General features: G+C 69.9%; 56 protein-coding genes and 1 tRNA gene (2 of these 57 cut by a window edge). 21 read left to right on the top strand and 36 right to left on the bottom strand.

The genetic code is table 11. From position 1 onward, the window contains the following. A protein-coding gene (locus ITJ66_RS08315) for an ABC-F family ATP-binding cassette domain-containing protein (RefSeq protein ID WP_194644350.1) crosses the window boundary here: on the bottom strand, positions 1-118 show its 5' portion. The gene continues 1,538 nt to the left of window position 1, outside the view; the window shows 118 of its 1,656 coding nt (coding positions 1-118); it begins with the start codon at positions 116-118; its stop codon lies off the left edge, out of view. Between the two features lie 210 nt (positions 119-328). Here ITJ66_RS08315 and ITJ66_RS08310 point away from each other — a divergent pair, with 210 nt between their 5' ends. After that, positions 329-1,546 carry an ice-binding family protein gene (locus ITJ66_RS08310; RefSeq protein WP_194644349.1) on the top strand — a complete coding sequence of 406 codons (1,218 nt, stop codon included), beginning with the start codon at positions 329-331 and terminating at the stop codon, positions 1,544-1,546. A 46-nt stretch (positions 1,547-1,592) separates the two neighbouring features. After that, positions 1,593-1,940, top strand: coding sequence for a LysR family transcriptional regulator (locus ITJ66_RS08305; RefSeq protein WP_064296432.1), 348 nt, complete (start codon positions 1,593-1,595; stop codon positions 1,938-1,940). Between the two features lie 13 nt (positions 1,941-1,953). Here the strand turns inward: ITJ66_RS08305 and ITJ66_RS08300 are convergent, their stop codons facing one another. Then, positions 1,954-3,123 carry a hypothetical protein gene (locus ITJ66_RS08300; RefSeq protein ID WP_194644348.1) on the bottom strand — a complete coding sequence of 390 codons (1,170 nt, stop codon included), beginning with the start codon at positions 3,121-3,123 and terminating at the stop codon, positions 1,954-1,956. 135 nt (positions 3,124-3,258) lie between these two features. Between ITJ66_RS08300 and ITJ66_RS08295 the strand changes: the two genes are divergently transcribed. The 3 genes from ITJ66_RS08295 to ITJ66_RS08285 all read left to right on the top strand — a co-directional run bounded on the left by ITJ66_RS08295 (position 3,259) and on the right by ITJ66_RS08285 (position 4,770). Continuing rightward, positions 3,259-3,777 carry a hypothetical protein gene (locus tag ITJ66_RS08295; protein WP_194644347.1) on the top strand — a complete coding sequence of 173 codons (519 nt, stop codon included), beginning with the start codon at positions 3,259-3,261 and terminating at the stop codon, positions 3,775-3,777. A 30-nt stretch (positions 3,778-3,807) separates the two neighbouring features. Next, positions 3,808-4,146, top strand: coding sequence for a hypothetical protein (locus ITJ66_RS08290; RefSeq protein ID WP_194644346.1), 339 nt, complete (start codon positions 3,808-3,810; stop codon positions 4,144-4,146). A 198-nt stretch (positions 4,147-4,344) separates the two neighbouring features. Then, the gene (locus ITJ66_RS08285; protein WP_194644345.1) at positions 4,345-4,770 is read left to right on the top strand and encodes a hypothetical protein; all 426 of its coding nucleotides are present in this window, start codon (positions 4,345-4,347) and stop codon (positions 4,768-4,770) included. A 68-nt stretch (positions 4,771-4,838) separates the two neighbouring features. Here the strand turns inward: ITJ66_RS08285 and ychF are convergent, their stop codons facing one another. Continuing rightward, a complete protein-coding gene (gene ychF / locus ITJ66_RS08280) occupies positions 4,839-5,912 on the bottom strand; it encodes a redox-regulated ATPase YchF (protein WP_085510494.1) in 1,074 nt (357 codons plus the stop codon). Positions 5,913-6,044: 132 nt separating this feature from the next. Here ychF and ITJ66_RS08275 point away from each other — a divergent pair, with 132 nt between their 5' ends. Together ITJ66_RS08275 and rmuC are read left to right on the top strand one after the other, a co-directional pair. Continuing rightward, positions 6,045-6,626: an exonuclease domain-containing protein gene (locus ITJ66_RS08275; RefSeq protein ID WP_064296572.1), complete on the top strand. Its 582-nt coding sequence runs from the start codon at positions 6,045-6,047 to the stop codon at positions 6,624-6,626. A gap of 58 nt (positions 6,627-6,684) precedes the next feature. After that, positions 6,685-8,064, top strand: a complete 1,380-nt coding sequence (rmuC, locus tag ITJ66_RS08270) for a DNA recombination protein RmuC (protein ID WP_191940769.1) — start codon at positions 6,685-6,687, stop codon at positions 8,062-8,064. Between the two features lie 79 nt (positions 8,065-8,143). On the opposite strand, the gene glpX is transcribed toward rmuC, so the two are convergent. After that, positions 8,144-9,142, bottom strand: a complete 999-nt coding sequence (gene glpX / locus ITJ66_RS08265) for a class II fructose-bisphosphatase (protein ID WP_064296437.1) — start codon at positions 9,140-9,142, stop codon at positions 8,144-8,146. 50 nt (positions 9,143-9,192) lie between these two features. Then, on the bottom strand, positions 9,193-10,188 hold the full coding sequence (locus ITJ66_RS08260) for a fructose-bisphosphatase class II (protein ID WP_194644344.1): 996 nt from the start codon (positions 10,186-10,188) through the stop codon (positions 9,193-9,195). Positions 10,189-10,264: 76 nt separating this feature from the next. Here ITJ66_RS08260 and fbaA point away from each other — a divergent pair, with 76 nt between their 5' ends. Continuing rightward, positions 10,265-11,290, top strand: coding sequence for a class II fructose-bisphosphate aldolase (fbaA, locus tag ITJ66_RS08255; RefSeq protein WP_085510491.1), 1,026 nt, complete (start codon positions 10,265-10,267; stop codon positions 11,288-11,290). Positions 11,291-11,352: 62 nt separating this feature from the next. Here the strand turns inward: fbaA and ITJ66_RS08250 are convergent, their stop codons facing one another. Continuing rightward, positions 11,353-11,949, bottom strand: a complete 597-nt coding sequence (locus ITJ66_RS08250; RefSeq protein ID WP_194644343.1) for a DUF6264 family protein — start codon at positions 11,947-11,949, stop codon at positions 11,353-11,355. After that, positions 11,946-12,977, bottom strand: coding sequence for a 4-hydroxy-3-methylbut-2-enyl diphosphate reductase (locus ITJ66_RS08245; protein WP_071261248.1), 1,032 nt, complete (start codon positions 12,975-12,977; stop codon positions 11,946-11,948). The genes ITJ66_RS08250 and ITJ66_RS08245 overlap by 4 nt, the downstream gene beginning before the upstream one ends. Positions 12,978-13,111: 134 nt before the next feature. Here ITJ66_RS08245 and xseA point away from each other — a divergent pair, with 134 nt between their 5' ends. The 5 genes from xseA (at position 13,112) to ITJ66_RS08220 (ending at position 17,418) form a co-directional block, all read left to right on the top strand. After that, positions 13,112-14,371: an exodeoxyribonuclease VII large subunit gene (xseA, locus tag ITJ66_RS08240; RefSeq protein WP_064296441.1), complete on the top strand. Its 1,260-nt coding sequence runs from the start codon at positions 13,112-13,114 to the stop codon at positions 14,369-14,371. Positions 14,372-14,380: 9 nt separating this feature from the next. Next, a complete protein-coding gene (locus ITJ66_RS08235; RefSeq protein WP_064296575.1) occupies positions 14,381-14,617 on the top strand; it encodes an exodeoxyribonuclease VII small subunit in 237 nt (78 codons plus the stop codon). Continuing rightward, on the top strand, positions 14,614-15,309 hold the full coding sequence (locus tag ITJ66_RS08230) for a DUF4245 domain-containing protein (protein ID WP_167620449.1): 696 nt from the start codon (positions 14,614-14,616) through the stop codon (positions 15,307-15,309). The genes ITJ66_RS08235 and ITJ66_RS08230 overlap by 4 nt, the downstream gene beginning before the upstream one ends. Then, positions 15,306-15,947 carry a carbonic anhydrase gene (locus ITJ66_RS08225; RefSeq protein ID WP_064296442.1) on the top strand — a complete coding sequence of 214 codons (642 nt, stop codon included), beginning with the start codon at positions 15,306-15,308 and terminating at the stop codon, positions 15,945-15,947. The genes ITJ66_RS08230 and ITJ66_RS08225 overlap by 4 nt, the downstream gene beginning before the upstream one ends. Positions 15,948-16,014: 67 nt before the next feature. Continuing rightward, positions 16,015-17,418, top strand: coding sequence for an aspartate ammonia-lyase (locus ITJ66_RS08220; RefSeq protein WP_082455866.1), 1,404 nt, complete (start codon positions 16,015-16,017; stop codon positions 17,416-17,418). 72 nt (positions 17,419-17,490) lie between these two features. Here ITJ66_RS08220 and ITJ66_RS08215 read toward each other — a convergent pair whose 3' ends face one another. The 4 genes from ITJ66_RS08215 to ITJ66_RS08200 form a co-directional block, all read right to left on the bottom strand. After that, positions 17,491-18,072 (bottom strand): A24 family peptidase, encoded by a 582-nt coding sequence (locus tag ITJ66_RS08215; protein ID WP_194644342.1) that lies wholly within the window; start codon positions 18,070-18,072, stop codon positions 17,491-17,493. A gap of 100 nt (positions 18,073-18,172) precedes the next feature. Next, positions 18,173-19,456 carry a PhoH family protein gene (locus ITJ66_RS08210; protein WP_370282231.1) on the bottom strand — a complete coding sequence of 428 codons (1,284 nt, stop codon included), beginning with the start codon at positions 19,454-19,456 and terminating at the stop codon, positions 18,173-18,175. A gap of 344 nt (positions 19,457-19,800) precedes the next feature. Continuing rightward, on the bottom strand, positions 19,801-20,967 hold the full coding sequence (locus ITJ66_RS08205; protein WP_194644341.1) for an aminotransferase class V-fold PLP-dependent enzyme: 1,167 nt from the start codon (positions 20,965-20,967) through the stop codon (positions 19,801-19,803). Then, positions 20,964-21,746: an isoprenyl transferase gene (locus ITJ66_RS08200; protein WP_085510483.1), complete on the bottom strand. Its 783-nt coding sequence runs from the start codon at positions 21,744-21,746 to the stop codon at positions 20,964-20,966. Before ITJ66_RS08200 ends, ITJ66_RS08205 begins: the two co-directional genes overlap by 4 nt. Positions 21,747-21,819: 73 nt before the next feature. On the opposite strand from ITJ66_RS08200, the gene ITJ66_RS08195 reads away from it, so the two are divergent. Further along, positions 21,820-22,536, top strand: coding sequence for a hemolysin III family protein (locus ITJ66_RS08195; RefSeq protein ID WP_194644340.1), 717 nt, complete (start codon positions 21,820-21,822; stop codon positions 22,534-22,536). A 43-nt stretch (positions 22,537-22,579) separates the two neighbouring features. On the opposite strand, the gene ITJ66_RS08190 is transcribed toward ITJ66_RS08195, so the two are convergent. Next, positions 22,580-22,903 (bottom strand): hypothetical protein, encoded by a 324-nt coding sequence (locus ITJ66_RS08190; protein WP_228501534.1) that lies wholly within the window; start codon positions 22,901-22,903, stop codon positions 22,580-22,582. Next, positions 22,900-23,775 (bottom strand): mycothiol conjugate amidase Mca, encoded by an 876-nt coding sequence (gene mca / locus ITJ66_RS08185; protein ID WP_194644339.1) that lies wholly within the window; start codon positions 23,773-23,775, stop codon positions 22,900-22,902. Before mca ends, ITJ66_RS08190 begins: the two co-directional genes overlap by 4 nt. A 168-nt stretch (positions 23,776-23,943) precedes the next feature. Here mca and ITJ66_RS08180 point away from each other — a divergent pair, with 168 nt between their 5' ends. Beyond that, entirely contained in the window at positions 23,944-24,378 is a 435-nt protein-coding gene (locus tag ITJ66_RS08180) for a DUF4307 domain-containing protein (RefSeq protein ID WP_158596544.1), read from the top strand. A 156-nt stretch (positions 24,379-24,534) separates the two neighbouring features. Further along, positions 24,535-25,026, top strand: coding sequence for a transcription elongation factor GreA (gene greA, locus ITJ66_RS08175; RefSeq protein ID WP_370582592.1), 492 nt, complete (start codon positions 24,535-24,537; stop codon positions 25,024-25,026). A gap of 85 nt (positions 25,027-25,111) precedes the next feature. On the opposite strand, the gene ilvA is transcribed toward greA, so the two are convergent. Next, on the bottom strand, positions 25,112-26,368 hold the full coding sequence (ilvA, locus tag ITJ66_RS08170; protein WP_194644337.1) for a threonine ammonia-lyase: 1,257 nt from the start codon (positions 26,366-26,368) through the stop codon (positions 25,112-25,114). Further along, entirely contained in the window at positions 26,365-27,687 is a 1,323-nt protein-coding gene (locus ITJ66_RS08165) for an AI-2E family transporter (protein ID WP_194644336.1), read from the bottom strand. The genes ilvA and ITJ66_RS08165 overlap by 4 nt, the downstream gene beginning before the upstream one ends. Positions 27,688-27,798: 111 nt before the next feature. Here ITJ66_RS08165 and ITJ66_RS08160 point away from each other — a divergent pair, with 111 nt between their 5' ends. After that, positions 27,799-29,145 carry a DNA glycosylase AlkZ-like family protein gene (locus ITJ66_RS08160; RefSeq protein WP_194644335.1) on the top strand — a complete coding sequence of 449 codons (1,347 nt, stop codon included), beginning with the start codon at positions 27,799-27,801 and terminating at the stop codon, positions 29,143-29,145. Positions 29,146-29,183: 38 nt separating this feature from the next. After that, on the top strand, positions 29,184-30,707 hold the full coding sequence (locus ITJ66_RS08155) for a hypothetical protein (RefSeq protein WP_194644334.1): 1,524 nt from the start codon (positions 29,184-29,186) through the stop codon (positions 30,705-30,707). Positions 30,708-30,787: 80 nt separating this feature from the next. Here ITJ66_RS08155 and ITJ66_RS08150 read toward each other — a convergent pair whose 3' ends face one another. The 6 genes from ITJ66_RS08150 to ITJ66_RS08125 all read right to left on the bottom strand — a co-directional run bounded on the left by ITJ66_RS08150 (position 30,788) and on the right by ITJ66_RS08125 (position 36,829). Beyond that, on the bottom strand, positions 30,788-31,672 hold the full coding sequence (locus ITJ66_RS08150; protein WP_194644333.1) for a M48 family metallopeptidase: 885 nt from the start codon (positions 31,670-31,672) through the stop codon (positions 30,788-30,790). Positions 31,673-31,691: 19 nt separating this feature from the next. Then, on the bottom strand, positions 31,692-32,258 hold the full coding sequence (locus ITJ66_RS08145; protein ID WP_064296457.1) for a LemA family protein: 567 nt from the start codon (positions 32,256-32,258) through the stop codon (positions 31,692-31,694). A 134-nt stretch (positions 32,259-32,392) separates the two neighbouring features. Then, complete coding sequence (locus ITJ66_RS08140; protein ID WP_194644332.1) at positions 32,393-33,703, bottom strand: D-arabinono-1,4-lactone oxidase; 1,311 nt, start codon at positions 33,701-33,703, stop codon at positions 32,393-32,395. Continuing rightward, positions 33,703-34,947, bottom strand: a complete 1,245-nt coding sequence (locus tag ITJ66_RS08135; protein ID WP_194644331.1) for an alanine racemase — start codon at positions 34,945-34,947, stop codon at positions 33,703-33,705. The genes ITJ66_RS08140 and ITJ66_RS08135 overlap by 1 nt, the downstream gene beginning before the upstream one ends. Then, a complete protein-coding gene (locus ITJ66_RS08130) occupies positions 34,947-36,203 on the bottom strand; it encodes an MFS transporter (protein ID WP_194644330.1) in 1,257 nt (418 codons plus the stop codon). Before ITJ66_RS08130 ends, ITJ66_RS08135 begins: the two co-directional genes overlap by 1 nt. Further along, on the bottom strand, positions 36,200-36,829 hold the full coding sequence (locus ITJ66_RS08125; RefSeq protein WP_191940755.1) for a TetR/AcrR family transcriptional regulator: 630 nt from the start codon (positions 36,827-36,829) through the stop codon (positions 36,200-36,202). Before ITJ66_RS08125 ends, ITJ66_RS08130 begins: the two co-directional genes overlap by 4 nt. A gap of 206 nt (positions 36,830-37,035) precedes the next feature. On the opposite strand from ITJ66_RS08125, the gene ITJ66_RS08120 reads away from it, so the two are divergent. Continuing rightward, a complete protein-coding gene (locus ITJ66_RS08120; protein WP_194644329.1) occupies positions 37,036-39,222 on the top strand; it encodes a hypothetical protein in 2,187 nt (728 codons plus the stop codon). Positions 39,223-39,324: 102 nt separating this feature from the next. Beyond that, complete coding sequence (locus ITJ66_RS08115) at positions 39,325-39,762, top strand: hypothetical protein (RefSeq protein WP_194644328.1); 438 nt, start codon at positions 39,325-39,327, stop codon at positions 39,760-39,762. A gap of 57 nt (positions 39,763-39,819) precedes the next feature. Here ITJ66_RS08115 and ITJ66_RS08110 read toward each other — a convergent pair whose 3' ends face one another. The 8 genes from ITJ66_RS08110 to ITJ66_RS08075 form a co-directional block, all read right to left on the bottom strand. Beyond that, on the bottom strand, positions 39,820-40,131 hold the full coding sequence (locus tag ITJ66_RS08110; protein ID WP_194644327.1) for a rhodanese-like domain-containing protein: 312 nt from the start codon (positions 40,129-40,131) through the stop codon (positions 39,820-39,822). Between the two features lie 275 nt (positions 40,132-40,406). Then, positions 40,407-40,661, bottom strand: a complete 255-nt coding sequence (locus ITJ66_RS08105; protein ID WP_138946673.1) for a hypothetical protein — start codon at positions 40,659-40,661, stop codon at positions 40,407-40,409. Between the two features lie 71 nt (positions 40,662-40,732). Next, positions 40,733-40,948: an Lsr2 family protein gene (locus tag ITJ66_RS08100; RefSeq protein ID WP_064296464.1), complete on the bottom strand. Its 216-nt coding sequence runs from the start codon at positions 40,946-40,948 to the stop codon at positions 40,733-40,735. A 36-nt stretch (positions 40,949-40,984) separates the two neighbouring features. Beyond that, positions 40,985-41,058: transfer RNA gene (locus ITJ66_RS08095), tRNA-Leu, on the bottom strand. A gap of 102 nt (positions 41,059-41,160) precedes the next feature. Next, the gene (locus tag ITJ66_RS08090; protein ID WP_194644326.1) at positions 41,161-42,696 is read right to left on the bottom strand and encodes an NAD(P)/FAD-dependent oxidoreductase; all 1,536 of its coding nucleotides are present in this window, start codon (positions 42,694-42,696) and stop codon (positions 41,161-41,163) included. A 66-nt stretch (positions 42,697-42,762) separates the two neighbouring features. Continuing rightward, positions 42,763-44,004, bottom strand: a complete 1,242-nt coding sequence (locus tag ITJ66_RS08085; RefSeq protein WP_370582591.1) for a S8 family serine peptidase — start codon at positions 44,002-44,004, stop codon at positions 42,763-42,765. 101 nt (positions 44,005-44,105) lie between these two features. Beyond that, positions 44,106-44,627, bottom strand: coding sequence for a DUF501 domain-containing protein (locus ITJ66_RS08080; RefSeq protein WP_124768964.1), 522 nt, complete (start codon positions 44,625-44,627; stop codon positions 44,106-44,108). 38 nt (positions 44,628-44,665) lie between these two features. After that, positions 44,666-45,115, bottom strand: a complete 450-nt coding sequence (locus ITJ66_RS08075; protein ID WP_161578538.1) for a septum formation initiator family protein — start codon at positions 45,113-45,115, stop codon at positions 44,666-44,668. A 163-nt stretch (positions 45,116-45,278) separates the two neighbouring features. On the opposite strand from ITJ66_RS08075, the gene ITJ66_RS08070 reads away from it, so the two are divergent. Beyond that, on the top strand, positions 45,279-45,527 hold the full coding sequence (locus ITJ66_RS08070; RefSeq protein ID WP_161578539.1) for a hypothetical protein: 249 nt from the start codon (positions 45,279-45,281) through the stop codon (positions 45,525-45,527). Here the strand turns inward: ITJ66_RS08070 and eno are convergent. The 7 genes from eno to mfd all read right to left on the bottom strand — a co-directional run. Further along, positions 45,517-46,797 (bottom strand): phosphopyruvate hydratase, encoded by a 1,281-nt coding sequence (gene eno, locus ITJ66_RS08065; protein ID WP_056007454.1) that lies wholly within the window; start codon positions 46,795-46,797, stop codon positions 45,517-45,519. The genes ITJ66_RS08070 and eno overlap by 11 nt on opposite strands. 116 nt (positions 46,798-46,913) lie before the next feature. Then, the gene (locus ITJ66_RS08060) at positions 46,914-47,843 is read right to left on the bottom strand and encodes an endonuclease/exonuclease/phosphatase family protein (protein ID WP_137242003.1); all 930 of its coding nucleotides are present in this window, start codon (positions 47,841-47,843) and stop codon (positions 46,914-46,916) included. A 211-nt stretch (positions 47,844-48,054) separates the two neighbouring features. After that, positions 48,055-49,362: a histidine--tRNA ligase gene (gene hisS / locus ITJ66_RS08055; RefSeq protein WP_194644324.1), complete on the bottom strand. Its 1,308-nt coding sequence runs from the start codon at positions 49,360-49,362 to the stop codon at positions 48,055-48,057. A gap of 62 nt (positions 49,363-49,424) precedes the next feature. Further along, a complete protein-coding gene (locus ITJ66_RS08050; RefSeq protein ID WP_370582590.1) occupies positions 49,425-50,093 on the bottom strand; it encodes a MazG family protein in 669 nt (222 codons plus the stop codon). Next, entirely contained in the window at positions 50,090-51,541 is a 1,452-nt protein-coding gene (locus ITJ66_RS08045; protein ID WP_192005277.1) for an aldehyde dehydrogenase family protein, read from the bottom strand. The genes ITJ66_RS08050 and ITJ66_RS08045 overlap by 4 nt, the downstream gene beginning before the upstream one ends. 77 nt (positions 51,542-51,618) lie before the next feature. Then, complete coding sequence (locus tag ITJ66_RS08040; protein ID WP_194644323.1) at positions 51,619-52,563, bottom strand: alpha/beta fold hydrolase; 945 nt, start codon at positions 52,561-52,563, stop codon at positions 51,619-51,621. Between the two features lie 86 nt (positions 52,564-52,649). Beyond that, positions 52,650-56,168: the 3' portion of a transcription-repair coupling factor gene (mfd, locus tag ITJ66_RS08035; protein ID WP_194644322.1), read on the bottom strand. Its footprint extends 93 nt past the window's final position; the window shows 3,519 of its 3,612 coding nt (coding positions 94-3,612); its start codon lies beyond the right edge, outside the window; it ends in the stop codon at positions 52,650-52,652.

Genomic DNA, 56,168 nt, shown 5'->3' with positions numbered 1-56,168 from the left:
CGTTCATCCCGACGACGCCGACGACGTCGCCCGGCGCCACCGTCAGATCGAGGCCGTCGAACAGGGTGCGGTGGCCGTGTCCTCCGGCCAGGCCTTGGGCCACGAGCGTTGCAGTCATGCTGCAATCGTCTCATTCCGTCCGGGCCTCGGTGAACGTTCATTTCGCGCCACGAGTCGGCGGAGTAGCGTATCGCATCACGATAACGATTGGCTACATCAGGAGCGCTAGCTGATCTAGCGACCCCCGAAGGTGGTACACAGGGAACAGTTGCGGTTGATGTCGCCATCCTCTTTGGCTTCGCGCCCCTCCCACACGGAAGGGGCCTTCATGCGCCTCGAACTCTCCCCACCTGACCACATCGCCAGACCCGGTCGCACTCGCCCACGGCTCTTCGCCGCAGCGGCAGTCGTGACCGTCGGACTCCTGGCCATCGGTGCCGGACCGGCGAACGCCGCGACCTCGATCGACGGCCCGATCTTCCTCGGTACGGCAGCCGACTACGGCGTCCTCGCCGCATCGGCCGTCACCAACACCGGCGCGACCACGATCAACGGCGACCTCGGGCTGAGCCCGGAGAGCTCCGTGACCGGCTTCCCGCCGGGCCTCGTCAACGGCACCCAGAACGTGACGAACGAGCCCGCCGCCCTGGCCAAGAACGACCTCCTCAAGGCGATGGGCGTCGCCTCCAGCCTCACGCCGGCCCCGCAGCAGGTCGGTGAGCTCACCGACCTCAACCTCACTCCCGGCGTCTACGCCGGCGGAGAGATCTCCCTCACCGGAAACGTGACGCTCACCGGCACCGCGGAGTCGGTCTGGGTCTTCCAGGCGGCGAGCACGCTGAAGACCGGCATCGGTTCCTCGGTCACCCTCGTCGGCGGCGCGAGCGCCTGCAACGTGTTCTGGCGTGTCGGCAGCGACGCCACGCTCAACGGAGGCGCGCCCTTCGTCGGCACGATCCTCGCCGACACGTCCATCTCCACGGGAGCGGGCACGGTCGTCGAAGGACGTCTCCTCGCGTCCACCGGCGCCGTGACGCTCATCAACACCGTCATCAACCGGCCGACCGGCTGCGACGACGGCAGCGGCTCCGAGGTCACGACGAGCCCGGAGATCACCTCCGCTCCGCTCCCCGGCGGCACCGTCGGTACGACGTACGACAGCACGGTCACCTCGACCGGCAGCCCCGACGCGACGTACACGGTCACCTCGGGTGCCCTGCCCCCGGGACTCGTCCTCGACAGCGTGACCGGTGGCGTGACCGGCACGCCCACGACGTCCGGGACCTACACGGTCACCATCACCGCGAGTAACGGCAGCGCGCCCGACGACTCCATCGAATCGACGATCGTCATCGTCCCACCGGGCACCCCGCAGGTCCCCGGGCAGCCGGCGGTTCCAGCCGGAGACATCACGAGGCTCCCCGACACCGGGTTCCAGGGATCCACGCTCGCGATCGTGGCCGGCTCCCTGCTCGGCCTCGGCCTGCTCGCGGGCATCGCCTCGGTGATCGTGCGACGTCGTCGACGCGACCAGCTGGGTGGCTGACGCGACGCTGGTCGGCAGCCTGACGCCGTGACCGTAGGCTGAGGGCATGGATCACAAGCAGCTGCGCTCCTTCGTCGCCTCCGCGGAGACCCTCCACTTCGCGAAGGCGGCCAAGGCGCTCGGTGTGCCGCGAAGCACCGTCGTCGCCGACGTCCGGAAGCTCGAGGAGAGCGTCGGAGCGGAACTGTTCGCTCGCGACGTGGAATCCACGCAGCTGACGGACGCCGGCTACGCGTTCCTCATCGAGGCGCGTCGCCAGCTCGACGCCTCTGCGGCAGCGGCAGCGAAGTCGGCTCCCGCGCCGGGCGGCAAAGCCAAAGCGAACAAGGGCAAGGGCCGCGCGCCGAAGGTCAAGGGCGAGCCACTGCCGTACAAGAAGCGCCAGGGTCGCTGAGTAGCACCCGCCGTCAGCGGTCCTGCGTCTCCGGCGCGGACTCGACGACCCGCACCGATTCGCCTCGCCGCTCGGCGTCGGCTCGGGCCGTGCGTGCGATCGACACGAGGGTTTCGACCGGTGTCGGCGCGGCCGAATCCACCGCGACGCCGAGGTTGGCAGCGCCGGCGAAGCCGTCGAGCTGCTGCGTCACGGCCTCCCGGTAGCCGGCGGCGATCGGTGCCGCGAGGTCGTGGAGACCCGAGAGGCCGGTCGGCCCCGGTTCGACCGACGTGGCCACGAGGATCGTCCCGCTCCACACGCGGGTGCAGACGGACCCGGCCGGCAGCTCACGGAAGACCGCGGCTGCGAGCAGTGCCTCCAGCTCCCCCGCCGTCGCCATCCCGTAGGCGCGGCGGAGGTCGCCGTAGCCGTCGATGGCCACCACGAGGATCGCGAGGCGACGATCGGGTTGCTGCCCCTCGCGGAGTCGGGTCGCCTCGGCGATGAACGCCCGGCGCCCCACCGCGCGGACGCCTACCCGCTCCGAGGAGAGGCGCTGCTTGCGCTCCCAGGAGCGCAGGAGGACGAGGCCGACGGCGATCGCGACGACGAACACGAGGTTCATGTAGGTCACGATGGGCGTGCTGAACAGCCGCTCGAAGATCTCCGAGTGGGGACCCGCCGCGAGGTAGACCGCGAGGCGCACGGCGGTGAACACCGCGTGGAGGATCATGACGACGACGAGCACCAGTGACGCCGGTGCCGTTCGCATCCGCCCCCGTCGCGCCTCGTACGCGACCAGGAGCGACAGCATGATGAGCGAGATGAGCCGGGCGATGGTGCCGGCCCACTCCGGGTCGTCGGTTGGGTCGAGGACGGCGGAGATCGCCGTCACCCCGACGAAGAGGGTGCCGAGTAGCACGAGGCTGCGCCGACCGTTGAACAGCCGGCACCCCACCCACAGGGCGGCGATCGAGGCGACCATGGCGGCATTGGCGACGGCGACGATCCACACCGAGTCGCCGTTGAGCGTGGCGGCGAGATAGCTGACCGCGGAGAGCAGGGTGGTGGCGAATCCGGACATCCAGGCCGCCATGTGGCGTCCGGCCAGGGTTCGCGCACTGTCGAGTCCGTAGAAGATCCCGCACGCGGCGCAGACGATCACCGCCACCACCAGCATGCTCGCCAGATCGATCGTCACCCGTGGCCTCCCCCAGGCGCCCGTTCGGGTGGCGCCTCATCGAGCGTACCGCCGGAGCACGACCCCGCTGGCGGCAGGGACGTCGGAAGCATCAGGGTGCTGAACCACGGAGACCCGATGTGCCACCATCGATCCATGCGCGAATCGCCCGACCGTCCCGTCGCCGTCCGCGCGACGGCGTTCCGTGGCACGTCGAGATGGCGCCGACGGCCGCTGCGGTTCGTCGGCTACGACGCCCTCCTGCCGGACGGTTCCGTCAGGTTCGACGTGGATCTCGCCGCAGCCATGCCTGCCCACCCGGCGGATGCCTCGACCCGCGACACGAACGTCCACGACCGCTGCCCCGAGGTCGGTGCCGGTCCGTGGGTCGACGGGTTCGGCCGTGCCGTCGACGGGCCAGAGGACGGCGGACCGCCGCTGAGCGCACGGCGCCGCGCGCGCCCGCGACCCATCGAGCTACCCCGCCGCCGCCCATCGGCGAAGGCCGGGCGACGCTGGCGCATCGGGTTCGGCGTGGCAGCGCTCGGCCTCGGCGCCCTGCTCGTCGTCGGCCCGCTCCGCGACACCCCTCTGGGCTTACTCGGGGTGGTCAGCGCTTTCGCCGGGCTCGCAGCCCTCGCGGGCCTGGTCCCTCGCGCCAGACGCTGGTGGTGATCGACCGTCGACGACCTCCATACTCGACTGATGGAGATGCGTTACGTCGATCACGAACCCGGTGCCTGGTTCCTCGTGGAGGATGAGGACGCACGATATCTGGATGCGCGGTACAGCTACAGCGCCGTCATCGACGACTCCGCGCTCATCCGACTCGACGACGTCGAACTCGCCGCCTACCGCTCGGGCGGCCACGACGCACTCTCGGACCTCGCGCGACGAGTCCACAACAGCGCGCCGTACCGGGCCGAGTCGCCATTCTTCAGCCGGAACCTGTACCGGGGTCCGTACGGGGAGGCATACCGATCAGCGGTTGCAACCGCCATCGCCGACCACACCTGGATCGCGGAGCAGCGCCGCAAGGGATGAGCCATTCGGGGCGGTGACTCCGCCTGGTGGAACGCCTCGGGCCGGGGACGTGGTCCTCCCATCACGGCTGCCGACGTGCAGCGCGCATCGACCTCCGGGCGGAGTCCGAACACGTGCGAACTGGCTATGCTGCTCGTACGGTGGCCGGTTCCAGCGACTACCACCGCTGGTGTCATTGGCAGATCCCTGGAGACGAACGTGACTGCGACCTACCCGATCCAAGCCGAGTTCGAAGCGGCACTCGGCACCGAACGCGCCGATCGTCTGCTGACCCAACTCGACAATTACACGAATCAGCCGAACGCTGTGAAGGGCGCTGCGAAGAGGCCGAGCGACCCGGAGGTTGAAGGGATCGCGCATGCGGCGTTTGCGGCGGCCACCCCCGAAGAAATCGACTTCGAACTCGATTCCATCGGCATGTGGGGCCTGCTGATGCTCGCCGCCCGAGCCGACGTCTCGATCCTCGACAGCCTTCCCGCATCGCGTGTCGACAATCCGAAGGTGTCCTCGATCAGGCGGGCGGCGGCGAAGTACCAGAAGGGTCTGGCTGACACCTCGGCGAAGACATCGGTTGTCGATCCCGCGGATGAGACCGGATCCGCGAGCGAGTCACCGCGTAGCTGACCACATTCGATAGACGAACAGCCGCACGCCGCTCCCCCACCCGAACGGACGGGCCGAACCGGGGTCGGCTACACGTTGAAGCGGAACTCCACGACGTCGCCGTCCTGCATGACGTAGTCCTTGCCCTCCATGCGGGCCTTGCCCTTGGAGCGCGCCTCGGCGACGGAGCCGGTCTCGACGAGGTCGTCGAACGAGATGACCTCGGCCTTGATGAAGCCCTTCTCGAAGTCCGTGTGGATGACGCCGGCCGCCTGGGGAGCCTTGGCGCCCTGCGGGATCGTCCACGCACGCGACTCCTTTGGACCCGCCGTGAGGTAGGTCTGCAGGCCGAGCGTCGCGAAGCCGATGCGTGCGAGCTGGTCGAGGCCGGACTCGGTCTGGCCGGTCGACTCGAGCATCTCGCGGGCGTCGTCCTCGTCGAGGTCGACGAGCTCCGACTCGAGCTTGGCGTCGAGGAAGACGGCCTTCGCCGGCGCCACGAGGGCGGCCAGCTCGTCGAGCTTCGCCTGGTCCTGGAGGACGTCCTCGTCGACGTTGAACACGTAGATGAACGGCTTGGCCGTGAGGAGACCGAGCTCCTTGATGGGCGCGAGGTCGATCTTCGTCGCCGAGAGCGGGGTTCCGGCGTTCAGCGCGTCCTGCGCCTCTTTCGCCGCCGTGAGGACGGAGGGGTCGAGCTTCTTGCCCTTGACCTCCTTCTCGAACCGGGTGATCGCCTTCTCGAGCGTCTCGAGGTCGGCGAGGATGAGCTCGGTGTTGATGGTCTCCATGTCGGAGGCCGGGTTCACGTCGCCGTCGACGTGCACGACGTCGGGGTCGGCGAAGCCGCGGACGACCTGCGCGATGGCGTCGGCCTCGCGGATGTTCGCGAGGAACTTGTTGCCGAGCCCCTCCCCCTCGCTCGCGCCCTTGACGATGCCGGCGATGTCGACGAAGGACACCGCGGCGGGCAGGATGCGCTCGCTGCCGAAGATCTCCGCGAGCTTGCCGAGCCGGGCGTCGGGCAGTTCGACCACGCCGACGTTCGGCTCGATCGTCGCGAATGGATAGTTCGCTGCGAGCACGTTGTTGCGCGTGAGCGCGTTGAACAGGGTGGACTTGCCGACGTTGGGCAGGCCGACGATGCCGAGAGTAAGAGCCACGAGGGTCTATCGTACTTGGCCGCGCGTCCCCGTGGGTCGCGCCTTCGCTCCGGGCACGGATCGGCACCGTCGATCGAGCGGCATGCGGCGTGCCACCCGAGCGGTGTCGGACGCTGGTGCGAGGGTGAGGACGTGCCACTGGATTTCACCGCCATCGACTTCGAGACCGCGAACTCGTCATCCGCCTCCGCCTGCAGCGTGGGCCTCGTCAGAGTGCGCGACGGCATCGTCGTCGACCGCGCGGGCTGGCTCATCCAGCCCCCTGCCGGACACGACGCGTTCCTCGAGTGGAACACCCGCATCCACGGGATCGTCGCGACCGACGTCCTCGGGGCGCCGGGTTGGGCGGACCAGCTCGACACCCTCCTCGACTTCGCCCAGGGTGACGCCCTCGTCGCCCACAACGCCGGCTTCGACATGGGCGTCATCCGCGGTGGCTGCGCCGCCACCGGCCTCGACTGCCCCGATCTCAGCTACCTGTGCAGCCTGAACGTCGCCCGCAAGACGTACCAGCTCGACTCCTACCGACTTCCCGTGGCGGCTCTCGCCGCCGGATTCGATGACTTCCAGCACCACGACGCCACCGGCGACGCCGAGGCCTCCGCGCACATCATCATCCACGCCGCCGCCCGTCACGGCGCCTCCTCGATCGCCGAACTCGCGCAGCTCACGAGCGTCAAGATCGGCCGGATCGGGACGGCCGTCGCCGCCTGAGCCCGCGGTCGCCGCGCGGCCTCCGACCGATGTCGGCGGCCCGCGACACACTGAGGGCATGGACAGCGCACTCGCCCTCGGGATCGGCCTCCTCATCGGACTCGTCATCGGCGCAGCCGTGGCGGTCCTCCTGCTGCAGCGGCGCACCGGCGCGGGTTCGGTCGACCCGGCGCTGCTCGAGGCCAGGCACACCGCCCAGCTCGCCGACCTCCGCGGCCAGCAGGCGCAACTCCTCGCCGATGCGTCCGCCCGCGAGGCGGAACTCCGGGCCGCGCTGCGCGCCGAACTCGCAGCGCTCGATGCCACGGCCGACGGGCTCGGACGCGAGCTGAACGCCCAGCGCGAGCAGTACCGCGAGCTCGCCGAGCGCCACCGCGCCGACGCCGAACGACGATCGCGACAAGAACACGAGGAGAGCCAGGTCCTGCAGGCACTCGCGCCCGTCCAGCACAGCCTCGAGCACATGCAGGCGAAGGTCGCGGAACTCGAGCAGCAGCGCAGCCGTCAGCACGGCGAGCTCGCCCAGCAGCTGAAGACGGCTTCGGAGTCCGAGGAACGCCTGCGGTCCACGACGGAGTCGCTCGCCTCGGCGCTCCGGAACAACGCCACCCGTGGCGTCTGGGGCGAGACCCAGCTCCGCAACGTCGTGGAAGCCGCGGGTCTCACGCAGCGCGTCGACTTCGACCTGCAGTCGAGCATCACGTCCGACAACGGCATCGGCCGGCCCGACATGGTCGTGCGACTCCCCGGCGGCAAGTCGATCGCGGTCGATGCGAAGGTGCCGTTCGCGCAGTACCTCGAAGCCAGCACCATCCCCGTCACCGCGACGGGCGAGGAGGCCGCACGACGCACCGCCCTCCTCGCGCAGCACGTGAAGGCCGTGCGGTCGCACGTCGACGCCCTCGCCGCGAAGGGGTACTGGCGCGGCCTCGAGTCGAGCCCGGAGTTCGTCATCTGCTTCATCCCGAGCGAGTCGCTCCTCGCCGCAGCACTCGAGGCCGATGCGAGCCTGCTCGACTACGCCTTCGGCAAACGGGTCGCCCTCGCCTCCCCCGTCAACCTGTGGGCCGTCCTCAAGACGGTCGCGTTCACCTGGCAGCAGGACGTCCTCACCGAGGACGCGAAGCGGTTGTTCGATCTCGGCAAGGAGCTCTACCAGCGGCTCTCGACGCTGTCGGACCACGCCGACCGCCTGCGCCGGTCCATCGAGAGCACGGTCACCAACTACAACCAGTTCGCCTCGTCGTTCGAGACCCGCGTGCTCGTCACGGCGCGCAAGCTCGACGCCCTCGACGAGGCGACGGTCATCGGTCAGGTGAGCCAGAGCGACGCCTCACCGAAGCGCCTCACCGCACCGGAGGCGCAGCCCTCGCCGGAGCCGTCCGATGCCGAGCCGAGCGAGCTCGAGGCCCGGCTCGCGCACCGGCTCCAGGACTGACCGGTACGAGCACCGCACGACGAAGCGCCCGGCACCACCGCGAGGTGGAACCGGGCGCTTCGCTCTGCTGGAGGAGCGGCTACAGCCACTTCGCAGCGAGGTGGTCCGCCTCGACGCGACGGATGGTGCCGGACCGCGACCGCAGCACGAGGCTCTCGGTGCGGATGATCGGACCCTTGCGCTGCACACCGTCGACGAGTTCGCCGTGGGTGACGCCCGTCGCGACGAAGTACGTGTTGTCGCCACGGACGAGGTCGTTCGCGCCGAGGACGCGGTCGAGGTCGTGACCGGCCGCAAGAGCACGCTCGCGCTCGGCGTCGTCCTTCGGCATGAGCTTGCCCTGGATGAGCCCGCCGAGCGCCTTCACCGCACACGCGGTGATGATGCCCTCGGGCGTGCCACCGATGCCGACGCACATGTCGATCCGCGAGTCGTAGCGCGCGGCGTTGATGCCACCCGCGACGTCGCCGTCGAGCAGCAACCGCGTCCCGGCACCGGCCGCGCGGATCTCCTCGATGAGCTGCGCGTGGCGCGGTCGGTCGAGGACGGCGACGCGGATGTCCTCGGGCTGCTTGCCCTTGGCCTTCGCGAGCTCGCGGATGTTGTCGCCGATGGACTGGCTGATGTCGACGACACCGATGCCGTCGGCGCCGGTGACGATCTTGTCCATGTAGAACACCGCGGACGGGTCGAACATGCTTCCGCGGTCGGAGACGGCGATGACGGAGAGGGCGTTCTGGCGGCCGGCGGCGGTGAGGCTCGTGCCGTCGATCGGGTCGACGGCGATGTCGCAGGACGGGCCGCGGCCGTTGCCGACGTGCTCGCCGTTGAACAGCATGGGCGCTTCATCCTTCTCGCCCTCGCCGATGACGACCACGCCGTCGAAGTTGACGGTGCCGAGGAAGGCGCGCATCGCGTCGACCGCCGCACCGTCGGCGGCGTTCTTGTCGCCTCGCCCGATGAACGGCGCCGCCCGGATCGCGGCGGCCTCCGTCGCTCTCACGAGCTCCATGGCGAGGTTGCGGTCGGGCTGCAGATAGTGGGAGCCGGTTTCAGGCTGGGTCACTGGATCCTCCATGGATCGCTCGCCTCGTGGGACACGACGCTTCGGTGGATGAGGGTTTCAGCCTATCGAACCGGGCTGGGAAGGCCGGTGGGTGCGTCTCGATCGAGGCGCTTCCGTGACCTCGTCAGCGGGCTCCCGGGACCGACGACGACGGACTCGACGATGGCTGAACCGTCGTCCTCCAGACGCACCCCGGCGAGCTCGTGCCCAGCAGCGAGCGCGGTCGACGTGACGGCGCTGAGCAGCAGCCAGGCGTCATCGCGGCAGAGTTCGTCGAGCGGGACCTCGCGATCGAGATCGGTCCCCGCTTCGACGAGCCGCGCACGTTCCTCCGGCGACTGCGGTGCGAAGCGCGCCGTCATCCAACCGCCGAGGGCCCGGACCGCGGCAGCCGTGAGGATGCCCTCCGGGGCTCCGCCCACACCGAGCAGCAGATCGAGGTCGCCGTCGGCGGCCGCGGCCCGCAGTGACAGGGCGACGTCGCCGTCCATGAAGCTCACGAGCTCGGCACCGGCGGCGGTCACGGCCTGGGCGGTCGCCGCGTTCCGAGGACGTTCCTGGACCGCGACCCGCAGCTGCTCGACCGGCCGCCCCAGCCGGGCCGCCAGCCGGTCGAGGGTCACCGCGATCGGGTCGGCCAGCGACAACTCGCGTCCCCCGCCGGCGGCGACGAGCTTCTCGAGGTAGTACGCCGGGCCGATGTCGAACATCGCACCGCGCGGGGCGATGGCGATCACGGCGACGGAATCCGGCTTGCCCGTGGCCGCGAGCTTCGTGCCGTCCACGGGGTCGACGGCGAGGTCGATCGCCGGCCCAGCACCCGTGCCGAAACGCTCCCCGACGAACAGCATGGGCGCCTGGTCCTTCTCGCCCTCCCCCACGACGACGCGCCCGTCGACCGGGAGCGATTCGAGCGCCCGGCGGAGCGCATCGACGGCGACCCCATCGATGCGCATGCCGTCTCCACCTCCGACGAGACCCGCGACGGCGGCAGCCGCGGCCCTCGTGGCGTCGAGGAAGCCGTCGAGGAGGTCGGTGTCCGGAGTGCGCTCGATCATGTCCCCATCGTGCCGTATGCCTCGGAGCCCGAGTCACTAGACTTCAAGGCGAATCGTCCCCACGCAAGGAGAAGACATGCCCGTCGCCACCCCGGAACAGTACGCAGCGATGCTCGACAAGGCGAAGTCGAACGGGTTCGCGTACCCGGCGTTCAACGTCTCGAGCAGCCAGACCATCAACTCCGTCCTCCAGGGCCTCACCGAGGCCGGTTCCGACGGCATCATCCAGGTCACCACGGGCGGCGCCGACTACTTCGCCGGCCACACCGTGAAGAACCGTGCCGCCGGCGCGATCGCCTTCGCGAAGTTCGCGACCGAGGTCGCCAAGAACTACCCGGTCACCGTCGCGCTCCACACCGACCACTGCCCGAAGGACGCGCTCGACGGCTTCGTCATGCCGCTCATCGCCGCCTCCGAGGAAGAGGTGAAGGCCGGTCGCAACCCGATCTTCCAGTCCCACATGTGGGACGGCTCGGCGGTCCCGCTCACGGAGAACCTCGAGATCGCGACCGAGATGCTCAAGCGCACCAAGGCCATCAACGCGATCCTCGAGGTCGAGATCGGCGTCGTCGGCGGCGAAGAGGACGGCGTCAGCCACGACATCAACGAGCACCTGTACACGACGCTCGACGACGCCATCGCGACCGTCGAGGCGCTCGGCCTCGGCGAGCAGGGTCGCTACATGGCCGCCCTCACCTTCGGCAACGTGCACGGGGTCTACAAGCCCGGCAACGTCAAGCTCCAGCCCGAGCTGTTGAAGACCATCCAGGACGGCCTCACCGCCAAGTACGGCCACGGCCCCAAGCCGCTCGACCTCGTCTTCCACGGCGGGTCCGGTTCCACCGACGCCGAGATCGCCGAGGCCGTCGCGAACGGTGTCGTCAAGATGAACATCGACACCGACACGCAGTACGCGTTCACGCGCTCGATCGCCGGCTACATGCTGTCGAACTACGAGGGCGTGCTGAAGCTCGACGGCGAGGTCGGCAACAAGAAGGTCTACGACCCCCGCGCCTGGGGCAAGGTCGCCGAGTCGGCGATGGCCGCTCGCGTCCTGGAGTCGACGAAGCAGCTCGGCTCGTACGGCACCAGCACCTCCTAGTCACCTGCACCAACAGAACGGGCCCGGCATCGCTGCCGGGCCCGTTCTTCGTGTGTGGACGACTACGGCTGCTGCGAGCGGACGTACTCCATGAACGCCGGGTCGGCGCCCATGGCCACGGCGAGACAGATCACCACGACCAGGTTCGCCGCGACACCGGCGACGAGCGGGATCCAGAAGGTCAGTCGACCCGCGCGGAGCGACCGGCTCGACAGTATGATGGCGCCCACCCACAGGGCGATCTGGAGACCGAGCGCCAGGATGCCCATGGCGCTCGCGAGACCGTCCGAGGAGTACCCCGAGACACCCATCTGCACGAGTGCGGGGCGGATCAGGCCGGGGAGGTCGAGCAGGCCCGGCATGGTCACGATCAGGCCGACGAGGCCGAGTCCGAGCAGGATCGACGTCGCAATGCGGTCTCCGGCGACGGGTCGTCTGGCGGCCACGGTCGGAGCGCCCGGCTGCACCACCCCAGGCTCTCGCGTCTGCTCGCGGAGGGTCGGCTCCTGCTGCTGCCGCGGTTGCCGGTCGACGGGGACGACAGGCGCGATGCCGAGCTCCTCCGCCCGCTGCTCGTCGATGGGCTCGGCGATCCGGGCACGCTGCTCCTCGGGGGACGCGTACTCACCGAACTGCGGACGGGGGCGGGATTCGCTCATGGTCGACGCCCTCCCAGGGCGCGCGGATCGGTCGTGCCGGCAAGGTCTTTGCGCAGCTCCTTCGGCAGGGAGAACATGAGGTCCTCCTCGGCCGTCTTGACTTCCTGCACCGCGCCGTAGCCGGCTCCAGAGAGTTCTTCGAGGACCTCGTCGACGAGGACCTCCGGCACGGAGGCGCCGCTGGTGACACCGACCGTGACGACGCCGTCGAGCCAGGCCTGCTGGATCTCGTGCGCGTAGTCGACGCGGTACGCGGCCTTCGCGCCGTATTCGAGCGCGACCTCCACGAGGCGCACCGAGTTCGAGGAGTTCGCCGACCCGACCACGATCACGAGGTCTGCGTCCTGGGCCACCTTCTTGATGGCGACCTGACGGTTCTGGGTCGCGTAGCAGATGTCGTCGCTCGGCGGATCCTGGAGCTTCGGGAACCGCTCGCGCAGGCGGCGGACCGTCTCCATGGTCTCGTCCACCGACAGCGTGGTCTGCGAGAGCCACACGACCTTGTCGGGATCGGCGACGACGAGGTCGTCGACGGCTTCCGGGCTCGTCACGAGCGTGACGTGGTCGGGCGCTTCACCGGCCGTCCCCTCGACCTCCTCGTGCCCCTCGTGTCCGATGAGCAGGATCTCGTAGTCGTCGCGGGCGAAGCGGACGGCCTCGCGGTGGACCTTGGTGACGAGCGGGCAGGTGGCGTCGATCGCGAGCAGCCCGCGGTCGGCGGCGGCATCGACCACGGCTGGCGAGACGCCATGCGCACTGAAGACGATGTGCGCGCCGGACGGCACCTCGTCGACCTCCTCCACGAACACCGCGCCCTGGGCCTCGAGCTGGTCGACGACGTGCACGTTGTGGACGATCTGCTTCCGGACGTACACCGGCGCGCCATAGTGCTCGAGCGCCTTCTCGACGGCGACGACCGCACGGTCCACGCCGGCGCAGTAACCACGAGGGGCGGCGAGCAGGACGCGCTTCTCGCCGGCGACGGGGAGGTCAGCGAGGCGTCCGGCGATGCGTCGGAGCCTCGGCATGCCGAGGCCGATGGCTGGGGCGTCGCGGAGATCGGTCACGTGTGGATTCTACGCGGCAGCGCTCGGGAGTCGGCCGTGAACGCCCGGGTGGTCCGCGACCCCGCGCCGTCGGTGCTCGCGGCTAGGCTTGAGGGATGAGCGATGCACCGGCCACCATGGAAGCCCCCTGGCCGGTCGCGCTCCTCGGCACGAAGCTCCGCGACTACATCGACCGCCTCGGCACGGTCTGGGTCGAGGGCGAGATCACGCAATGGGGCGCCTCGGGCGGCAACGTCTACGGCAAGCTCAAAGACCTCGAGATCGATGCGACGGTCGGCTTCACCATCTGGTCGTCCGTCCGAGCGAAGATCCCCGCCGACCTCAAGCAGGGCGACCACGTGGTCGCGTTGGTCAAGCCGAACTACTGGCTCAAGGGCGGCACGCTCACCATGCAGGTCATGGCGATGAAGCACGTCGGCATCGGCGACCTCCTCGAGCGACTCGAACGGCTCCGTCGGCAGCTCGCCGAGGAGGGGCTCTTCGACGCGTCGCGCAAGCGGCCGCTCCCGTTCCTCCCGCAGTGCATCGGGCTGGTCACCGGCAAGGACTCCGACGCCGAGAAGGACGTCCTGCGCAACGCGGAGCTGCGCTGGCCGTCGGTCCGGTTCCGCGTCGTCCACGCCGCCGTCCAGGGCGACCGCACCCCCGGCGACGTCGTGAGCGCCTTGCAGACGCTCGACGCCGACCCCGAGGTCGACGTCATCATCGTCGCGCGTGGCGGCGGCGACTTCCAGAACCTCCTCGGGTTCAGCGACGAACGCGTGGTCAGAGCCGCGGCCGCCTGCACCACGCCCCTCGTGAGCGCCATCGGCCACGAGGCGGACCGCCCACTGCTCGACGACGTCGCCGACCTCCGCGCCTCCACACCGACCGATGCCGCCAAGCGGGTCGTCCCCGACGTCGCGGAGGAGTTCGCTCGCGTGCAGCAGGCCCGCGTCCGGTTGTCCTCCCGGGTGACCTCCTTGCTCGGTCACGAGATCGACCGACTCGCGACCCTCCGCACCCGTCCTGCGCTCGCCGACCCGTCCTGGATCGTCGACTCGCGGGCGGACGAGCTGACCCGCACGGTCGCGAGGGGTGCCGAGCTCATCGACCGCGCCGTCGAGCGCTCCCAGCGCGAGGTGACGGAACTGCGCGCGCACCTCCGCGCCCTGTCGCCGCAGCGCACGCTCGACCGCGGCTACGCCATCGTCCAGCGAGCGGACCCGGAGGCCGGCGTCCCGGGTGGCGCGGTCATCCGTGCGGAGGGCGACGCCCCCGCCGGGACGGAGCTCCTGGTCACCCTCGCCTCCGGCGCGATCGGCGCCTCCAGTACCGGCCCGGCCACGGCTGCCGCCCGGACCGACGACGAATAGGATAGAAGCATGCCAACCCCCTCCGATGTCCAGGAGCTCAGCTATGAGCAGGCACGCGACGAGCTCGTGCGTGTCGTGTCCGAGCTGGAGCAGGGCTCGGCGTCGCTCGAGGACTCCCTCCGGCTCTGGGAGCGCGGCGAACAGCTCGCCCAGCGCTGCGAGGAGTGGCTGATCGGCGCGAAGGCACGGCTGGACGCGGCTCGCGCCGCCCAGCTCGGATCCGGCACTCCGGACGCATCGCGGTGAAGGACACCAAGCCGCCGCGCGTCGTTGCCGAGCTCGGCCGCCCCGAGACGCCGCAGGAGACCGCAGACCGCAAGGCGGAGAACTCCCGCCTCTACCGCTCGCGCAAGACCGTCAACAACCTCGTCCTGTCGCTCCTGGCCACGGTCGGCCTCGTGGTCGTGATCGTGCTCGCCGTGCCCCGAGGTGAGGCCCCGGAACGCCCGACCGTCGACTACGCGCAGCTCGCCGGCCAGGCGCAGCCCGACCTCCCCGTCCCGCTCCTCACCCCCGAGCTCGGCGACGACTGGGGCAGCAACTACGCCGACGTCCGCACCGCAGCCTCACCGGTCGCCGGCACACCCGACATCCGCTCCTGGAACGTCGGACTCATCTCCCCCGACGACGAGTTCGTCGGCCTCGTCCAAGGCGTGGACGCCAACGACACCTGGCTCCTCGCCGAGCTCGACGAAGCCCGGCCCACCGGAACCGTCACCATCGACGGCGTCGAGTGGGTCGAATACGCGAACGGCAGCGGCTCCGACGACGGTAACGTCGCGTACGCCCTGTCGACCGTCGCCGGTCGGAGCACGATCGCCGTGTTCGGCACGGCGAAGCCCGAGTACGTCCTCGATGTCGCACGCTCCGTGCGCACCGGGGTCACCGCCAACCTCGACGCCCCGTCGGGCGCCCCTGCAGAAACGGACTCAGAATGACCCAGAAGCGCCCCGGTGCCGTCTGGCGCGAGATGCAGCGCGGCAACGCGCGGTTCGTCGCCGGTCAGCCCGCCCACCCCCGCCAGGACGTCGAACGCCGCGCCACGCTCGCGCACTCCCAGGCCCCGGAGGCGGTCATCTTCGGCTGCTCCGACTCCCGCCTCGCGGCCGAGATCATCTTCGACAAGGGACTCGGCGACCTCTTCGTCGTCCGCAACGCCGGCCAGATCGTCTCCGACTCGGTGCTCGGCACCCTGGAGTACGCCGTCGGCGTCCTGCAGGTCCCGCTCATCCTCGTGCTCGCGCACGACGAGTGCGGCGCCGTCCGCGCGGCCATCGACTCGCAGATCGAGGACGCAACGCCGCTCCCCCCGTACATCGACCAGCTGATCCAGCAGATCGTCCCCGCCGTGAGTGCGGTCGCCGGCCCTGCACCGATCGACGCAGCCTCCGTCGACACCTCCGAGGTCGGACGACGCCACCTCCGCCGCACCGTCATGGAGGTCGTCTCGCGCTCCGAGCTCATCAGCGACGCCGTGGCGGCCGGGACGGTCGCCATCATCGGCGCGAACTACAAGCTCCTCGAGGGCACCGCCGTCGCCGACATCGTGATCGGCGACGTCACCGTCCCCGAATGACCTCCACTCCGCTCACCGACCGGTCGAGCGCAGCACCACCGCAATCGCACGAAGGAGAACGAACAGCGTGGTAGACACCTCAGCAACCGAGTACCGCATCGAACACGACACCATGGGCGAGGTGCGGGTCCCCGCCAACGCGCTCTACGGTGCGCAGACGCAGCGGGCCGTCGAGAACTTCCCGATCTCGGGCAGCGGGCTCGAGTCGGCGCAGATCGCCTCGCTGGCCCGGATCAAGAAGTCCGCGGCACTCGCGAACGCCAAGCTCGGCGTCCTCGACCAGGGTGTCGCCGACGCGATCGCCGCTGCAGCCGACGAGGTCATCACCGGCGCGCACGACGCGCAGTTCCCGGTCGACACCTACCAGACCGGCAGCGGCACCTCGTCGAACATGAACATGAACGAGGTCCTGGCGACGCTCGCGAGCGCGCGCCTCGGCAGCCCGGTGCACCCCAACGACCACGTCAACGCCTCGCAGTCCTCCAACGACGTCTTCCCGACCTCGGTGCACATCGCGGTCACGAGCGCCCTCATCGACGACCTCATCCCGGCCCTCGACCACCTGGCCGTGTCGCTCGAGCGCAAGGCCGAGCTGTGGAAGACCGCGGTGAAGCCGGGCCGGACGCACCTCATGGACGCCACGCCGGTCACCCTCGGCCAGGAGTTCGGTGGCTACGCCCGCCAGATGCGTCTCGGCATCGAGCGCGTGCGCACGGCGCTCCCCCGCGTCGCGGAGGTCCCGCTCGGCGGAACCGCGACGGGCACCGGCATCAACACGCCGAAGGGCTTCCCCCAGCTCGTCATCGAGCTGCTCGCGCAGGAGACCGAGCTGCCCATCACCGAGGCCCAGGACCACTTCGAGGCCCAGGGCGCTCGCGACGGACTCGTCGACGCCTCGGGAGCCCTCCGGGTCATCGCGGTGAGCCTCACGAAGATCTGCAACGACCTCCGCTGGATGGGCTCGGGCCCGAACACCGGTCTCGGCGAGCTGCACATCCCCGACCTCCAACCGGGATCCTCGATCATGCCCGGCAAGGTGAACCCCGTGATCCCGGAGGCCGTCCTGATGGTCGGCGCCCGGGTCATCGGCAACGACGCGACCATCGCCTGGGCCGGCGCCTCGGGCTCCTTCGAGCTCAACGTGGCGATCCCGGTCATGGGCACGGCGCTCCTCGAGAGCATCCGTCTCCTGTCGAACGCGACCCGGGTCCTCGCCGACAAGACCGTCGACGGCCTCGAGGCCAACCTCGACCGCGCCGCGGCACTCGCCGGCTCCTCGCCCTCGATCGTCACCCCGCTGAACAAGATCATCGGCTATGAGTCGGCGGCGAAGATCGCCAAGCACTCCGTCGCCAAGGGCCTCACCGTCCGCGAGGCCGTCGTCGACCTCGGGTTCGTCGAACGCGGCGAGATCACGGAGGAGCAGCTCGACACGGCGCTCGACGTCCTCTCGATGACGCACCCCGGCTGAGTCGACCCGCTCGTCGAACGACCGGACGGCCCCGGAACCCACGCGGTTCCGGGGCCGTCTCCGTCCGTGTGGTCACGCTGTGGCGGCGATGGCGCTCCAGCAGCCGAGGAGCAGGAACGGGCCGAACGGGATGCGCGTGCGCCAACCGGCGGAGCCACCACGGAAGCGTGCGAGAAGCACGACGACCACACCCGCGAGGCCGGCCGAGGAGACCGACACCACCGCGAAGAGCAGTACCGCGGACGTCCCGAAGCAGCCGACCGCGAGGCCGAGCATCGCGCCCAGCTTCACGTCCCCCATGCCCAGCCCGCCGAAGAGGGCGCACACGTACAGGACGGCGCCGACCGCGAACCCCATCAGGAGCGGTTCGAGCGGGGCCACCTGACGCACTGCGGCATCGACCGCGGTGACCGGCACCGCGATGGCGAGCGCCGGCAGCACGAGACGGTTCGGGAGCCGCCGCTCCGCGACGTCGATGCGCACGAGCGGCGGCGTGATGCAGGCGAGCCATACGAGCACGATGCCGACCGGACGCGGGTCGGGGCCGAGCCGGGCCACGGTGACCCCTACGAGCAGCAGCGTCGAGCCGGCCATCGCCGCGGTGGCGATACGCGGGCGCAGCTGCCTGCCGGTGGAGGTCGGTCGCGAGGGCATCCCGTCAGGATAGGAGGATCCTCGTGCCGGCCTGCGGCGTTCTCCACAGGCGGCCGGAGCCGGCGGAGCGAGCCTCGCGAGCCCGCTCCGCCGACGGCCGCTAGGCCAGTTCGTTCCCTTCGAGCATCTCGGTCACGAGTGCCGCGATGGCCGAGCGCTCCGAGCGCGTCAGCGTGACGTGCGCGAACAGCGGGTGCCCCTTGAGCGTCTCGATCACCGAGGCGACGCCGTCGTGTCGGCCGACGCGCAGGTTGTCGCGCTGGGCGACGTCGTGCGTGAGGACGACCCGCGAGTTCTGCCCGATCCGGCTGAGGACCGTGAGGAGGACGTTGCGCTCGAGCGACTGAGCCTCATCGACGATCACGAAGGCGTCGTGGAGCGACCGGCCGCGGATGTGCGTCAACGGGAGCACCTCGAGGATCCCCCGCTCCACCACCTCGTCGAGCACGTTCTGCGAGACGACCGCGCCGAGCGTGTCGAAGATCGCCTGTCCCCAGGGGTTCATCTTCTCGCCCTGGTCGCCGGGCAGGTACCCGAGCTCCTGACCGCCGACCGCGTACAGCGGGCGGAACACCATGATCTTCTTGTGCGCTTGTCGCTCGAGGACGGCCTCCAGACCCGCGCAGAGGGCGAGCGCGGACTTCCCCGTCCCTGCTCGACCTCCTAGCGAGAGGATCCCGATCTCGGGGTCGAGCAAGAGATCGATCGCGAGCCGCTGCTCGGCCGAGCGTCCGTGCAGACCGAAGACGTCGCGGTCGCCGCGGACGAGCTTGTAGCTGCGCTTGCCCGTGACCCGCCCGAGTGCGGATCCCCGGTCCGAGTGGATCACGAGGCCCGTGTTGATCGGCAGGTCCTCGATGATCGGCGTCGTCCCCTCCTCGCGCTCCCACAGCGTGCTCATGTCCTCGGAGCCGAGGGTGATCTCGGACATGCCCGTCCAGCCGGAGTCGACCGCGAGTTCCGCCCGGTACTCCTCGGCCTGCAGACCGATGGACGCCGCCTTGACACGCAGCGGCAGGTCCTTGGACACGACTGTGACCGTCAGGCCGTCGTTCGCCAGGTTCAGCGCGACCGCCAGGATGCGCGAGTCGTTGTCGCCGAGCTGGAGGCCGGACGGCAGCGAGGCCATGCTCGAGTGGTTGAGTTCGACCCGCAGGGATCCGCCGTCACCGACGGGGATCGGGAAGTCGAGGCGTTCGTGCTCGATGCGGAGCTCGTCGAGGATGCGGAGTGCCTGACGTGCGAAGTAGCCGATCTCGGGGTCGTTGCGCTTGCCCTCGAGCTCACTGATGACGACGACCGGGATGACGACGGCGTGCTCCGCGAACCGGAAGAGCGCCTTGGGGTCCGACAGCAGCACGGAGGTGTCGAGCACGTAGGTGATCTCGGCCTGCGCCTGATCTCCCCCGCTCGCCGTGTGGTCGGCGGGTCGCCGGCTCCGTCTCGTCGACGCGTCCCGCGTCTCGGTCCCGGCTGACGTGTTCTGGATTTCTCGCGAGGCCACAACCACTCCCACCCCGAGCATCTGATGCTCGGATCACTGTGCGAAACGGCCGCCTGCAGGGTTTCGAGCCGAACTTGTGTGGCCGTCTCGACCGGGCTCCATGCCCGATGAGATGAACGTACGTCCGGCCGCCGACATCGACGCGACGACACGCCCCGTGTCCTGTTACGGGGAGGTGAACAGATGGGGGCCGTCTCCTGGCCCGCCGGTGGTCGGACGGCGGCTCAGTAGTTCGCGGCCGTCGCGAACGACAGCAGCGCACCGCGCAGCTGGTCCAGCGTCTGCCGGCTGGTACCGGCGTGCACGCTGAGCCGCACGGCCCCGGCGCGGATGGTCGCGGTGACGCCGTGGTTCTCGAGCGAGGTCCACAGTGTGTCGAGGACGGACTCCTCCGGCTCCAGGACGACGATGCCCGCGCGTTCGTGCTCGTCTCGCGAGGAGACCACCGCGACGCCGAACTCGTCCGCGAGCTCGATCACCTCGGCCGTGAGCTCGGCGATCGCGGCGTGGACCGTCGCGGTGCCGACGGCGACCGTGTCCTCCAAGGACGCCGCGAACCGTGCCGCCGCGAGCGGGTCGGGCCTGGTGATCGAGTACGCGCGCGCCGATCGGCTCGGTGCCGGAGTAGCGCTGAACGGCCAGGCCTCGTCGGTGCCGGTCACGCCGGAGAAGACCGGCTCGAGTCGCTCGACGGCGCGGTCGCTCAGGGCGAGGAATCCGGTGCCCCAGCCCGCCCGCATCCACTTCTGCCCGCCCGAGGCGACCACGTCGGCGACGGCGTAGGGGGCGTCGACCACACCGAAGCCCTGGATGGCGTCGATGATCAGGAGGCGGTCGCCGATCGCCTCACGGACGGCTTCGAGGTCGCAGACGTATCCGGTGCGGTAGTCGACGAGGCTCACGGCCACGGCGGTGACGGTGTCGTCCAGCTGCTCGCGCACACTCTCGGCCGTCACGTGTCCGCGTCGCGTCTCGAGCCATCTCGGCGTGAGCAGGTGCCGGTGCTCGGCGGCCCGCTCCGCGGCGAGCGGCAGCGTGGGGTATTCCAGGCGGGAGAGCAGGACCGTGCCGCTCAGGCCGAACACCGCGTGCATCAGGCCCTGCGAGGTGTTGGGCTGGGCGACGACCTGGTCGGCGCGGAACCCGGTGAGCGTCCCGACGGCGGTCCGCATCCGTTCGTCCTGCCCGTCGACCTCGCCGAGCGTGCCGGGGGTCGCGCTCGCGAGCACGTCGTTCCAGCGGGCGGCCTCGAGGACGACGGACGCGGCCAACGGACCGACACTGCCGTAGTTGAGATAGCCGTCGACCTCACCGAATCCCGCTTGGAACGTCTCCAACCGGGACGCCGTCTCCGGCTCGTCCGGCTCCGAGGCGGGCGTGGACCGGCTCATCCGCCGAACCGCCGCTGTCTCCTGGAGAAGTCGCGGAGGGCGCGGAGGAAGTCGACCTCGCGGAGGTCGGGCCCGAGCGCTTCGACGAAGTAGAACTCGCTGTGGGCGCTCTGCCAGAGCATGAAGTCGCTCATCCGCTGTTCGCCGCTGGTGCGGATGACGAGGTCGGGGTCGGGCTGGCCTCCCGTGTAGAGGTGCTCACCGATGAGGTCGGGGGTGAGCAGCGCTGCGAGGTCTTCCAGGCTCCGACCCTCGAGGTGGTGCTTGGCGACGATCGCGCGCATCGCGTCCACGATCTCGGTGCGGCCGCCGTAGCCGACCGCGAGGTTGATGTGCATGCCGGAACGGTCGGCCGTGCGCTCCTCCGCGCTCGTCAACGCCGTGCGCAACGACTCCGGGAGCCCATCGCTCGAACCGACGTGCTTGACGCGCCAGTCACGGTAGTGCGACAGCCCCTCGGCGAGGTCGGCGATGATGTCGACGAGGTCGTCCAGCTCGTCCGGTGCGCGGTTCACCAGGTTGTCGCTCGACAGCAGGTACAGGGTGACGACGCCGATGCCGAGGTCGTCGCACCAGGTCAGGAACTCGCGCATCTTCGCCGCACCGGCCCGGTGTCCGTGCGCCGCGGTGTCGTACCCGAGCTGCTTGGCCCACCGCCGGTTGCCGTCGATGATCATCGCGACATGGTGCGGCAGCGTCTGCGGAGTGAGCGCCTTCCGGAGGCGGCGTGCGTAGACGCCGTACAGGAAGCCGTCCACCGGTGCGGAATGCCTCGTCATCACCCTGCAACGCTAGTGCAGTTTCCTGCATCGCTCCCAGTACGCGTTCCGTGCCACCCCGTATCCTGGACCCATGACGAGTGGAGACCCCGAGCTGCCGAAGCTGCCGTTGCTCGAGGTCGCCGCCGACGATGCCGCCGCACCGGAGGAGGTCAAACCGACCTGGCGCGGATGGCTGCACGCCGGGATCTTCCCCATCTCGATCGTCGCCGGGATCGTCCTCGTCGTGCTCGCACAGGGTGCGGCAGCGAAGTGGAGTTCGACGGTGTTCGTGCTCACCTCGATGCTGCTCTTCGGGAACTCGGCGCTGTACCACCGGTTCTCCTGGCGCCCCTCGGTCAAGCTCCTCCTCAAGCGGATCGACCACGCCAACATCTTCCTGTTGATCGCCGGCACCTACACGCCGCTCGCCGTGCTCGCGCTACCACCGGCGCAGGGCAACCTCCTGCTCGTGCTCGTCTGGGGCGGCGCGCTCCTCGGCATCGGTTTCCGCGTGTTCTGGATCAACGCCCCGCGGTGGCTCTACGTCCCGCTCTACCTGGCGCTCGGGTGGGGTGCGGTCGCGTACCTCGGCGACATCGCCCGCGGCAACTTCGCCACGATGGTGCTCGTCGCCGCCGGTGGCCTGTTCTACACGGTCGGCGCGGTCATGTACGCCATGAAGCGACCGAACCCCTGGCCGGGGCGGTTCGGGTTCCACGAGCTGTTCCACCTGTGCACGGTGCTCGCGTTCCTCTGCCACTGGTTCGGGATCCTGCTGATCGCGATCGACCCGGTCTACAACCGCTGACGGCCCGCGACCCCGCGAGCGGCGAGGCGTCGCGGTGGTGGTGTCAGCGGGCCGACTGGTCCGACGGCGGGCGAGGGTCGTCCTCGACGCCTGCGGGGGCCGCCTTGCCGGCGTCGCTCCCCGCGCGGTCCGCGGCTGCCCGCTCGGCGACCTCGGCCTGGAGCCGCTCGTCGATCTCCGCGCGGTAGTTGACCCGGCGCACGCGACGCACCATGTCGATGACGAGGAAGACGACGACTCCGGCGATGGCGAAGGTGATCACGAAGCCCCACGGTCCCGGCGTCACCTGGTTCTCGTCGAACGCCGGCGAGGGCGACGGCGACGGCGTGACCGCCAACAGGACCTCGGTGAACAGGTGGTGCATCATGCGGTTCCTTCGCTGGTGTCGATGCCGTCGAACAGCTCCGACTCTGGGGTGGTCGACGCGACGTGCGACGTGACCAGTTGGTAGTCCTCGAACGGCCATGCGGCACGGAGGACGTCGTTGGGCCAGAAGAAGAACGGTGAGTCTGGCGGCACCTGGCTGCCGTGCGCCCGGAGCGCGGCGTCGCGAGCCTCGAAGAAGTCGCCGACGCGCACGTGCGTCGTCGCGAGATCGGGCCGGCCGGCCATCCACTCGCGCATCTCGGCCAGTCGCTCGACCGCCGGGTCGTCGGGGTGGTGCTCCAGCAGGTAGGCGTACACGGCTTCGAGCCGGGCGGGGCTGAACGAGCGGTCGTAGTACAGCTTGTCGACGCGCCAGGGCTCGCCCGCTTCGGGATAGCGCGTGGGATCGGCCGCCGCTTCGAACGCGGCGACGCTCACCTCGTGGCACCGGATGTGGTCGGGGTGCGGGTAGCCCCCGTTCTCGTCGTAGGTGATGATGACCTGCGGCCGGAAGGAGCGGACGATGCGCACGAGCACACCGGTCGAGACCCCGAGGGGGATGTCGGCGAAGCTCGCGGGTGGGACCGTGCCGTCGTCGCGGGCCATCCCGCTGTCCTGGTAGCCGAGCCACCGGTGCTCGATGTCGAGGATCTCCTGCGCCGCGGCCATCTCGAGGCGACGGTAGCCGGGGAGGTCGCGCTCGATCATCGCGACGTCGGCGAGCCCGGGGTTCTGGAGGTCGCCGCGTTCACCACCCGTGCAGCTGACGACCATGACCTCGGCGCCGAGGCTCCGGTAGTGTGCGAGCGTCGCCGCCCCTTTGCTCGACTCGTCGTCGGGGTGCGCGTGCACGGCGAGCAGTCTCATGGTCATGGTGCTCCGCCTTCCGGCTGGTCTGCGCGAGGGGACCGCTTCGCGACTCGTGACGTGACGACGCGGTCGGGACTCCGCATCCAGGAAGAGGCAATACGCTTGAGGTGTCGGCCTCGAGGCGTCTCGCACTCCTGGTCCAGCTTAACCGTTCGAACCGGAGCCCGTGACGTGACCTCTCCCCTGCAGGATGCCGGCCCTCAGGACGCCATCGCGGCGCGATACGGACGCACCCCTGGCAACCGTGCCCGCGACCGCCGCCTGATCTGGCTGGCCGCCGCAGCGTTCGCCGTCGTCTTCATCGCGTGGGTCGTGTGGGCCGGTCTCGACGGCAGTCGGCCGAGCATCGAGTCGCGCAACACGGCGCACGAGATCGTCGACGACACGATGGTCAGCGTGTCCTTCGAGGTCACCGGTCCGCAGGACACCCCCATGGCCTGCTCGGTCCAGGCGCTCAACGAGCAGTTCGCGGTCGTCGGATGGAAGGTCGTCGAGCTGCCGCCGTCCGAGCAGCGCACCCGCACGTTCACGGAGAGCGTCCGCACCACGGAGCTCAGTAACACCGGCGTCGTCGACACCTGTTGGGTGGTCGAGCACCGTTCCTGACCCACGACGGCGTCGGCGCGTGCGCCGCACTCCCGCGCCGATCGTGCGATACTCGAAGGCAGTACTTCATACGCCCCGGCACTCCGCCGGGGCGTCTGGCATATGACGGGCGTTTCGGCCGTCGTGTGCGGACCCACCATGCAAAGGAGTTCCATCGTGTCCGAGCAGATCCAGGAGACGTTCCTCACCCAGCAGGCCTTCGACCGGCTGCAGGCGGAACTCGAGCACCTCAGCACGACGGGCCGCGAGGAGATCGCCAAGCGCATCGAAGCGGCTCGCGAAGAGGGCGACCTCAAGGAGAACGGCGGCTACCACGCCGCGAAGGACGAACAGGGCAAGCAGGAGGCCCGCATCCGAACGCTCACGCAGATGCTGCGCGACGCCAAGGTGAGCGAGGCACCGCAGTCCAGTGGTGTCGTGGAGTCCGGCACCGTCATCACGGCCGTCGTCGCGGGCGGCGAGGAGCGGTTCCTCCTTGGCAGCCGCGAGATCGCCGGCAACACCGACCTCGACGTCTACAGCGAGGGCAGCCCGCTCGGTGCAGCCATCCTCGGTCTGAAGATCGGCGAGAATACCACCTACGAGGCGCCGAACGGCAAGGAGATCACCGTGTCGATCAGCGCGGTGGAGACCTACACCGGTTCCTGATCCAGTAGGTCGCGCCTTCGCGACCGACCAGACGCAGAAGGGCCCCGCCGACACGGCGGGGCCCTTCTGCGTTCCGTCAGTCGGATCAGTCGTCGACGATCTGCGGGTCGTACCCCGCCTCGCGGAGCGTCTGCACGACGAGGTCGCGGTGGTCGGGCCCACGCGTCTCGATGCTGAGCTCGAGTTCGACGTCGCTGATCTGCAAGCCGTGGCCGTGCCGGGTGTGCAGCACCTCGATGACGTTCGCGTTGGCCTGCGCGACGAGCTCCGCCGTCCGTGCGAGCTGCCCCGGTCGGTCGGGCAGCGGGATGCGCAGCGTCAGGTAGCGGTCCGACGCCGCGAGGCCGTGGCTGACGACCCGCTGCAGCAGGAGCGGGTCGATGTTGCCGCCGGAGAGGATGGTGACCGTCGTGCCGGTCGGCTCGATCTTCCCGGCCAGGATCGCCGCGACACCGGCGGCTCCAGCAGGTTCGACGACGAGCTTGGCGCGCTCGAGGAGGACGACGATCGCCCGGGCGAGGTCGTCTTCGCTGACGGTGACGACCTCGTCGACGAGGGCGCTGATCATCTCGAAGTTGAGCTCACCGGGACGGGCCACGGCGATGCCGTCGGCGATGGTCGGCTGCACGGTGATGGTCGTCGGGGTTCCGGCTTCCAGCGACGCCGGGTACGCGGCCGCGTTCGCCGCCTGGACGCCGATCACGCGGATGGTGCGTCCTTCGAGGGCCGCGCGCTGCTTCATGACAGCTGCGACACCCGAGATCAGCCCGCCGCCGCCGATCGGCACGATGACCGTCTCGACGTCGGGGACCTCCTCGAGGATCTCGAGCCCGAGCGTGCCCTGCCCGGTGATGACGTCCGGGTGGTCGAACGGCGGGATGAGGATGGCACCGGTCTCCGCGGCGAACTCGGCGGCGGCGATCAGCGGTTCCGCCACCGTGTGGCCGCGCAGGATGACGTGCGCACCGTAGTCGCGCGTGGCGGCGAGCTTCGGGAGCGGGACGCCGACCGGCATGAAGATGGTCGCGGTGATGCCGAGCTCACGGGCGGCGAAGGCGACTCCCTGCGCGTGGTTGCCCGCCGAGGCGGCGACGACGCCGCGCGCCCGCTCCTCGGGGGTCAGGCTGGACATGCGGTTGTACGCGCCGCGGATCTTGTAGGAGCCGGTCCGCTGGAGGTTCTCGCACTTGAGGTGCACGGGCACGCCGAGGACGTCGGCGAGGTATCGGGAGCTCTCCATCGGCGTGCGCTGGACGGTGCCGACGAGGGTGTCCCTGGCCCGCTCGAATGCGGCGAGCGACGGGCCGGGGAACACGGGCGTGGTGGTCGTTGAATCGGTCATGGTGTGCGGGGTCCTGGACTTTCTGGGGACGAGGTCTCTCGGAGGTCTTCGCTGGGGTGCTGGGGCTCCTGATCGCCTGGGCGATCCTGCGGCTCGTGCGACGAGCGGGAGCCCGGACGGATTCGTCTGGGGGTCGGGACGGTCTGCCAGATGGCACCGTCGGCGCCGGGTTCCGGCGGAGCACTGCCGCCGGTCCGCCAGGTGCCGCTGGCGATGGTGTGGACCATGACGTTGATCACGGCCACCACGGGCACCGCGAACAGGGCGCCGGGGATGCCGGCGACGAGCGTGCCGCCCGCGACGGCGAGGACGACGGCGAGCGGGTGGACCTTGACGGCCGTACCCATGATGAGCGGCTGCAGGACGTGCCCCTCGAGCTGCTGGACGAGGAGCACGACGCCGAGCATGAGCAGCGCGATGACGGGACCGTTGTAGACGAGCGCGAGGAAGACGGCGACGGCTCCGGTCACCACGGCGCCGACGATCGGCACGAACGAGCCGAGGAAGACGAGCACGGCGACCGGTATCGCGAGCGGGACGCCGAGGAAGAACGCACCGAGTCCGATACCGACCGCATCGATCGAGGCCACGAGGATCTGCGTGCGGACGTAGTTGCCGAGCGTCCGCCACCCTGCGCGACCGGCGCTGTCGACGGCGGGTCGTGCCCGCTGCGGGAAGACGCGCACCGTCCAACGCCAGATCGTCCGTCCGTCGATGAGCATGAACAGCAGGCAGAAGAGCGTCAGGAAGACGCCCGTCGCGACATGGCCGAGCGTCGAACCGATCGACAGGGCGCCTGAGAGCAGGACCTGGCTGTCCTGCTGGAGCGAGTCGAACGCCTGGGCGATGAAGTCGTTGAGCTGTGTCTCGGTCACGTGCAGCGGGCTGGCGAGCAGGAAGGCCTTGAAGTCGCCGTAGGCGGTCATGGTGCGGGCCTGCACGGAGGCGAACTGCGAGGTGATCTGCGAGATGGCGAGGAAGATCAGTCCGCTCACCACGGAGAGCGTGCCGACCATCGCGAGCGCGATGGCGAGGCCCTTCGGCCAGCGGTGCCGCACCAGGACGTCGACGAGAGGCTTCAGGAGCGCCGAGATCAGGACGGAGATCAGCAGCGGGATCACGATGAGGCGGAGCTGCACGACGAGGAAGACGAGCAGCGCGACGACCGCGGCCACCAGCAGGATCCGCCAGGACCACGCTGCGGCCACGCGCATGCCGCGCGGGACGCTGCTCGACCCGCTCAGGTCCGGTTCGCGCACGGGCGAGGCCGCTTCGGGAAGGAAGCGTCCCCACCAGGTCTTCGGAGTGTCGTCCGCCATTGCTCAAGTGTATGGCTGGCACATGCCCGTGAGCGCATGCGGACGCCGGTCGGGCGGCGGCGCTTCCGCCGGTGCAGGGCGGGTGTCCGACGCCGGTGCTAGCGTCGGGCCGTGTCCGCTTCCCTTTCCCCCGCCCTCGCCCGACGGATCGCGCTCGGTGCGCAAGGGTTCGGCGCCCCGCAGCGCACGACTCCGGCGGGTACGCGCACCCTGCGCTCGACGATCGATCGCCTGGGTCTCCTGCAGATCGACTCCGTCAACGTGTTCGAGCGCAGTCACTACCTGCCGCTGTTCGCGAGGCTCGGTGGGTACGACAAGACGCTGCTCGATCGACTCACCCTCGGAGCCGACGCGGCCTACCTCGAGTACTGGGCGCATGAGGCGGCCTTCATCCCCCGCGACTCGTGGCCGTTGTTCCGGTGGCGGATGGACGCGCACCGCGCGAAGCATGCCGGCGACGAGACCACCTGGGCGAGCCAGAACACGGAGATGTTGGACTGGGTCCGAGCGCTCCTGCGCGTCGAGGGGCCGCTGAAGGCGAGCGAGATCGAACACGACGCGAACGTCCGACGCGGACCCTGGTGGGGATGGTCCGATGTGAAACGGGCGTTGGAGGTCCTGTTCCTCTATGGCGAGGTGGTCACGGCCGGTCGCGACCGGTTCGAGCGCCGGTACGCGCTGGCCGAGCACGTGCTGCCGCAGCACCTCCTCGACCTCGAGGTCGCCCGGCCCGACGCGATCCGTGCGCTCGTCGAGCAGGCCGCGGCAGCGCAGGGCGTCGCGACCGTCGCGGACCTCGCGGACTACTTCCGGATCAAGCCGCAGACCGCCGTCCGCCGAGCGGTCGACGAGCTCGTGGACGCCGGTGTCCTCGAACCCGTGACCGTGGCCGGCTGGGACCGACGCGGTGGCCCGCAGGAGGCGTGGCTGCACCGCGACGCCCGACGGCCGCGACGGATCGAAGGGGCCGCGCTGCTCAGCCCGTTCGACCCGGTCGTCTGGTTCCGTGAACGCGCCCTCCGCATGTTCGGACTCCACTACCGGATCGAGATCTACACGCCGGAGCCCAAGCGCGTTTACGGCTACTACGTGCTACCGGTCCTCATCGACGGCGAGATCGTCGCGCGCGTCGATCTCAAGAGCGACCGCCAGGCCGGGGTCCTGCGGGTCCAGTCCGCCTGGTTCGAGCGTGGACACCAGGATGCCGTCGCCAGAGGGCTTCGTCCCGTCGCCGACGACGCGATCGCGGGACGCCTCGCGGAGCTCCTCGCACAGACGGCCCGCTGGCAGGGACTCGACGCGGTGGTCGTCGTCGACCGCGGGACGCTGGCGGCGCCCCTCGCGCATGCGGTCGGTACCCGGCTCCTCCCCGGCTCGCGCGCGTCGGAGATGGGTACTACTCCCCATGCTCAGGAGGCGCAATCACTCTCAGGGGATGCACACCGACTGCTAAGTTGATGAGCACCTTCATGGTCCGAAACGAGGGGAACCCGCCCATGAGCAACGACGACACCACACCACAGCAACCAGGCCGACCGAACCCGGGCGAGCAGCAGAACCAGCCGTCCCAGGGTGACCAGCAGCCCTCGTACCAGCAGGGTCAGCAGCAGCCCAACCCGTACCAGTCCGGCCAGCAGCAGCCCAACCCGTACCAGTCCGGCCAGCAGCAGACGCCGAACCCGTACCAGCAGGGTCAGCAGGGTCAGCAGGGCCAGCAGAACCCGTACCAGTCCGGGCAGCAGCAGACGCCGAACCAGGCACCCCCGGCTCCCTACGGTCAGCAGACCGGTCAGCAGGCCGGCGCCCAGAACCCGTACCAGCAGGGCCAGCAGCCCAACGGCCAGTACGCGACGGCGCAGAACCCGTACGCGACCGGTGCTCCGAAGCAGCCGATGGACCCGAAGCAGAAGAAGCGGATCATCCTGTGGTCGTCGATCGCCGGTGGCGCACTCGTGCTCATCGCCGCCGCCGCCATCACCATCAGCGTGCTGAACACCACGGCGTTCGGCCCGCAGGCGAAGGTCGAGGAATACCTCAAGGCCATCGCCGCCGGCGACGCGAAGCTCGCGACGAGCCTCGTCGCACCGGACCCCTCGATCGTCGGCAGCACCGACGACGAGTCCGCAGCGCCTGAGGAGTCCGCAGAGCCCGAGGCGACCCCGGACCCGTCCGCGTCGGCCGATCCGGATGCGGACGCCGAAGCCGAGGCTCCGGCCGCCGTCAAGCCGACCGCACTGCTCACCAACGAGGTCCTGAAGGGTGCCGACGAGCGCATCAAGAACCCTGAGGTCGGCCGCGTCTACAACCGCAACGGCGAGGCACGCGTGCAGGTCACGTACGAACTCGGTGGCAAGAAGTACGAGGACTCGGTCACGCTCGAGAGCGAAGGCAAGCAGTTCCTGTTCTTCGACCAGTGGAAGCTCGCCAGCTCCCTCGTCGGCAGCATCAACGTCTACACCGGTCTCGGTGGCACGGCGTTCAGCGTCAACGGCGTCAACTTCGACGGCGCGTCCGACGAGAGCCTGTTCGCCTACCCGGCCATCTACACGGTCGCACCGCCGGAGAGCAAGTTCCTGCAGGGCGATGCCCAGACCATCACGCTGAGCTCGTACAGCGCTGGCGAGGGTTCGGCCTTCATCGACATCGACGTGACCGCCACCGAGGCACTCACGACCGAGGTCACGAAGCAGGTCGTCGCGATGATCGAGAAGTGCCTCGACGCCACCACGCTCGACACCACCTGTGGCGTCATGCCGGACTGGCAGCAGAAGCAGTTCACGAGTGTCGGCCCGGTGACGTGGACGCTCACCTCTCCCCCGACCGTCGAGGTCGATGAGAGCGGTTCGTACTTCTACACCTCGGACGGCCGGATCGACGGCTCGTTCGACGCCTCCTGGTACGGCAGCGCCGTGGCGGGTCAGCAGGTGTGGGACACGTACCTGAACTTCCCCGGCAAGATCACGATCGACGCCGACGACAAGGTCACGGTGACGTTCGACTCCGACGAGCAGACCGAGTAACGGTTCTCGCCTGAACGCCGAATGGGGCGGCACCTCCGGGTGCCGCCCCATTCGTGTGTCCGGGGCCGGGAGGCCCTCGCCTAGAAGCCGCCGCCGATGGTGCTCAGGCGTTTGATCCGTTCGACGAGCGGCGGGTGGGTACTGAACAAGCGGGCGACCACGCCGGGCTTCAACGGGTCGGAGATCCAGAGGTGCGCCATGGACGAGTTCTGCTTCGCCATCGGTCGACCGTAGGCGGCGAGCTTCCCCAGTGCGCTCGCGAGCGCTTCCGGGTGACGGGTCGTGAGGGCGCCCGTCGCGTCGGCGAGGTACTCGCGCTGCCGCGAGATGGACAGCTGGACGAGCGTCGCGAGTAGGGGTGCCACGAGCATCGCCACGATGCCGATGATCAACATGACGGGGTTGCCGCCGTTATTGTTGTTCCGGTTGCCGCCTCCCCAGATCGTCATCCGGAGGAGCATGTCGGAGAGGAACCCGATCGCGACGACGAGGCCGAAGACGACCATGGACACGCGGATGTCGTAGTTGCGGACGTGACCGAGTTCGTGGGCCATGACCCCCTCCAGCTCGGCGTCGTTGAGGATCTCGAGGAGGCCGGTCGTCGCCGCCACCATCGCGTGCTGGGGGTCGCGACCAGTCGCGAAGGCGTTGGGTGCCGGGTCGGCGATGAGGTACACCTCGGGCATCGGCGTCCCGGTCGTGATCGCGAGGTTCTCGACGATGCGGTACAGCCTCGGGTTGTCGGCCAGCTCGATGCGCTGCGCTCCGGTCATCGCGATGGCCTGCCGCCCCGCGAAGAAGTATTGGATCACCGCGTACACGACGGCCACGACGAGCACCACGATCGTGATCGTCAGGTTCTGGTAGAGATACCCCGCGAGCCAACCGAGGCCGCCGATGATGACGAGGAAGACGACGAAGATCAGGGCCGTGTTGAGCTTGTTCCTGGCGATGGCGCGGTACATGGGACTGCGCTACCGCACGTCAGAACTGGACGCGCGGCGGTTCGGCGATCGCCGCGTTGTCGGTGACCTCGAAGAAGTCGTGCTCCGAGAACCCGAGGCCCTTGGCGAACAGGTTGTTCGGGAACACCTTGACCTTGGTGTTCAGCTCCCGGACACCACCGTTGTAGAAGCGGCGCGAGGCCTGGATCTTGTCCTCGGTGTCGACGATCTCGGACTGGAGCTGGAGGAAGTTCTGGCTCGCCTGGAGCTGCGGGTAGGCCTCCGCGACGGCGAAGATACTCTTCAGCGCCTGCTGCATGTGGGTCTCGGCCTCGCTCACGGCCGCCGGCCCCTGTGCGGTGAGCGTCTCGGCGCGAGCCTTGGTCACGTTCTCGAACACGGCCTTCTCGTGTGCCGCGTACCCCTTGACCGCCTCGATGAGGTTCGGGATGAGGTCGGCGCGCCGCTTCAGCTGGACGGTGATGTCGCTCCACGCTTCCTCGACCCGCACGTTCAGCGTCACGAGCGAGTTGTACGTCACCCAGAAGTAGATGCCGACGATGACGACCAGGGCGACGACGATGAGGACTGGGATCAGCCATTCCATGAGGATGGGCTCCTTGTGAGTCGATGGAGAGCGGGTCTGCTCATTCTACCTGCGACCTGCCGGTGCCCTTGGGGAGTTCGGAGGAAGCACGCAGCAGGCGCGCAGCGCGGACGCACCGGACTCCCGGCGGGCCGTCATTCGCCGAGGACACGTGCGAGGTACCGGTTCCCGAACAGGCGGCCGGGGTCGAGACGGTCGCGGAGGCGGACGAATTCGTCGAAGCGAGGATAGACGCCACGCAGGGACGACGCGTCACGGCCGTGCCGTTTGCCCCAGTGGGGCCGACCGCCCAACTCGATCATGATCGCCTCGACGGCGCGGAAGTACTCCCCCGGGTCCTCACGGAAGAAGCGGTGCACGGCGACGTATCCGGTCGCTCGTCCTGATGCCGTGGAGAGCCACAGCTCGTCGGCCGCTGCGACCCGAACCTCGATGGGGAAGGAGATCCGCCACCCTCGCTCCTCGATGAGCGCGCGGATCCGGGCGAACGCGGTCGGGAGGTGCTCGAGCGGCACCGCGTACTCCATCTCCACGAACCGCACCGTGCGGCTCGTGGTGAACACGCGCGTCGACCGATCGGTGAACTCGCGGTCGCCGACGAGGCGGTCCGCGAGCCGGTTCACGCGCGGGACGATGGCCGGCGCGACGACGCCCGTGTTGCAGAGGACCCGGTAGACCCCGTTGGCGAGGAGCGTGTCGTCGACCCACTTCGCGACCGGGCGGAGTGGCCTGGTGGGCGCGTCACCCGGCAGCCGGTGGTTCGTCTTGGTCAGGGCGGTCGTGGTGTGCGGGAACCAGTAGAACTCGAAGTGGTCGACGGCGGCGGCCCGGTCGAGCAGCTCGGGCAGCAGCTCGTCGAGCGGCTCCGGCCGCTCCACCGCGTGCAGCACGAACGCCGGGACGCACTGCAGCGTGACCTCGACGAGGATCCCGAGCGCTCCGAGCCCGAGCGCCAGCGCCGGGAGGAGCTCTGGCTCCTGCTCGGCGTCCGACGTCAGCAGCTCGCCGTCCGCGGTCACCATCGTCACCCCGACGACCTGCGTCGCGATGCCGCCGAACGCCGACCCGGTCCCGTGCGTTCCGGTGGAGATCGCGCCGGCGACGGACTGCCGGTCGATGTCACCGAGGTTCGGCATGGCGAGACCGAACGGTTCGAGGAGACGGGGGATGTCGTGGAGGCGCGTGCCGGCGCGGAGGGTCACGCGGTTACGTTCCCGATCGACCCGGACCAGGCCGCTCAGGGCGTCGAGCTCGAGCAGCACACCGGGCGCGACGGCGATCCCGGTGAAGCTGTGTCCGGCTCCGACCGCCTTGATCGGGAGGCCCGCCCCCGCTGCGGCACGCACGAGGCGCTGCACCGCGCCGACCGAGTCGGGTCGCTCGACCCGCACGGGCCACGCCCGCTCGGTCCGCGCCCAGTTCGTCCACGCTGTCGTCTTCCCCATCAGACGAACCCCTGCCCTTCGCCGCGGTACGTCGGTAGGACGGCTTCCACCCCGTCGTCCCCGACCACGTGGAAGGCGTCCACTCGTTCGCTGAGCTCCCCGGACTTCGTGTGCCGCAACCAGACGCGGTCACCGAGACGGAGCGACGCCGCAGCAACCCCGGAGACCGGCGTCTGCACCTCGCCGGCCATCTCCCGCGGGAGCATCTCGAGGCCCTCCGGCCACGCGATGAGCGGGAGGCGGTCGAGCCCTGGCGGACCGGAGGCGACCCATCCGCCGCCGAGGATCGTCGCGAGCTCCGGCGACGGCTTCCGGACGACCGACAGACCGAACGCCGCGGCCGGTGCCGGCGTGAACGCCCGGTAGTGGTCGAAGAGGTGTCCGCCGAAGACGCCGCTCCCCGCGGCGATCTCGGTCACCGAGTCGTCGGACGCGGTGAGCTCCAGGGATCCCGTCCCGCCGCCGTTGACGAACTCCAACTCCGCGACCGCTCGGACCTCCGCGACCACGGCGGCACGACGTTCCCGGAGTTCGGCCCACGAGCGCCGCTGGATCGCGCGGAGCGCAGCCGACCACGCCGGTCGACCCGCGAGGTCGTCCCCCTGCCCGGCGATCTGCGCTTCATAGGCCATGATCCCGACCAGGCTGAAGCCGGGTCGGGCGACGACCGCCTGCGCGAGAGCCCGGACCTCGTCCGGCGTGCGCAGCGGAGAGCGGCGCACACCGACGTGGCCGAGGGCGGGCGCACGGAAGGAGGCGTCGAGCTCGATGCACACGCGGATGCGTGCGCGTCGCTCCGGTGGCGTCACTGCGTCGACGAGGTCGAGGTGGTCGAGGGAGTCGATCATGAGGGTGATCCGCGAGGCCGCCCGTTCGTCGGCGGCCAGCCGCGCGATGGCGCCCCGCTCCGCCGTCGGGTAGCCGACCACGATGTCGTCCACCGTCTCGGACAACCAGAGCGCCTCGGACAGGGAGTAGGCCAGCACGCCGGCGTACCCGGGTTGTCTGAGGAGCGCGTCGATCACCGCTCGGACGCGGATGGACTTGCTGGCGACGCGGATCGGTTTCCCCGCGGCCCGTCGGAGCATGTCGTGCGTGTTGTGGCGGAGGGCTCCGAGCTGCAGGACGGCGACGGGCGAGTCGACGTCCGAGACGGCCCGCTCGATGCCGCCCCAGTACCGTCTCGGGTCGAGCCAGGGCATCGGGTCGGACACCCGGCCGCCGGCGGTCAGTTCGATGCTCATCAGCGCACTCCTCGTACTCGGGTGACAGCGACCGCCCCTGCGACGGCGCAGGCCGCGGAGACGAGGTACAGGCCGGCGAATCCGCCGAGCCAGGCGACGAGGCAGGCGCCGATGAGCGGAGCGACCGCCTGCGGCACCGCCTGGGCGATGTTCATGATGCCGAGGTCCTTGCCGTGCGACGCCGGGTCCGGCAGGACCTGTGTCGCGAGCGCCTGGTCGACCGACATGAAACAGCCGTAGCCGAGCCCGATGAGCGCCGCCGAGACGAACCCCATCGGCAGCGAGGGCCAGATCGCGAGCAGGAGTGCGGCGAGCGCCTGTGAGGCGGAGGCCGCGACGACGAAGACGCGTCGTCGGCCGATGCGGTCGGACAGTCGGCCGAGCAGGATCGAGGACCCGACGACGAACACCGTGTAGACGACCGTGACCAGCAGGAGGTCGGTCTCGGCGTCGGCGTCCCCCAGCCCGAAGAGCAGGAAGTAGAACAGCAACGAGGTGCTGAAGGCGTTGCCGAGGTTCACGAGGACGCGGCTGAGCATGGTCCAGGCGAAGTCGGGGTGCCGTCGCGGTGAGATCCAGAGGCTCTCCAGGAGCGCGTGCACGGTGAGTGGCGCGGGGCGCTCGCCCGTCGGGAGTGGATCGGGCAGCCGGAGGAAGGGCACGACGAGCACGATCAGGAGGACGGCGAGTGCCAGGTACCCCACGCCCATCTGGGTGCCGAGCAGGAGCAGGAGGGCGATGCCGAGGATGACCCCGACGGCCTGCGGAGCGGAGATCCACCCCGAGACGAAGCCGCGCTGCCCCACGGGCACCTGATCGGAGATGGTCGCGGTGAGCGCCGCTCCGAGGATGCAGAAGCCGATGATGGCGAGGCACCAGCAGACGCCGATGCCGACGATGCCGGTCTGGAGTCCGAGGAGGACGAGCCCCAGGGCGAAGACGAGCGCACCACCCGCGATCCACGGGCGGCGTCTCCCGAATCGCGACCGTGTGCGGTCGGACAGGGCGCCCGTCAGCGGATACACGACGATGGAGCAGAGTCCGGCCGCCCCGGCGACGACTCCGAAGGCGACGACGCTGTCCACCCAGTGCTCGGGAGCGAGCGTCGCGTCGATCTGCGCGGGCAGGAGGAGCTGCAGCGGGGCGAGCTGGGCCATCCAGACGCCCAGCCAGGCGACCGCGAAGGCGGCGACCCAGCGCCCGGTGACGCGTCGGTCGGCCGGGTGGTCGACGGCTGCGGTGCCGAGGCCGCTCATCTCGACCCCGGTTCGGCGAGGGTTGCGACGAGGTGCGCCACCGTCCCGACGAGTCGCCGGGCTTCGGCATCGTCGCGTCGCACCAGCCAGCCGAGTGTCAGGCCGTCGGTGAAGGCGATGACGGTCCGCGCGATCTCGTCGACGGGCTGCGTCCAGGTGCTGCCGCTGACCGTGGCTGCGAGCGCGAGCGCCTCACACGCGAGCTCCTCGTACCGTCGGTACTGCTCGAGCGCGAGGTGTTCGAGGCCCGGCGTCCGCATCGCGTAGGCGCTGAGCTCCTGCATCGCCGCCTCCCGATCCGGATCGGCGCGGAGGAGGTCGACGTAGCGTTCGAGGCCGGCACGGACGACGGCCTCCAGGGTGGGCGGATGCTCCTGACCGGTGTCCTCGTCCGTCAGCAGCTCGCCGATGTCGAGGACGACGCGTTCATGCTCGACGACGTGTGCGACCAGTTCGGCGAGGAGCTCGTCGCGGGAGGCGAAGGCGTAGTGGAAGCTGGCGAGCGACATCCCGGCCTCGGCCACGATGGCCCTGGTCGTGGCGGCGGCGACACCCTCGGCTGCGACGACGCGGAGGGCGGCGCTGATCAGCTCGGCTCGTCGGTCGACAACGGAGATCCTCGGCATCGCAACCCTTCCCGGGGCGCCTGCGGGTCGTGCCGCTCCATCGCGGTCGACTCGACTGGGACGGATGACCCAGTCGCGCAAGTATGGCGGACCGCTGGCCCGAGCGCACCTGTCGCGATGGTTTTCCCGTGCGGATCGGCCGGGAATGTGACCCGATCTGGCGCGGGAGGTTGACTTCCCGCGGTGATCTTGGGGGAATGGAGACGGTGACCGGGGAACACGCGCGCGCAGGAAGAGGAGTCCGATCGAATCGCTCGATCGGACGCGTCGCGATCCTCCTCGCCGTCTTCCTCTCGGCCGGACTCTGGACGACGACCGTCGCGGGTCCTGCATCAGCGACGCCCGAGCCGCTCCCCACCCCGAGCGAGAGCGCTGCAACGCCGACCCCACCGCCACTCGACGGTCCGACCATCACGAGTCCCGGCTCCGGTTCCTTCATCGGCAGCGGCAGCACCACGGTCACCGGGACGAAGGACGCCGGCACGGGCGTCCAGCTGCAGGTCGGCGACGGTCTCGAGCCGGTCTGCATCCTGCCGCAGGACGACAGCACCGACTGGTCCTGCACGATCGACCTGCCCGACGGCGGCGGACTGCTCATCACCGCCGTGGAGGTCGGCAGCCCGGAGACGCTCTCCGCACAGATCTCCGTGTCCGCGCTCGGACCGCCCACCATCACCGAGGGGACGCCGAGCAACGGCGGCGTCCGCGGCACCGCCTACCCCGGGGCGACGGTGACGGTCCGCGCCGACTCCGGTGCCACCTGCAGTTTCGCGGCGGACAGCTCCGGAAGTTGGTTCTGCGTGCTGGGCGAGCCGCTGCCGACCGGCGACCTGTCCGTGACGGCGACGCAGCAGGCGTCGTTCAGCGGCAATCAGCGCTCCGACGCGTCCGCTCCGATCGTGCTCACCATCGACCGCGACGCTCCGGCTCCGCCCGTGATGTCCTCACCGACGGCCGGACAGGCGATGCCGATCTCGGCGGCGAGCTACGCCGGCACCGGCGAGGAGGGCGCGACCGTCACGGTCTTCGCCGACTCGACGTCGGTCTGCACGGCGGTCGTCACCGGTGGCGCCTGGAGCTGCTCGGGCGGTGGCGTGCCGGCGGGCGCGCACGTCGTCCTGGCGATCCAGCAGGATGCCGCGGGCAACACGAGCGGGGCGAGTAGGGCGATCACCCTGACGTTCGGCGACGCATCGGCCACGCCCGCCACGCCGGCACCGTCCGCCTCCCCATCGCCGTCCGACGGCACCGAGCCCGCGCCCGCGCCCGGGGCACCCGCTCCGGGAACGCAGCAGCCGACCCCGTCGCCCAGCGGCGAACCGGTGCCCGGCGCCGCCCCACCCAGCGGCGGTGGCGGGCTCTGGTCGGGGACGACACCGTTCACGCAGACCCTCGCCTCCACGATCGACGGCCGCGGCCAGCCGGTCTGGTGGCTCGCCGCCCTCCTCGCCCTCGCTGCGGTGGCGCTCATCGCGATCCCGGCCCGACTCCTCGCGACCTCCATCGCCCCCTGGCGCGCCACGATCGCCGACCGTCGTCGTGCAGCGGTCACCGGGCGAAACCGACCGAGGGACGAGTTCGAGCGGGTCCCGTCGGTCCCGCTCCCGAGTCGCACAGCGCTGGCCGTCATCACCGCCGTGCTCGCGGCAGGCATCCTGATGTTCGCGCACCCCGTGAGCGGTCAGCCGGCGTATCTCCGACTGTGGTTCGCCTCGCTCGTCGCCGTGGTCGCGATCAACGTCGTGGGCCTGCTCGCGCAGCTCGTCGTCGCCCGTCGAGCCGGGCTGGGCTCGATGAGCGTCAGCGTCCGTGTCGGCGGACTGGTGACGGTCGGCATCGTCACCGCGCTCTCACGCCTCCTGGCTCTGCAGCCGGCTCTGCTCTTCGCGCTGCTGACCGAACTCCGGCCGACCCGGAGACCCGAAACGCATGAAGTCGGCTCGACAGCCTCGGTGGAGACCGATTCCGATGCCATCACGCCGCGCATCGCGGGCCGCCTCGCGCTGGCCCGGATCGCTGCGGCCGCCGGGCTCGGTTCGATCGCCTGGCTCGTGTCGGCGCTGGCCGGCGAGCCGAGCGGCGGTGCAGGCGCGATGCTCGTCGAGGCCGTGAACCTGACCGCGATCGCGGGGATCGGATCCGCGTCGATCGCGCTCCTCCCCCTCGGGCCGCTCGGTGGACGCGCCATGCTCGCCTGGTCGAGGCCGGTGTGGCTCGGCAGCGCATTCGTGGGCTTCACGCTGCTGTTCGGGCTCCTGGGCCCGACGGCGACGGTTCCGGGTGCGGGTGAAACGCTCGTCGGGCTCCTGCTGGGGTCGCTCGCCTTCGCGGCGGTCGGAGCTGGGACGTGGGCCTGGAACCGTCACCTCCGGCCGCTCATCGAGGCACGCTAGGCCACTCCGGCGACGGCGGTTGGGAACGGCCCTGCCCTACAATCGCGGTGAAGGCCACACACCGGGTCGAGAACCCGGTGCCGAGGTGCGGGAGGGTTCGGGATGTTCGGTTCGAAGAGGAAGCTCGACGATCTCATGGCGCAGCTCAGGCCTGACCTGAGTCGGGAAGCGCTGGGCGTCGGGCCCGCATTCCCCGGCGTCGCCCCGAATCCGGTCCTCAGCGGAGATGCTCGCAAGCGGAACGCCGAACTGCGTACGGGGACGCTGGCGCTCGGCGTCCTCGTCGACTGGCGGGAGGTCAACAACAATCCACGCCTGGTCCTGATGCTCGACGTGGAGACCGCCGACGGTGTGTCGTTCCGCGGGATCGCCGACGAGAGCTTCACGATCACTGAGCTCACCCGGCTCGCCCCCGGACAGACGTTGCCCGTGCGCTACCGCCCAGACGTCATGGACCACTACGTCGCCCTCGCGCGCGACGCGGATCCCGCCCTGGTGCAACAGCTCTCGGATGAGATCGCGAGACGCAAGCGGCGCTGATCCGATCGCCCGGGCGCCAGGGGACGCGACGATCGCGATCCGGTCGTCGGGGACGACTCAGCCGGCGTCGGTGGGACGCTCGACCGGCAGGCCGCTGGCAGCCCACTCGGAGATACCCCCGGTGACGTTCACGGCGTCGTAGCCCTGCTGCTCGAGGTAACCCGTGACGCGGGCACTGCGGCCGCCGGAATGGCACATGACGTACACGGTCTCTTCGCGGGGCACCTCGTCGAGGTGATCGAGGAAGGACGACATCGGCAGGTGTCGGGCACCGGGCACGCTGGCGACGGCGACCTCGTCGGCTTCGCGGACGTCGATGATGACGGCCTGCTCGAGCTTGCTCAGTTCGGTGGGGGTGATCTCCTGCATCGTTTCAGCCTACCGTCGAGGACGTGCCGCCGGGCCGGAAGATGCGGCAGGCAAGCGTGAGGGCGAGGTAACCCGAATACCTCGCCCTCACTTGAGGCGTCTAGCAACCGGTCGACCAAGAAGCTTGCGGCTTCCGGGACCGGCTCACGGGTGACGCCCCCACCTCGAAGGTAGCGGACTCGAGGCACCTTGCGTGACGCAACACCGCCGTGTCGCGTCCGCGTCGTCGGTTTTGTGCACCCCGTTCAGGGGTCAACGCCCGAGGCATCGTTGTCTCAGTGCGCGCTGTCGGGGTCGCGAGGGATGTGGAGCTCACCCGGGTCCACGTCGACGTCGCCGGTGTCATCCGGACCACCGGTGCCGGGGGCGACGTTGATCATGCCGGAGGCGATGTCGGGATCGCGGACGACGGGCTGCCCGTCGTCCTGCTTGGCCGCAGTCTCCGCCTCGCTGGAAGGGCTGTACGTGCGGTCCTTGCTCGTCTGCTCGTCGTCGTTCAGTGCGTGGTCGTGGTCGCTCGGAGTACTCATGCTGAGCACGCTAGTCGCGCTGCCACGCCCGGCAGGGACCCTTGCAGGATCGAGGCGAACGTGCAGACCACTCAGTGCAGGCGGCGGAGCGATGCCGACGCGATGACAGGTCGCGCGGCCTCGACGTACGACGCCAGCGTCTCGCGCAGTGCCGCCGCGTTGTCGTCGGTCAGGTCGATCTCGTAGTTCTCGCCGTCGATACCGAACCGGACCGTCTCCCCCAGCCCGCGTGGGATGTCGGAACCGTCGAGGTCGTCGACGAGCGTCGTGATCGTGCGGGTAGCCATGCGTCCATCCTTCCATGCGGGAGGCGGTACGCGTCGTACCCCCGGTGGGGTTCGAACCCACACTGCGGCGATTTTAAGTCGCCTGCCTCTGCCAATTGGGCTACGGGGGCGTGCACCTCATCGTATCGAGGCGTCGAACGCCGAGAGGCGCATGCCCCGGCGGACCGGATGACATGCGCCTCTCGAGGAACGGAGCTGGGCTCCGGACCGGACTACTTGTTCGCGCTGACTTCCTCAGCAGGCGTCGCGTAGGCCTGCTCGTCGTCGGCACCGGTCGGGGCGCCGGTGCCGGCAGGCGCCTCGGCGGCTGGCGCTGCGGCCTCGGCCGGGGCGGCCTTCGGCTTGCGCTTCACGGGAGCCTTGCGAGCGGGCTTCTCAGCGGCTGCGGGAGCCGCCGGAGCTGCCGCGGGGGCCGCAGCGTCCGCCGGGGGCTTCGGGCGAGACGCGAAGGTCTCGAAGGCCTCACGCGGCGTCTGCACGGCCGACAGGGAGACGATGTCGCGTCCCAGCCAGAAGTTGTTCCACCAGCCACCGAACACGCGGAACTTGCGCTCGAAGCTCGGCATGGCCAGCCCGTGGTACCCACGGTGCGCGAACCAGGCCGGAAGGCCCTTGATCGCGAGGTTGCCGGACTGGAAAACGCCGACGCCGATGCCGAGACCGGCGACCGCACCCATGTTCTTGTGGAAGTAGTTCTTCGGCTCCTCGCCGCGGAGGACCGCGGTGATGTTCTTCGCGAGGAGCTTGCCCTGACGGACGGCGTGCTGAGCGTTCGGCACGCAGAAGCCACCGACGCCACCACCGCTGAGGTCGGGGACGGCGGAGACGTCGCCGGCCGCCCAAGCGCCCTCGACGATGTCGTCGTCGGTGCCGACGCGGAGGTCGGCGCGGGTCTTGATGCGTCCGCGCTCCTCGACGGGGAGGTCGCCACCACGGACGACGCCCGGGTTCGCCATGACACCGGCGGTCCAGACGATGAGGTCGGACTCGAACGACTCACCGGTCGAGAGCTCGATCTTGCCGTCGACCGCCGACTGCAGCTGGGTGTCGAGGTGCACGAGCGCGCCGCGCTCGGCCAGGTTCTTGAGGACCCAGTGGCTCGTCTCGATCTTGACCTCGGGCATGATGCGACCCATGGCCTCGATGAGGTGGAAGTGCGTGTCCTCGAAGGAGAGCTGCGGGTAGAACTTCAGCAGCGAGCTCGCGAACGAACGCAGCTCGGCGAAGACCTCGATACCGGCGAAGCCGCCACCGACGACCGTGAAGGTCAGCAGGCGGTCGCGCTCGGGCCCGGCCGGCAGGTTCGCGGCCTTGTCGAAGTTGGAGAGCACGCGGTCGCGGATCGCGACGGCCTCTTCGATGGTCTTGAGACCGATCGCGGTGTCGGCGACACCGGGGATCGGGAAGGTGCGGGAGACGGCTCCGGCGGTGACGACGATGATGTCGTAGTCGACCTCCCAGGGCTCACCGACCTCGGGCGTGATGGTCGCCTTCTTCTCGGCGTGGTTGATGCCCGTGACCTTGGCGGTGATCACGTTGGTGTGCTTCAGGTGGCGACGCGGCGAGACGACCGCGTGACGCGGCTCGATGGAACCGGCGGCGACCTCCGGCAGGAAGGGCTGGTAGGTCATGTAGGGCAGCGGGTCGACCATGGTGACTTCGGCCTCACCACGACGAAGCTGCTTCTCGAGCTTCCATGCGGTGTAGAACCCGGCGTAACCACCACCGACGATCAGAATTTTGGGCACGGCGAACGATCTCCTACGTCAAGACGATTGGTTCAGATGAGTGTCTGAGAATATCGGAACAGAGTACTACTTCTGCAGCACCCGCTTGAAATGCCTGGTAGCGCCTATGACACCGAGCGTGACCAGGCTACCAGTTCCGAGGAGGAGCGCCAGTGGCAGCGAGCCGTAGAGCAGGGTGCTCGGCGTCGGGAGGAACGGGTTCGCGCGCACCTCGACGGCCTCGTTCTCCGGGATCGCCGGGGGTACCGGCTCCGGTGTCGGCGACGGCTGCTCGGCACCCGGATCGGGATCGGGGACCTGCGGTGCCCGTCGGTAGAGCGTGATCCAGTCGGACAGCTGCTGCTCCGGCGAGGTCGCCGCCGGACCGACGGAACCGCTGACCGCCTTCGCGGCGTCGATGAGTCCTGCACCGTAAATGGGGCTCTGCGCGGAGTCGCCCACCTGCTTCGCCGTTGCCGTCACGCGCTTGATGGCGTCGGCGGCGCTGAGCTCCGGCCAGGCGGAGCGGACGAGGGCCACGAGTCCGGAGACGATCGGCGCCGCCCCGCTCGTCCCCTGCCACTGCACGTAGGACCCGGCGGGCGTCACCCCGACGAGTTGCTCGCTCGGCGCAGCGACGGCGATCGTGATGCCCTGGCTCGAGGCGTCGAAGCTCGCCGACCCCGCGCGGTCGACACCGGCGACGGTCAGCACACCCGGGATCGTCGCCGGAGCACCGACCTCGACCGTCCCGCTCCCCCGGTTACCCGCTGCAGCCACCACGACGACGTCGTGCGAGAAGGCGTAGAGGAAGGCGTCGTCCCAGCTCGTCGGCCAGTCGAGGCTGTTGCGCGTCAGCGACATGTTGATGACGTCGGCGCCGTTGTCCACCGCCCACCGGACGGCGGTCGCGATCTGATCGTCCCAGGGGACGACGGCCGACCCGTCGGAGCCGAACCCGACCGAGACGGAGAGCAGGCGCGCTTCTGGCGCCACACCGATGACCCCGGCACCGCCCGTGCGACCACGTCCGGCGATCATCGAGGCGACCAACGTCCCGTGCTCGCTCCCCTCGGAGCCCACCGGTGTCCGGCCGTCGGGACTCCCGAGCCCGGAGACGTCGACGCCACCCGCGACCGCACCGGTCAACTCCGCAGGACCGCTCGCGATGCCGGTGTCGATCACGGCGACGGTGACACCGGCGCCTTTCGTCGTCTCCCACGCCGTCGTGAAGCCGTAGTCGCCGAGCCAGTACTGCATGTCGCGCACCGTGTCCGCCGACGCCGGGAGCGCCTGCGTCCCCACGAGCAGGAACGCCAGGATCACCACGGACAGCGCCGACAGCGCACCTCGGAGGCCGCGCGGACGACGACGGTCTCCGCGTCGCGGACCGTCACTCCCCCACAGGCGACCCCCGTCGCGTGCGGGGCCTATCCCTGCCCCGCCTGGCCGTCCGCGCATGCGCACACCTCGGGGCTCCAGCTCGCGCGGTCGAGCGCGAGGTCGCCGATGGGGTTGACGCCCGGACCAGCCGCGAGGGCGTGGCCGACGAGCGCGTGGAGGCACTTGACCCGCACCGGCATACCTCCGGCGGAGATCCCGTCGATCTCGGCGACCTCGGCGATGGAGGTGCGGTCGGCGAGGTAGGCCGTGTGTGCGGTGGCGTAGTCGGCGCGGACCGCTTCGTCCTCGGCCAAGAGCTCGTTGTACTCGTTCATCACCTGGGTCGCCTCGAGCGAGGAGACCGCAGCCGTGGCGGCCGGGTGGGTCAGGTAGTAGAACGTGGGGAACGGCGTGCCGTCGGCCAGGCGAGGAGCGGTGGAAACGACCGTCGGGGCGCCGCAGACACAGCGCGCCGCGATGCCGACGACGTTTCGGGCCGGGCGTCCCAGTTGCGCCGACACGATCTCGACGTCGCGCTCGGAGACGGGGCCGAAAGGAGGGGTGCTCATGGTTCCATTATCGCCGGGTTCACCACTGCGTCCGGACGTCAGCCGCCGGCGGGAGGCGTCGTCTGCGTGGGAACGGGGGTGTCGGTCGCGACGGGGGCCGGCGAGTAGCCGGTGGCGACGAGCGAGGACAGCAGACCGTCGAGCCAGTCGGACTGCGAGTCGACGAGCGTGTCGCTCACGGGTGTCTCGGTGGTGGGCAACGAGGCCGGGTCGACGTCGTTGATGATGATGTAGCTGACCTCGCCGGGCAGGGCGTAGAACAGGCGGTCGCGTGCCTGCGTCATGACGTAGCTCTGGTCGTTCCAGCGCTCGCGTTCGGCCTGCTGCGCGTCCACCTTTTTCTGGGTGTCGGCGACACCGGCCTCCAGCGCGGCGATCTGCTGCCGCTGCTCGAGGAAGGTCTTGAGGTTCGGCGCCAGGACGACGACCCCGAGCACGAGGATCCCGAGGAGCAGGACGCTGAACCCGGACAGTCGCAGACTCCGCAACCAGCCGCCGGCGTCCGACTGGCGTGCCGGGGCGGTCCGTGTCGAGCCGGTCCGCGAGCGCGGTGCCGAGGAACCGGCCGACGCGGATCGCGGTGCCTTCGTCGTCGACCGCGGGGCTGTGCCTGCGGAGCGCGCGGGCTTCGCGGTGGCTCCAGTCGGGCGCTTGGACGACGAGGAGGCGCGCTTGGAGGAGGCATCCGCGGAGCTCGATCGGGGCTTCGACGTCGGTCGTTGCTTCGACGAGCCGGAGGACGAGGAGGACGCTGCTCCGCTGCCGGACGGCGTGGGCTTCGACTCGCCGCCGGCCGGCATCGATGGCTTCTTCACAGGCGCCTCCCGCACACGACGAAGGCTCTCAGGGGTGCCGATCGGCACCCCTGAGAGCCTTCAGGTGACGATGCTTAGGCGGTGAACCGGGGGAAGGCGCTGCGGCCGGCGTAGACGGCTGCCTGGCCCAGCTCCTCTTCGATCCTCAGCAACTGATTGTACTTCGCGACCCGCTCGCTGCGCGCAGGCGCACCGGTCTTGATCTGGCCCGCGTTCGTGGCGACCGCGAGGTCGGCGATCGTGGTGTCCTCGGTCTCGCCGGAGCGGTGCGACAGGATCGTCGTGTAGCCGGAGCGCTGCGCGAGGGAGACCGCGTCGAGCGTCTCGGTGAGCGTCCCGATCTGGTTGACCTTGACGAGCAGCGAGTTCGCCGCACCCTTGGCGATGCCGTCGGCGAGACGCTTCGGATTCGTGACGAACAGGTCGTCTCCGACGATCTGGACCTTGGAGCCGAGCTCGGGGGTGAGGTGGGCGTAGCCCGCCCAGTCGTCCTCGGCCAGCGGGTCCTCGATGGTGATGAGCGGGTAGTTCGCGACGAGGTCGGCGTAGTACGCGGTCATCTCGGTGCTGTTGAGCGCCTTGCCCTCGAACTGGTACGCGCCCTCCTTGTAGAACTCGCTGGAGGCGACGTCGAGGCCGAGCGCGATGTCGGTGCCGACCGTGAAGCCGGCCTGCTCGATGGCCTCGACGATGAAGTCGAGGGCCGCACGGTTGTGCTCGAAGTCGGGGGCGAAGCCACCCTCGTCGCCGAGGCCGGTCGCGAAGCCCTTCGACTTCAGCAGGCCCTTGAGCGTGTGGTACGTCTCGGTGCCCCAGCGGAGCGCCTCACGGAAGCTCGGAGCGCCGATCGGGAGGATCATGAACTCCTGGATGTCGACGCCGGTGTCGGCGTGCGAGCCACCGTTGATGATGTTCATCATCGGGACCGGGAGGACGTGGGCGTTGGCGCCGCCGACGTAGCGGTAGAGCGACAGGTCTGCGGAGTCCGCAGCGGCACGGGCGACCGCGAGGCTCGCACCGAGGATCGCGTTCGCGCCCAGGCGGCTCTTGTTCTCGGTGCCGTCGAGCTCGATCATGGTGTGGTCGACGAGGCGCTGGTCGTCCGCCTCGATGCCCTCGAGTGCCGGGCCGATCTCGTCGAGGACGGCGTCGACCGCCTTCTCGACACCCTTGCCGAGGTAACGCGCGGCATCGCCGTCACGCAGCTCGTACGCTTCGAACGCACCGGTCGATGCGCCGGACGGGACTGCTGCACGGCTGACCGTGCCGTCTTCCAGGAGCACCTCGACCTCGACGGTCGGGTTGCCTCGGGAGTCGAGAATTTCGCGAGCGCCTACTGCCTCGATGAGTGCCACTGATGTTCTCCTTGTGGGGATTGGGACGTGGGACGGGTACGACGGCCGCCCGCGCTCAGTCTAGTGACATCGGCTGAACGGGCGCAGAGCCGCGGATCGTCGCCCGAGGCGCGCGGTCAGCGGTCGAGCCGGAAGCTCGACACGATGCCGTGGTGGTCGCTGCCCTCGGCGTCGCCGACGGCGTTGTGGGTCGCGGTCATGCCGCGGACGAAGACGTGGTCGAGTCGCATGAGCGGTGTCCCGGCCGGCCAGGTGAGTCCGAAGCCGCCCTCACTCTGATTGGGCTCCGACACCTCGCTCTGGAGTGCGGCGAGCGCCCGGTCGGAGGCGGAGGCGTTGAAGTCGCCCATGACGACTATCCGATCGCGGGTGTTCGCCGCGACGGTGTCGGCCAACTCCGCGAGCATCACGTCCCGTTCGGCGTGCGCACCCGGACGCGCGGAGTCGGCGTGGATCACGTAGACGCTCACGGCTCCGGACGGGGTGTCGACGACGGCGTTGATCGCCCGGTACCAGTCGAGGCCGAGCTTCAGCCCGACCGAGTCGGCGATCGGATAGCGGCTCCAGAGACCCACCGTCCCCGTGAGCACGGAGTACGGGTACTGCTCGTCGAGCGTCGCGGCGAGCGGTTCGCGGTCGTGGTCCTCGATCTCCTGGAGCGCGATGAGATCCGCCCCACTGGCCTGGAGGGAGGCCGCGATGACCGCGGGATCGCCCTCCGGCCCGAGGTTCTGGCTGGCGACCGTGAGGGAGGCCTCGGCCGGGACCGCCGAACGTGCGTCACCCATGGGGACGACGCCGGGGCCGAACAGGAAGGCCCAGACGAGCGTCGGCGCGAGGAGACCGATGACGGCACCCGGCGTGCGGGCGACGAGGAGGACGAGGAAGAGCACCGGCAGCACGACCCATGTCCACGGCAGGGCGTTGTCCCAGACGAGTCCGAGGCCGAGGATGTCGGGGACGAGGGCGTGGGCGGCCGTCAGCAGGGCGAGCGGGACACCGACGGCCAGCGCGAGCGTGGTCGCCCGGCGCCGTACGAGGCTCACCCGGCGGCGCGTGGGACCGGTCGACTCCGGCGCGCGCCGAGGGCGCGCTGCAGGGGCCATGACGCTCATCGGGGGAACCAGTTCTTCGATCGGGGGCAGAGCGGACGGATCGATCGAGGGAGGCGATCCGGCCGAATGCTCCATCCTGCACCGACGAGCTGGGCAGCGGCTCGGAAGCGCGCCGAGGAGCGCGAAGCGGGTGCGGGAATCGTCAGTCGAGCGCTTTGAACTCGAGCGACTCGAGGGTCGAGTCGGCCGAGACGAACGCGAAGGCTCCGAAGCCGTCTGCCGACACGCGGTCGAGGAGGGCCTTGAGGTTCTTCACGCGGGCTTCGAGGCGCACCCGACGCCCCTGGGCGACGAGCTTGGCCTTCAACGCCACGAGCGTCACGGGAGGCACGTCGCGGTCGTGCACGAGCACGACGGCATCCGCGGCCGCGCCCGCGGGGAGCTCGATGAGGTCGACGATGCGCTCGAAGCCGATCGAGAACCCGACCGCCGGCACGTCCTGGCCGAGGAAACGCCCGATCATGCCGTCGTAGCGACCGCCGCCGCCGAGCGAGTACCCGAGGTCGGGGTGCGCGATCTCGAAGATGGCGCCCGTGTAGTACCCCATGCCCCGCACCAGGAAGGGATCGAACACGAGCGGGTTCGCGAAGGGGTCGGCCGGCTGACCCTGGAGGGACGTGGCCGCGGCGACGGCCTTCCCGAGTGCGTCGAGCTCCGCGACGACGGCGTCGTCGGCACCGAGCGGCAGCGCCTTGCGGATCGCCCGCTCGCCGAAGGTGTTGAACTCCATCGTCTGTGGACGGGAGAAGAAGGCCTCGAGCGCGTCGACGGCGGTGGCGTCGACGCCACGGTCGCGCAGTTCGGCGACCACGCCCTGCTGACCGATCTTGTCGAGCTTGTCGATCGTGATGAGCACCTGCGCGTGCTCGTCGGCAGGGAAGCCCAGCGACTCGAGCATGCCGATGAGGAGTCGGCGGTCGTTGATCCGCACGCTGCAGCCGGTGATGCCGAGCTCCGCGAGCGCACCGAGGGTCGCGATGATGAGCTCGGTCTCGGCGAGGTTCGACGACTCTCCGATGATGTCGATGTCGCACTGCACGAACTGGCGGTACCGGCCCTGCTGCGGCCGTTCGCCGCGCCAGACCGGCGCGATCTGGATCGAGCGGAACACCGGCGGGAGCTCAGCCCGGTGCGTCGCGTAGAACCGGGCAAGCGGCACGGTGAGGTCGAACCGCAGGCCGAGGTCGGTGAGTTCGGTCTGGTTGTCCGCCGCGGCCACGATGGCCTCCGGGGTGAGCTTGCGCCGGAGGATGTTGAACGCCATCTTCTCGTTGTCACCGCCGAGCCCGGAGTGCAGCCGGTCGTACTCCTCGACCACCGGCGTCTCGATCTCGTCGAAACCGTGCGCGGTGAAGACCCGACGGATGGTGCCCAGCGCGTGCTCCCGACGGGCCTTGTCGGCGGGGAGGAAATCGCGCATGCCGCGCGGCGGGTTCACTGGAGCTGCCATGCCTCAATTCTGGCATGGCGGGGAACCGGCACCGTGAGCAGGCGCCCGGCGACCCCCCTCGCTCAGCCGTCGGTCGGTGACGCCACCGGACGCTCGGCGTCCTGCACTCGCGCGCTCAACCGACGGACGGCACCCCGGAGCGCCCGTTCCGCGTCGAGCCCGTTCGCCCGTGCTGCAGCGACCACGGCGAGGAGCTGCTCCCCCAGGGCGTCCTCGTCGTCCACGACATCAGCGTCGACCGTCGGGCCCACCCCGAGCGGCACGGCCCTGCCCAGCACCTTGTCGGCGAGGGCGAGCGACGGCATCCCCTGCGGGATCCCCTCGAGCGCGCTACTGCGCTTCGCCTTCTCCTCGGCCTTCGCAGCGTTCCAGACGCGCACCACGTCCTCCGGCGTCGGCGCTGCTTCGTCGCCGAACACGTGCGGATGACGGTGGACCATCTTGCGGGTGACGGCCTCGGCGACGTCGTCGAAGTCGAACGGCGCATCGGCGTCACGGGACGCGATCTCCGCGTGGAAGACGACCTGCCACAGCACGTCGCCGAGTTCCTCGACGAGTTCGTCGCGCGTCCCGGCCTCGACCGCTTCGACGAGCTCGTAGCTCTCCTCGATGAGGTACGGCACGAGCATGTCGTGGTCGATGCCCTGCGTCCAGACGCAACGGTCGCGGATCTGCCGCATGGCGTCGACGAGGCGCTCAGCGGAGGTGTCGCCGACGGGCTCGCTGCTCACCGACGGGCTCCCCACGGGCGGCGGTCGTCGGTGCTGCCGGTCTTCGAGATCAGTCGCGCGATCCGGTCGCGCGCTTCGGTGAAGGGCGGGTAGACGAGCGACAGCGTGTCCGGGGACAGCGGCTTGGAGAACACCGCCTTCGCGTGACTGAACGTGTCGAAGGAATGGCGACCGTGATACGCGCCCATTCCGCTGGCCCCGACACCGCCGAACGGCAGACCCGGCACGAGGAGGTGCGCGGCCGGCACGCCGAACGCCAACGCGCCCGAGGAGGTGTCGCGCGTGAACCGCTTCCGCGTGGCGCGGTCGTCGCTGAAGACGTAGAGCGCGAGCGGCTTCTCCCCCGCCCGGATGTGCGCGATGGCCTGTTCGAGGCCGGACACGTGGAGGATCGGCAGGATCGGACCGAAGATCTCCTCCTGCATGATCGACGCCGAAGCGTCGACGCCGTTCACGACCGTCGGGGCGATGTACCGCTCCGAGGCGTCGGCCCCTCCGCCCAGGGCCGGTTCGAGACCGTCGAGCAGACCGCTGACCCGGGCGAAGTGCTTGTCGGAGATGATGCGGCCGTAGTCGGCACTGTCGGCGGGGTTAGGGCCGTAGAGCGCCGCGATCGCGTCGCGCAGGTACGGGACGAGCCGATCGGCGACCGAGCGCGTCGCGAGCAGGTAGTCGGGGGCGACACAGGTCTGGCCGGCGTTCATGAGCTTGCCCCAGACGATCCGGCGGGCCGCGTCCGCGAGGTCAACGGTGTCGTCGACGTACACCGGCGACTTCCCGCCGAGTTCCAGGGTGATCGGGGTCAGATGTTCCGCCGCGGCCCGGGCGACGACCTTGCCCACGGCGGCTCCACCCGTGTAGAAGATGTGGTCGAACCGCTCGGCGAGGAGGGCGGTGGCGACCTCCGCATCGCCCTCGACCACCGCGACGGCACGGTCGTCGAGGTACTCCGGGAGGAGGCGCGCGAGTGCGGCGCTCGTGGCGGGGGCGAGCTCGCTCGGCTTCAGCAGGACCGCGTCACCCGCGGCGAGCGCCCCGATGACGGGACCGATGCAGAGCTGGACCGGATAGTTCCACGGGCCGATGACGAGGACGACGCCGACGGGCTCCGCCACGACCGATGCCGACGCCGGGGCGAGGGTGAGCGGCACCGCGACGCGTCGGGGCCGCACCCAGCGCTTCAGGTGCTTCAGCGTGTGGTCGATCTCGCCGACGAGGAGCCCGATCTCGGTGATCTGCGCCTCGGTGCCGCTCTTGCCCAGGTCGGTCGCCAGCGCCCGCTCGAGCTCGCCGCCGCGTTCGAGGAGCAGTTGCTTCAACGCACGGAGTTGGCGGAGCCGCCAGGCGACGGGCTTCGTGGTGCCGCGGTCGAAGGTCTGTCGGAGCCGGGCCACGGCGTCGGCCACGACCACCTTCGGCTCCTGCTTCGTCCGGATGCTGGTCGCCATGGGTTCCTCCGACTCGACGGGATCGTGGGCACCAGCATACGTCCGTCCGCAGGCCGACGGCCGGGCCCGGCGACCGGCTACCCGACGCCTGGAGCCGTGACGAAGCGGTCGACGTCCGCCGCGATCTCGCGGGACTTCGTGTGGTGCAAGTAGTGGTCGGCGTCGAGCGGCACGACCTCTCCTCGGTCGACGCTCGCAGCCTGCTCCTCATGGAGCGGCAGCCACCCCTCCACCGTCGGGTTGTCCCGCTGGGCGAAGAGCAGCACCGGGAGGTCTGCCGGGAAGGTCTTCCCCTTCGCCGCTCGGAAGTTCGCCGCGATGCGCGACATCTCGTCCGAGGACGTCGCACTCGAGGTGTTGCGCAGCGAGATCATCCCGAGCTGCTCACGCGTGTGCTGGTCGTACGGCGGATCCGGGTACGGGTCGCCCGACAGCGCCGTGACGAGCCGGGTGATGCCGAGTGCCTTCGCCGCACGCAGGGCGTCGACCGGCAGCGCGGCATCCATGCCCGGCTGATCGGGCACGCTGCTGTCGATGCCGACGAACGCCGTCACCTCGCCGCGGAACCGCTCGACGTAGTCCAGCGCATAGATTCCCGCGATGGAGTGCCCCATCAACACGTACCGGTCGATGCCGAGCCCGGCGACCGCCTCGTGGATCTCGGACACGATGTTCTCGGTCGTTCGCGGCACGTCGGTCTGGTCGCTCAGCCCGTATCCGAAGGGCTCGACCACGACCACCCGGTACGACGACGAGAGCTCCCCGACGAGCGGCGAGAAGTCGAGCACGGGCGAACCGGTGCCGAAGCCGGGCAGGAGGACGATCGTCTGATCACCCTCCCCCGTGATCGACACGTTCATGCGTTTGCCGTCGACCTCGACCCGCTGCCCGTACTCCTCGATGCGCGTGGCCTCAGAGGCCGATGCGGCGGTGTTGACGATGGTGGTCGTGAGGAGCCCGGCGAGCACGAGCGCGACGAGCGCTGCGATCCCGGTGAGGACGATGCGGAGGAACTTCTTCATCCCTCCACGCTAGGGATGGACGACGACCGTCGGATCGGCCGCGGGTACCGACGCTGTCGTCCCGCGGGCCCATCTGCGGCTGCCCGCTAGGACGACGTCGAGCCCTCCGGCAGCGGGTAGATCGCGTTCAGGAACTGCTGCACCCAGGCGATGAGGTCGGTGTCGGCCAGCGGTTCGTCGCCGACGCGCGGCAACGGCACGATGACGGTATTCGTCTGGGCCAGGTACTTCGCGCCGGGATACATGCGTCGCAGCCGCGTCTGGATGGAGTCGGGGAGGTCGGCGGGCGTGACCCGCAGGTTCGGTCCGACGGCGATGAGGTCGCTGAGTCCCGAGCGCTGCGCACGCTGACGGAGCCGCGACACGGCGATGAGCGTACTCACCTGCGCCGGCGGCTCGCCGTATCGGTCGGCGAGTTCGTCGATCACGAGGTCGATCTGGCCGTCCTTGGCCGCAGGTCCGGACGCGGCCGACAGCTTCTGGTAGGCCTCCAGCCGCAGCCGCTCGCTGTCGACGTACTCCTCGGGGATGTGTGCGTCGACGGGCAGTTCGAGCCGGAGCTCGGTCTGCCCTTCGGCGACGTCGCCACGGAAGGTGGACACGGCCTCGCCGATCATGCGCAGATAGAGGTCGAAGCCGACGCCCGCGATGTGGCCGGCCTGCTCGCCGCCGAGCATGTTGCCCGCGCCGCGGATCTCGAGGTCCTTCAGGGCGACCTGCATGCCGCTGCCGAGCTCGTTGTTCGCCGCGATGGTCGAGAGCCGGTCGTGGGCGGTCTCGGAGAGCGGCTTGTGCTCGTCGTACAGGAAGTACGCGTAGGCGCGCTCGCGACCGCGGCCGACGCGACCCCGCAGCTGGTGCAGCTGGCTCAGGCCGTACTTGTCGGCGCGGTCGATGATGATCGTGTTCGCGTTCGAGATGTCGAGGCCGGTCTCGATGATCGTCGTGCAGACGAGGACGTCGAAACGGCGCTCCCAGAAGTCGACCACGACCTGTTCGAGCGCGGCCTCGCCGAGCTGCCCGTGGGCGATGGCGATGCGCGCCTCGGGGACGAGCTCCGCGAGGTCCGCCGCGACGCGGCTGATGGACGAGACCCGGTTGTGCACGAAGAAGATCTGGCCCTCGCGCAGGAGCTCGCGCCGGATCGCCGCACCGACCTGCTTGCCGTTGTACGGACCGACGAAGGACAGGATCGGGTGGCGGTCCTCCGGTGGCGTCGCAAGCGTGGACATCTCCCGGATGCCGGTGACCGCCATCTCGAGCGTGCGCGGGATCGGGGTCGCGCTCATGGCCAGGATGTCGACGTTCGTCTTCAGCTTCTTGAGGGCGTCCTTGTGCTCGACACCGAACCGCTGCTCCTCGTCGATGATGACGAGGCCGAGGTCCTTGAAGTGCACCTTGTCGGTCAGCAGACGGTGCGTCCCGATGATGACGTCGACCGTGCCGTCGGCGAGTCCGGCGAGCGCCTCCCGCGCCTCCTTGTCGGATTGGAACCGGCTGAGCGGCCGCAGGTGCACGGGGAACCCGGCGAACCGCTCCTGGAAGGTCTCGAAGTGCTGCTTGACGAGCAGGGTGGTCGGCACGAGCATCGCGACCTGCTTGCCGTCCTGGACGGCCTTGAACGCGGCACGGACGGCGACCTCGGTCTTCCCGAACCCCACGTCGCCGGAGAGGAGGCGGTCCATCGGGATCTCGCGCTCCATGTCGGCCTTGACCTCGTCGATGGTCTGCAGCTGATCGGGGGTCTCCGCGAACGGGAACGCCTCCTCGAGCTCGCGCTGCCACGGGGTGTCTGGACCGAAGGCGTGCCCCTTCGACGCCATGCGCGCCGAGTAGAGCTTGACCAGCTCGACGGCGATGTCGCGGACGGCCTTGCGCGCCTTGCTCTTCGCCTGCGACCAGTCGCTGCCGCCCATCTTGCTGAGTTGCGGAGCCTCGCCGCCCACGTAGCGGGTGAGGAGGTCGAGCTGGTCCGTGGGGACGAGCAGCTTGTCGCCCGGGTAGCCGCGCTTCGAGGGTGCGTACTCGAGCACGAGGTACTCGCGGGTGCTCTTCACCGGGTTGCGTCCACCGCTCGAGACCTCGCGCCGGGTCATCTCGACGAACTTGCCGATGCCGTGGGTCTGGTGCACGACGAAGTCGCCGGACCGGAGCTGCATCGGGTCGACGACGTTCTTGCGTCGGGTGGCGAGCTTCTTGACCAGGCGCGAGTCGTACCCGGCGGTGCGTCCGTAGAACTCGGTCTCGCCGAGCAGCATGAGCTTCGACGTCTCCAGCTCGAAGCCGCCCTCGACGTCGGCCTGCAGCAGATAGGCGACCCCGGGCTCCGGGGCGGCCGGCAGCTCGTCGACCATGCGGGCCGCGATCTCGTGCTCGGCGAGGACGTCCGCCGCACGCTCGACGAGACCGACCCCACGGGCGGCGACGATGACCGTCCACCCCTCGCGGATGCGGTCGGCGACGTGTTCGATGGCGCCCTCGACGTTGCCGTGGAAGCTCGGCACGGTGTCGCCGTCGACCGTGACGGTGAGGAGCTCATCGAGTTCGAGGTGCTCCGGGAGCGTCTCGACGTCGGGGCCGGCGCGGAATCCGCTGAACGTCCACCACGGGTGGTCGGGCGCCGGCTGGCCGGGAGCGCTGAAGGTGACGGACTCCTTCAGGGCGCCCAGCGAGATGAAGTCGCCGGAGGCGAGGTCGATCGGCGCGTTCGCACCGACGGTCGCGGCGCTCCATGCGGCGGCGAGGAACTCGCGGTTCGTCTCGGCGAGGCTGATCGACCTCGTGACGACGCGCTCCGGTGAGACGACGGCGATGGCCGCTCCATCCGGCAGGTAATGGGTGATCGGGACGAGGCGGTCGACGAGGGCCGGGGAGAGCGACTCCATGCCCTCCACCGCGATGCCCTCCGCGATCTTCTCGAGGATCCCGGTGAGGCTCGGGAACTCGTGCTGCATCTCCGCGGCGCGCTGCCGGACGGCCGGGCTGAGGAGCAGCTCACGGGACGGCGGCAGTCGGATCGCGTCGACCGGCTCGGGCAGCGAACGCTGGTCGGCGACCGAGAACGCCCGGATGCCGTCGACCTCGTCGCCGAAGAACTCGACCCGGTACGGGTGGTCGGCGACCGGCGGGAAGACGTCGAGGATGCCACCGCGCAACGCGAACTCACCACGCCGCGACACCATGTCGACCCGGGTGTACGCGAGTTCGACGAGTCGCAGCGCGATCGCGGCGAGGTCGTGTCCGCGACCGCCCTGGACGAGCTCGATCGGAGCGGTCTCGGTGAGGTTGTCGGCCACGGGCTGCAGCGCGGCGCGCACCGACGCGACGAGGAGGAACGGCCGCTCCCCCGTCCAGGCGCCGAGCCGCCGCAGCGCCTCCAGGCGTCGGCCGACGATCTCGGCGCTCGGGCTGAGGCGCTCGTGTGGCAGGGTCTCCCAGGCCGGGAACTCGACGATCTCGGCCTCTGGCATGAGGTCGCTGAGCGCGGAGCGGAGCCGCTCGGAGTCGCGGCCGGTCGCGGTGACGACGAGGGCCGCCTGGGCGGCACCCTGCCGACCGCGCTCGTCCATGAGCGCCGCGAGGAGCGGTGCACGCAGCCCGTCGAT

Origin of the sequence: Plantibacter sp. VKM Ac-2885 (assembly GCF_015351205.1) — a bacterium.
In the GTDB taxonomy this organism is placed as follows: domain Bacteria; phylum Actinomycetota; class Actinomycetes; order Actinomycetales; family Microbacteriaceae; genus Plantibacter; species Plantibacter auratus.
Note: the sequence above shows the minus strand (reverse complement) of the source record. Positions and strands in the feature narration are given on the sequence as shown.

Bases quoted from the DNA above. Each gene is read 5' to 3' on its own strand.
- ITJ66_RS08310 (WP_194644349.1), top strand. From the start codon at position 329: ATGCGCCTCGAACTCTCCCCACCTGACCACATCGCCAGACCCGGTCGC.
- ITJ66_RS08305 (WP_064296432.1), top strand. From the start codon at position 1,593: ATGGATCACAAGCAGCTGCGCTCCTTCGTCGCCTCCGCGGAGACCCTC.
- ITJ66_RS08295 (WP_194644347.1), top strand. From the start codon at position 3,259: ATGCGCGAATCGCCCGACCGTCCCGTCGCCGTCCGCGCGACGGCGTTC.
- ITJ66_RS08290 (WP_194644346.1), top strand. From the start codon at position 3,808: ATGGAGATGCGTTACGTCGATCACGAACCCGGTGCCTGGTTCCTCGTG.
- rmuC (WP_191940769.1), top strand. From the start codon at position 6,685: ATGGACAGCGCACTCGCCCTCGGGATCGGCCTCCTCATCGGACTCGTC.
- glpX (WP_064296437.1), bottom strand. From the start codon at position 9,142: ATGGAGGATCCAGTGACCCAGCCTGAAACCGGCTCCCACTATCTGCAG.
- ITJ66_RS08260 (WP_194644344.1), bottom strand. From the start codon at position 10,188: ATGATCGAGCGCACTCCGGACACCGACCTCCTCGACGGCTTCCTCGAC.
- fbaA (WP_085510491.1), top strand. From the start codon at position 10,265: ATGCCCGTCGCCACCCCGGAACAGTACGCAGCGATGCTCGACAAGGCG.
- ITJ66_RS08250 (WP_194644343.1), bottom strand. From the start codon at position 11,949: ATGAGCGAATCCCGCCCCCGTCCGCAGTTCGGTGAGTACGCGTCCCCC.
- ITJ66_RS08245 (WP_071261248.1), bottom strand. From the start codon at position 12,977: ATGCCGAGGCTCCGACGCATCGCCGGACGCCTCGCTGACCTCCCCGTC.
- xseA (WP_064296441.1), top strand. From the start codon at position 13,112: ATGAGCGATGCACCGGCCACCATGGAAGCCCCCTGGCCGGTCGCGCTC.
- ITJ66_RS08235 (WP_064296575.1), top strand. From the start codon at position 14,381: ATGCCAACCCCCTCCGATGTCCAGGAGCTCAGCTATGAGCAGGCACGC.
- ITJ66_RS08225 (WP_064296442.1), top strand. From the start codon at position 15,306: ATGACCCAGAAGCGCCCCGGTGCCGTCTGGCGCGAGATGCAGCGCGGC.
- ITJ66_RS08215 (WP_194644342.1), bottom strand. From the start codon at position 18,072: ATGCCCTCGCGACCGACCTCCACCGGCAGGCAGCTGCGCCCGCGTATC.
- ITJ66_RS08205 (WP_194644341.1), bottom strand. From the start codon at position 20,967: ATGAGCCGGTCCACGCCCGCCTCGGAGCCGGACGAGCCGGAGACGGCG.
- ITJ66_RS08200 (WP_085510483.1), bottom strand. From the start codon at position 21,746: ATGACGAGGCATTCCGCACCGGTGGACGGCTTCCTGTACGGCGTCTAC.
- ITJ66_RS08195 (WP_194644340.1), top strand. From the start codon at position 21,820: ATGACGAGTGGAGACCCCGAGCTGCCGAAGCTGCCGTTGCTCGAGGTC.
- ITJ66_RS08190 (WP_228501534.1), bottom strand. From the start codon at position 22,903: ATGATGCACCACCTGTTCACCGAGGTCCTGTTGGCGGTCACGCCGTCG.
- mca (WP_194644339.1), bottom strand. From the start codon at position 23,775: ATGACCATGAGACTGCTCGCCGTGCACGCGCACCCCGACGACGAGTCG.
- ilvA (WP_194644337.1), bottom strand. From the start codon at position 26,368: ATGACCGATTCAACGACCACCACGCCCGTGTTCCCCGGCCCGTCGCTC.
- ITJ66_RS08165 (WP_194644336.1), bottom strand. From the start codon at position 27,687: ATGGCGGACGACACTCCGAAGACCTGGTGGGGACGCTTCCTTCCCGAA.
- ITJ66_RS08155 (WP_194644334.1), top strand. From the start codon at position 29,184: ATGAGCAACGACGACACCACACCACAGCAACCAGGCCGACCGAACCCG.
- ITJ66_RS08150 (WP_194644333.1), bottom strand. From the start codon at position 31,672: ATGTACCGCGCCATCGCCAGGAACAAGCTCAACACGGCCCTGATCTTC.
- ITJ66_RS08145 (WP_064296457.1), bottom strand. From the start codon at position 32,258: ATGGAATGGCTGATCCCAGTCCTCATCGTCGTCGCCCTGGTCGTCATC.
- ITJ66_RS08140 (WP_194644332.1), bottom strand. From the start codon at position 33,703: ATGGGGAAGACGACAGCGTGGACGAACTGGGCGCGGACCGAGCGGGCG.
- ITJ66_RS08135 (WP_194644331.1), bottom strand. From the start codon at position 34,947: ATGAGCATCGAACTGACCGCCGGCGGCCGGGTGTCCGACCCGATGCCC.
- ITJ66_RS08130 (WP_194644330.1), bottom strand. From the start codon at position 36,203: ATGAGCGGCCTCGGCACCGCAGCCGTCGACCACCCGGCCGACCGACGC.
- ITJ66_RS08125 (WP_191940755.1), bottom strand. From the start codon at position 36,829: ATGCCGAGGATCTCCGTTGTCGACCGACGAGCCGAGCTGATCAGCGCC.
- ITJ66_RS08115 (WP_194644328.1), top strand. From the start codon at position 39,325: ATGTTCGGTTCGAAGAGGAAGCTCGACGATCTCATGGCGCAGCTCAGG.
- ITJ66_RS08110 (WP_194644327.1), bottom strand. From the start codon at position 40,131: ATGCAGGAGATCACCCCCACCGAACTGAGCAAGCTCGAGCAGGCCGTC.
- ITJ66_RS08105 (WP_138946673.1), bottom strand. From the start codon at position 40,661: ATGAGTACTCCGAGCGACCACGACCACGCACTGAACGACGACGAGCAG.
- ITJ66_RS08100 (WP_064296464.1), bottom strand. From the start codon at position 40,948: ATGGCTACCCGCACGATCACGACGCTCGTCGACGACCTCGACGGTTCC.
- ITJ66_RS08080 (WP_124768964.1), bottom strand. From the start codon at position 44,627: ATGAGCACCCCTCCTTTCGGCCCCGTCTCCGAGCGCGACGTCGAGATC.
- hisS (WP_194644324.1), bottom strand. From the start codon at position 49,362: ATGGCAGCTCCAGTGAACCCGCCGCGCGGCATGCGCGATTTCCTCCCC.
- ITJ66_RS08045 (WP_192005277.1), bottom strand. From the start codon at position 51,541: ATGGCGACCAGCATCCGGACGAAGCAGGAGCCGAAGGTGGTCGTGGCC.
- ITJ66_RS08040 (WP_194644323.1), bottom strand. From the start codon at position 52,563: ATGAAGAAGTTCCTCCGCATCGTCCTCACCGGGATCGCAGCGCTCGTC.